Source organism: Nocardiopsis prasina DSM 43845, from assembly GCF_000341265.1.
GTDB lineage: Bacteria > Actinomycetota > Actinomycetes > Streptosporangiales > Streptosporangiaceae > Nocardiopsis > Nocardiopsis prasina.
Genome location: NZ_ANAE01000110.1, coordinates 56706 through 112863, shown reverse-complemented (window position 1 = coordinate 112863; position 56158 = coordinate 56706). Strand labels below are relative to the sequence as shown.

The window sequence follows — 56158 nt, the reverse complement described above, 5'->3', positions numbered from 1 at the left end:
CGGTGCTGCCCGTCCTGGCGCTGTACATCGTCGCCGCCGAGGAGCAGGGTGTGTCCCCCGAGAAGCTGTCGGGGACCATCCAGAACGACATCCTCAAGGAGTTCATGGTCCGCAACACCTACATCTATCCGCCGCAGCCGTCGATGCGGATCATCTCCGACATCTTCGCCTTCACCTCGCAGCGGATGCCGCGCTTCAACTCCATCTCCATCTCCGGCTACCACATGCAGGAGGCCGGGGCCACGGCTGACCTGGAGCTGGCGTACACCCTCGCCGACGGGGTGGAGTACATCCGGGCGGGTCAGAAGTCCGGGTTGGACGTGGACGCGTTCGCGCCCCGGCTGTCGTTCTTCTGGGCGATCGGGATGAACTTCTTCATGGAGGTCGCCAAGCTGCGCGCGGCCCGCCTGCTGTGGGCCCGCCTGGTCAAGGACCTGGGTGCGGCCAAGGACAAGTCACTGAGCCTGCGCACCCACTCCCAGACCTCCGGCTGGTCCCTCACCGCGCAGGACGTGTTCAACAACGTCGCGCGCACCTGCGTGGAGGCCATGGCCGCCACCCAGGGCCACACGCAGTCGCTGCACACCAACGCCCTGGACGAGGCGCTCGCCCTGCCCACGGACTTCTCCGCGCGCATCGCCCGCAACACCCAGCTGCTGTTGCAGCAGGAGTCGGGCACCACCCGCGTGGTGGACCCCTGGGGCGGCAGCTACTACGTGGAGAGGCTCACCCAGCAGCTCGCGGAGAAGGCGTGGGCGCACATCCAGGAGGTCGAGAAGGCCGGGGGCATGGCCGCCGCGATCGACGCGGGGCTGCCCAAGATGCGCATTGAGGAGGCGGCCGCCCGAACCCAGGCGCGCATCGACTCGGGGCGGCAGCCGGTGATCGGGGTCAACAAGTACCGGCCCGACACGGCGGACGAGATCGACGTCCTCAAGGTCGAGAACTCCAGGGTCCGCACCGAGCAGCTGGACAAGCTCCGGCGCCTGCGCGAGGAGCGCGACGACCAGGAGGTGCGCGCGGCTTTGGACGCCCTCACCGAGGCGGCGGGACGGGAGTCCAGGGCGGACGAGTCCCTCACGAACAACCTGCTCGCGGCCGCCGTCGACGCGGCCCGCGCGAAGGCGACGGTCGGGGAGATCTCCGACGCCATGGAGAAGGTCTTCAACCGCCACTCCGGCCAGATCCGTACGATTCAGGGTGTGTACAGGAACGAGGCGGCCGGTAGCTCCGACGCGGCCGGACTGATGGATCGGGTGACCGCCCGGGTCGACGAGTTCGCCGAGGCCGAGGGACGCCGTCCCCGCATCCTCGTGGCGAAGATGGGCCAGGACGGCCACGACCGGGGGCAGAAGGTGATCGCGACCGCCTTCGCCGACCTCGGCTTCGACGTGGACGTGGGCCCGCTGTTCCAGACCCCGGCGGAGGTCGCTGTCCAGGCGGTGGAGGCCGACGTACACGTGGTCGGCGTCTCCTCCCTGGCCGCCGGACACCTCACCCTGGTGCCAGCGCTGCGCGAGGAACTGGCCGCCCTCGACCGCGAGGACATCATGATCGTGGTGGGCGGGGTGATCCCGCCCGGCGACTTCGACGATCTCCGCGCCGCCGGGGCGTCGGCGATCTTCCCCCCCGGAACGGTGATCGCGGAGGCCGCGATCGACCTCCTCGACCAGCTGGAGGATCGGCTGGACCCGGAGGGCGCGGGGCGCCGGGGGTAGCTGTTCAGCGCGGCGGGCCGCAGCGGCCCGGCCGGAGTGCGAGCGGTCGGGTTCCGGCCGGGAGGGGGAGTGGACGTGGCAGTGCGTGGGAGGCGTCCGGTGGACGTGGACGCCCTGGCGGAGGGGGTGCTGTCCGGGCACCGGCCCACCCTGGCCAGGGCGATCACCCTCGTGGAGTCGCGCCGCCCGGACCACGCGCGCGCCGCGCAGGAGCTGTTGGTGCGCCTGCTCCCGCACACGGGCAAGGCCCAGCGGGTGGGCATCACCGGGGTGCCCGGCGTGGGCAAGTCGACCTTCATCGACGCGCTCGGCACCCGGCTCACCTCGCGCGGACACCGGGTGGCCGTGCTCGCGGTCGACCCGTCCTCCACCCGCACCGGCGGCAGCATCCTGGGCGACAAGACCCGCATGGCCGACCTCGCGGTGGACCCCGACGCCTTCATCCGGCCCTCTCCCACGGCGGGCACCCTCGGCGGGGTGGCACGCGCGACCAGGGAGACCATGCTGCTCATGGAGGCGGCCGGGTTCGACGTGGTCCTGGTCGAGACCGTGGGGGTGGGCCAGTCCGAGGTCACCGTCGCCGCCATGGTGGACTGCTTCCTGTTCCTCACGCTGGCCCGCACCGGTGACCAGCTCCAGGGCATCAAGAAGGGCGTCCTGGAACTCGTGGACGTGGTCGCGGTCAACAAGGCCGACGGCCCGCACGCCGACGACGCCCGCAAGGCCGGCCGGGAGCTCTCCCGCGCCCTGCGCCTGCTCCAGCCGGTCCACCCCGAGTGGCGCCCACCGGTGATGACGTGCAGCGGACTGACCGGCGACGGGCTGGACGAGGTGTGGGAGACAGTTCTCGAACACCGGCGCGTGCTGGAGCGCGACGGAGCCCTCGCCGACCGTCGCAGCGCCCAGGGCGTGAGCTGGATGTGGGACCAGGTGCGGGACCAGCTCATGGACACGTTCCTGCGGGACGCGGATGTGGCCGACCTCATCCCCACGATGGAGTCGCGGGTGCGTTCGGGTGAGACCACCGCCACCCTGGCCGCGCGGTCCCTGCTGGACTCCTTCACTCAGGGTGACGACGACTCGGAGGGACGAACCGGCCGTGACCGGCCCTCGAATGACGGTGACGACGCCTGACGGGCACGAAGCAAGACCGGGTTCCATGTCGTGATATGACCCAGGGTGAACGGGAGGTGTCGCCGTCGGGGGAGGGGGTTCTTGCCCATGAGGCGAAAATTTCTTCCCCGATGCCATTCCCGTGGGAGCGGTTCGCTTATACCGTGTGTGTCCAACGACTTACCAGGCCGCTCGGGCGCGCAAGTGTCTCCCCTCACCGGACCGGCTCTGTGGGAGTGGAGCCGGGACCGGTAGTCGTTCCCGGTCGGGCTGCGTATGGTTAAGCGAGGGACCCCTCACCATCTGAACGTGGGGCCGGGAGGAGTGAACGTGCACAGGCTTGGACTGAGCACGCGGTTCGAGAGCCGCAGCGTCATCGTCGCGATCGAGGGAGAACTCGACATCGCGACCGCCGCCGACCTCCAGGAACACATCAAGACCGCGATCGAGGACCACGGTCCGTGGCTGATCCTGGATCTGTCCGCCCTGGACTTCATGGACTCCAGCGGGCTGAACGTCATCATCAACGCCTATCGGAACGTCCGTGAGCTGGACGGTTCCCTGTCTCTGGCGGCTTTGAACGAACGCGTCACCAAGGTCGTCCGACTGGTCGGCCTGCACCGGCAGGTTCCGGTCCACCAGACCGTCGCCACCGCCGTCGCGGCGATGGAGGCCCTGGAGGCCAAACGCCAGGCCGGTTAGTGGTCCACAGGGTTCCGTGGATCCCCTCCCGGGACCGTGACAGCCGCTGACGCCCCTCCTCTCCCGTGCCCTCCTCCGGCAGGCGCGGTGCCCTGCCCGGAGAGGATCGGGTGTCGCCCGGCCATGACCGCCCCGAAGCGGTGCGGTGTCATCGCCCTGTGGACAACTCCGTGCGTCCCCGTTCTCTGGGGGACAATGGAGCCATCAACGACGCACATCCCTCCCCCAGGTCCCCCCGTCGGCTCCTCGACCCCCTCCGCTTCCAGGTCCGCGCCCTGAACGATCCGCGTCACGCCGTACGTGTGGCCGGGATCAGCTTCGCGCTGCTCTTTCTCCTGACCGCCCTCCTGGGCTTCGTCTTCACCCTCGATCTCCCCGCGGCCGCTCGCATCACCCTGGCCCTGTTCGGAGGGGTCGTGGTCCTCCCGCTCTTCGTGGTCGGGCTCACCGCTCTCCTGAACCTGGCACCGTCCAGGGTCGAACTCCCCACTGACACCCGTCCCGCCGACCTGCGCGCCGCGAGAAGGGTACTCCGCTCGGGAACGCTGACCGGCGTCCCCGCCGTCGACCGGATCGCCGCGGCTCTGGCCGCCCAGGTCCGGGGCCAGCGGATGTGGCCGATGACGCTGGGACTGTGCGTCCTGGCCGGGTTCAACCTGTTCCTGTCCCTCGACCGGTACGCCTCCCTCGGCTTCTGGGGCGCCGCGTCCACGTTCTTCCTCGCGGTGGGCGTCTTCGTGGTGGTCCTGGTGACCCTGGCCGTTCCCGAGGAGATCAAGTCCAAGCGGAGAGCCCGGGCCGTGGTCGAGGCCTTCGCCGCCACGGGGCGCGCGACGGTCAGTCATCGGGGCCCCACCAAGGGGTCTCGGATTGGTAACGAGAATTCCGGGTAGTGGGTTCGGCATGAACGAGCACACGACTCACCCCCGGTCCGCTCGCCGACATCCCAGGGCCCTGTTCGGTCAGATGCAGGTCTACGCGCAGAACAACCCGCGTGCCTACGCCGTCAGGGCCATGTCGGTCGTCCTTTTCCTGGCGCTGCTCCCGCCACTCGTCCTCTGCGTGATCCTGCTCGACGACTGGACGGCGTTCGTCCCGGTCCTCCTCGGTGCGGCAGCCCCCGTCGTGGTCATCGGCGCCCTGATGGTGTGGCTGATGCCCAAGTTCCTGCGCCGGACCCTCGGCACCTCGACCCTGCATCCGGACACTGACCCGGTGGACCTGCTGGAGGCCAAGCGTCAGCTGCGCCGTGGCGGTCTCCACGAGCGGGACGAGGTCAACCGGATCGCGCGGGTGGTCGCCGCCCAGGCGGAGGCGAAGATCAACTCCCCGAAGACCGTCAACGTGCTGAGCGCGGTCGGACTGGTGATGTTCGGTGCGCTGACGATCATGAACTACCTGCTCAGCGGCATGGATCGCGACTTCTTCTTCACCGCGGCGTTCACCTTGCTGTTCGTCGCGTACCTGCTCTTCCTCGGACCCTGGACGAAGCGCTACCGCCAGCGGGCGCGGGACTTCGCGCGGCTCTACGACGAGCGCGCCGCCGTCCAGGACGAGGCCCCGGGGACTGTCGGCGGCTGATCTGAGACCGCTCGGATGACTCCGAGCCCCCCGCGCCCCCGGCGAACGTCCCCCGTCCGCCGGGGGCGCCCCCTGTCAGCGCACGCCGAAGAGGTGGTCCAGGGCGAGCTGGTCCAGCCGCTCGAAGTGGTACCCGCGCGGTCCCACCGCCTCCAGGTCCAGCTCCTCCCCGAGCAGGTCCTTCACGCTCTCCCCGTGCGAGAGCGTGGGTTCGGACAGCTCGGCGACCCGGGACTCGGCCAGCGCGGCGGCCACCTCCGGGTCGGCGCGGAAGGCGGCGGCCCTCTCCTTGAGGATCAGGTAGTTGCGCATGCAGCCCGCCGCTGACTCCCACACCCCGGACACGTCCTCGGTGCGGGGCGGCTTGAAGTCGAAGTGCCGCGGACCCTCGTACCCGGACCGCTCCAGCAGGTCGACGAGGAAGAAGGCCTCTTTGACGTCGCCCGCGCCGAAGCGCAGGTCCTGGTCGTACTTGACGCCGCGCTGTCCGTTGAGGTCGATGTGGAAGAGCTTGTCCGCCCACAGCGCTTGGGCGACCCCGTGCGCGAAGTTCAGACCGGCCATCTGCTCGTGGCCGACCTCCGGGTTGACCCCCACCATCTCCGGGTGGGCCAGCCGTTCGATGAAGGCGAGGGCGTGGCCGACCGTGGGCAGCAGCACGTCGCCGCGTGGTTCGTTGGGCTTGGGTTCGATGGCGAAGCGCAGGTCGTACCCCTGTTCCAGCACGTACGAGCACAGGAGGTCGAAGGCCTCGCGCAGGCGGTCCAGGGCCGCGCGGTGGTCCTTGCCCGCCTCGGTCTCGGCGCCGTCCTGGCCGCCCCAGCACACGAAGGTCCGCGCGCCGAGGGAGACCGCGAGGTCGATGTTGCGGATGACCTTGCGCAGCGCGTAGCGGCGCACGTCCCGGCTGTTGGAGGTGAATCCGCCGTCCCGGAAGACCGGGTGGCTGAACAGGTTGGTGGTGACCATCGGCACCCGCAGCCCGGTCTCGTCGAGCGCACCCCGGAAGCGCTGGAGGATCTCGTCCCGTTCACCGGAGGTGCTGCCCGGCGGGACGAGGTCGTCGTCGTGGAAGGTGATGCCGTAGGCACCGAGGTCCGCGAGGCGGTGCACGGCGTCCACCGGGTCGAGGACCGGGCGGACCGGGTCGCCGAAGGTGTTGACGCCGCGCCAGCCCACGGTCCACAGGCCGAAGGTGAAGCGGTCCTCGGGTGTGGGGCGGAGTTCGGTCATGTGTGCTCCTGGGGGTCGGTCCGTGGAGGGCATCGGACCCGGCCAGTTTGTCTAGAGCCACAACTAATTGTCAACGGGTCGTTTCGTCCAGCCTGGGTATCCCGCACGCGTGGTCGGGGTCGGCTCGGATCACCGGGGGCGGACTGCCGAGCGTCCAACGGGCCCAGGGGCCGTCGTGGTGGAGGGCGGGGCACAGCACGAGCCGGTCGGGCTCCAGCGAAGCGACCGGGCGCAGGGAGCCCGCAGGGGAGGGGGCTCGAACGCCCCCGCGCCTCCGCCTACGGCAGCGGCAGCTCACCCGCGTCCAGGCCGTGGATCATCACGGCGGCGCCACCCCGTGACGCGGCGCTCATGCCGAGGTCGGAGGGCTCCACCCGGCACCCGCCCGCCTCGGGGGCGAAGGACCGGGCCCGGGCCTGCACCCGGCAGGCGGGGAGCAGCCACGGGGCCATCGGCACGAAGTACCCGCCCACCACCACGGCCCCGGGGTTGACCACGTTCACCAGGGTCGCCACCCCGCGTCCCAACCAGGTTCCGGCCCGTTCCAGGGCCTCGACGGCGGTCGGGTCGGCCGCCGACGCGCGGGCCACCACGGTGTCGACCAGGTCCGCGACGTCCCCGCCGTTCAGGGGGAGGTCCCCGACCAGGTCGGGCAGGGCGGCGCGCAGGATCGCCCCGATCCCGGCCAACGCCTCGAGGCAGCCCCGTCGCCCGCAGGAGCACTCCGGGCCGTCGGTGGTCAGCTCAAGGTGGCCGATCTCCCCGGCGAAACCGCCCGCTCCTCTCAACAGCTCTCCCCCGGTCAGCACGCCCGCGCCGATCCCCACCTCACCGGTCACGTACACGAGGTCGCCGAGACCGGCGAGGGAACCGAACCGGTACTCGGCCATGGCGCCGAGGTTGGCGTCGTTGTCGACCAGGACGGTGGCCTCCGCGAGAGTCGAACCCTCCAACCTGGTGCGCAGGAGGTCGCGGAGCGGGACGTCCCGCCAGTCCAGGTTGGGAGCCCGTGTCACCGTGCCCGAGGGGGCGTCGATCAGCCCGGGCACCGCGACGCTCACCCCGACCACCGTGCGGCCCTTCATCGCGGGTTCCTCGGTGACCTCGCGCAGGGCGGTCGCGATCCGGTCCGCGCAGGCGTGTGCCCCGGCGGAACGGGCGTCCAGCGGCACGTGCCCTCGCACCAGTTCCCGGTGGACCAGGTCCACGGCCACCACCGAGAGGTAGTCGACGTTCACCTCCACGCCGACCGCGGCCACGGAGCGGTCGTCCAGGGCCAGCAGGACACCGGGGCGGCCCACCCGCCCCTGCGGGGTCTGCCCGGTCTCCCTGACCAGGCCACGGTCCATGAGGTCGGCGACCAGGCTGGACACGGTGGTCTTGTTCAATCCTGTGGCAGTGGCGACGGCGGCGCGCGAGCACGGGGAGAGCGCGCGGACGGTCCGCAGCACGGCCCGGAGGTTGTTCTCGCGGATGGTGTGCAGACCCGCCGTGCCCGTACCGGCCGCCACCGTACCCCCCGTCGAAAACCCGTTGCCCGCGTGTGGGGGCGCTGGTTGGATTCCCATCATGGTGCCTCCCGACGTCTTCCGCGACCAGCCCTCCCTCCTCGGTGACCGGGTCCGGCTCGAACCGCTCGGCGCCGCCAACGCGCACGAGATCATCCCCGGCCTGGTGGACATGGACCCGCAGGTCCGCAGGCTCACCGGCACCCACCGGGAGTTCGACGCCGAGGAGCTGCTCCGAGTGTTCACGGCGCGCGAGCACCGACACGACCGGGCCGACTGGGTGATTCGCGCGCGGGCGGACGGCGCGGTCCTCGGGGAGTGCGCGCTCATCGACCTGGACCCGGACAACGCGGAAGCGCACTACCGGATCGCCCTCGGCTCCATGGCGGTCACCGGCCAGGGCTTCGGAACGGAGACCACCGACCTGGTCCTGGAGTACGCCTTCGAGACGGCCGGTCTGCACCGTGTGGCCCTGGAGGTGTTCGCCTTCAACACCCGCGCCGAGCGCTCCTACGCCAGGTCGGGTTTCGTCCGCGAAGGAGTGTGGCGTGAGCACCTGTGCTGGGACGGCGCCTGGCACGACGCGGTCCTGATGTCGGTCCTGGACCACGAGTACGCCGAACTCCGCCGTGGGCGTGGTTGATCAGCCGGACCCGCCCGGTTCGGCGTTAGTGTCGGTGCCATGCCCGTTCCGGACTTCGTCACCCAGCTGCGTGAGCACGTCGGCCACTCCCTCCTGCCCCTGGTGGGGGTGACCGGTGTGGTGCTCGACGACGACGGGCGCGTGCTCCTGCACCAGCGTTCCGACGACGGGCGCTGGGCCACCCCCGGCGGCATCCTCGAACCGGGGGAGCAGCCCGCCCAGGCGGTGGTCCGCGAGGTGTGGGAGGAGACCGGTGTGCGGGTCGAGGTGGACCGACTGGTCACCGTGATCGGTCAGGAACCGCACACCTACCCCAACGGCGACCGTGTGCAGTTCCTCGACCTCGCCTTCCGGTGCCGTCCGGTCGGCGGGAGGCCCCGGGTCGACGGTGACGAGAGCCTGGACGTGGACTGGTTCGCCGAGTCCGAGATGCCGCCCATGGCCGAACGCATCCTGGAACGTGTCCGCTGGGCCCGTGGCGACGACGGTGAACCGTACTACGAGCGCTGATACGGTGACCGACATGCAGCGCGCCGCAGTGACGACGACGCCGGAACCAGTCCCGGCGCGCTGAACCGAGTTTTCGACAGGCCCCGGGGCGAGTGCCCCGGGGCCTTCGTCCTGCGTTCACTCGTCCCACACCGGGAGGAACGAGATGACCGCACAGCACGACCACCGCAGGCTCGGCCGTGAGCTGGAGCTCTTCGGCACCGACCCACTGATCTGAGCGCGGCAGCCTGGGCGCGCGGATCAGGGCGGCCCGGTTGGTGCCCTACCCGGAGCGCCCGTCAGCCCCACTGGCGCCGCATGGTCCAGCGGTCCGAGGCGGCGTCCCGGGAGATGTCGATGATGCTGGGGTGCCCGGTCTCGGACTCCGCCGAGACGCGGAGCAGGTGGATGTGGGTGGCCGGTACGCCCGGGGCCCCGGGCCGGGCGGGCCAGTCGCCGATGATCCGGCGCACGCGGAAGGTGTGGCCGCGCCAGGTGAACTTGGCGGGGTGTCCACGGTCGGTGGAACGGACGTCGATCTGGTCGTTCAGGAGACTCACAAGGGACACTGTATCGAACGGGTGTTCGAACGAGTCAAGTCTTCGGGAGGTGGCACGGGTCGCTTTTCGTGGAGAACCCCCCTGGTCGGGGCCCTGTGGCGCGATCGCCGCGCGCCAACGCCTCCAGTGGGGGAGTGTCCTCTCGTCGCCGTCGGGCGACCCCGCTACTCCGGCCGTTCACTGCGGTGGCGCCCGGGAGGGCTGCCAGGGGCGGCTCCTAGAGGAACACCCGGCCGCGGCGGTCGCGGTCGCGCAGGGCGGCCATTCTGCGGGTGTTGCTCGGGCGTCGCGAGAGCAGGTGGTAGAGCATCAGCGAGCAGTCCCGGTCCGTGCGCGCGCGGGCGGCCATCTCGCCCAGGTTCACCCGCGTGTACAGGGTGGGGCCGCCGGCGAAGAGCCGCACCGAGTGGGCCCCCTCGGGAACGTGCGCGTGCGCGTGGTTGTCGGCCGTGTACTCGCTGGCCCGGGACAGCGCCGAGCCCAGGCCGGGGACCAGGTCCGCGCCGAGGGTGGCCACCCGCCTCCAGTAACCCGCGTGCCCGGCGGCGAGGTGACCCATCTGGTGGGCGACGAGGAAGGCGAGGGCCTCCCGGTCGCGCGGGAGGCCCCTGTCGTCGAGCAGGGCGTCCGGCAACACCAGGTAGCGCCGGAGGCCGTGGGCGGCGGCGTCGGCGTGAGCCGAGACCGGTCCGGGGCGGACGTACGCCTCCGGGGGGCGGGCCAGACCCATCTCCTGCGCCAGCGACACCACCACCCGGTACGCCTCGGGGAACTGGGTGGGCGACATCCGGACCGACTCCGCGCGCTCACGGGCGTACCGGAGCCCACGTGCCGACCAGCACACGAACAGCACCGCGGCCAGTGCCAGCACCGTCCACAGCAGGGAATCCGACACCGACCACACCAGCCTCAACAGCACCATCGCCAGGGCCAGCGTCACCGTCACGCTGAGCGCGAGCAGCGGTCTCTCCCAGGGGTGCGCCGAAGCCGGGACGACCTCCTCGTCGGTGTCGGCGTCGGTCGGATACGGGTCGCCCGCGTGCCCGTGCGGGGAGGGCCGGTGCGCGGGCCACGGTCCGGGGATGGTGGTGCAGCCTGGAATCCCCTGGACCGCGCTCGTCGGGGAGCTACCCCAAGACGGCATGGAATGTCGCATACTGCTCCCCTCGGGCCGCCCTTGACAGGGAATGACTACTCCCTGTGCACAAATATTACTTTGCGCTTTCCTTTGTGTGGTGTGGCGGAGGCGGCGTGTCCGGGCTCAGGAGCGCTCGTGGCGGCGGAACTCCTCGGCGAGCTCGTCCAGGAACTGGTCCACCTGCGCCGGGTCGTAACCGGGGCGGGCCCGTGTGGTGGCGAACTGGACCCGCTCCACCTCGGCGGAGGTGAGCGTGGCCCGGTCCGGTCTCCCCTGGAGGAGGACCTCCAGGCTGTACTCGGCGCGGTCCAGGAAGTCGTCCACCTCCTGCTCGTTGTAGCCGGTGGTCAGCCGGGTGGTGGCGAAGCGCTTCTCCCTGATGTCCCGGGGGGCCATCTCCGGGCCGCCGGATTGCGGGTCGGTCCGGTTCGGGCCCGCGTAGCCCTGCCCCTGGCCCTGGCCGGGGGGCTGTGCGGGGTCGGCCTGCCCCGGGTGCGGAGGCAGGGGAGGCGGCGACGCGGGCTGGCCCAGACCGCGCCCGGCGAGGTCGGCGACGACGAGGTCGAGGAAGTCGTCCACCTCGTCCTCGCGGTAGCCGGGGCTCATCCGGGTGGTGCGGAACCGGGAGTTGCGGATCTCGTCCGCGGTGAGCAGCGGTCCCGTACGCGGACCGCCCTCCAGCGCCACCAGGGTCGCCTCGATCCGGTCGAGAAGCGCGTCGACGTCCTCCTCGTTGTAGCCCGGGCGCAGACGCACCGTGTGGAACTTCTTGTTGCGGATGTCCGCCGGTGTCAGAGGCATGGTCCCCATTGTGCAGTTCACGAGGTTCGTAGGTGCGGTATCAAGCGTCCGCGTGTGCGTTCGGGGCCGCCGGGTCGGACGCCGGTGTTCGGCGGGCGGCGGCCCGCAGGCGTTCTCCGCCGCGCGGCGACTCGAACGGCGGGTGCGCGAGGGCTGGGGGAACTCATGGCTCGCATTATGCCGAGGGGACGTGGCGCATGCCATACGACCGGTGGTTCTGGCCGGGTGCGGACGTGGACTCCGGCCCTGACCAGGTGTCCTCCCGGGCGCGTCTTCCTTGTAAGACGCCCCACCCCGGTGAAGGTTTACCGGAATCAAAAAGAATTACTGGAATTGTCGACAGTGATTACTCAGTGCGTTCGGAGATTCATCGTGACCCTTTTGAGATCAGTGATCATGCATTTGATCTTTGTGGTGACTGTATTGTCTCCGTAGGGAATGGAAAGCCACTCGGCCGGTTCTTCCGGCTCTTGCCCTCTGTGGGCCGAAACCGTGCGCGCTCTCTGTTTTCGCAGGTCAAAGGCTTCTGTGTGCCTTGGCCGTCCCCCATTCGACCCTGGTCCGTGATTCCGCGTTCCGAGACTTCCCGCCTTTGTGTTCCGGCGGTGGAAGCCCAGGCCAGGCCTGGCCCCAACCCATGTGGGCCTGGACGATCCAAACGAGGATTGATCTTGAAGAACGCTTCTCGAATCTCCGCGCGCCGCGTGCTCCAGGGCGGTGCCGCGTTCGCCGCGCTGGGCGCCCTCACCCTGGCCGCCGCCTCGCCCGCCCACGCCGACACCTACGGGTGGGGCTACGCCTCGGCCCTCGGCGCCTCCAGCCCCACGCAGACCTACATCACCAAGGACCAGACGGTCTCGGACTCCTTCAGCGGCGCCATCGGCAGCTGGCTGACTGTTGAGGGCACCACCACCGCCACCGTGAACTCCAGCGGGGCCACCGGTACCGCCGTCGTGGACACCGCTCGCATCGTCATCACCGAGGCCGACCTCCCCGGCATCCTCGACCCCGAGGACGACTCGGACGAGGACGAGGAGACCCCGGACGAAGACCCCGAGGACTCCGAGGACGACGAGGACGCCGACGACGAGGGCGACGACGACGCCCCCGAGGGTGACGACACCCCGGACGCCGGTGACGGTGAGGGTGACACCGACGTCCCGGACCACGGCGGAACCGACCAGCCCGCGGACGAGCCGACCGAGCAGCCCACCGATCAGCCGTCCGACGAGCCCGCGGACCCCGCCGAGGACGGTGACGACGACGAGGACAACGAGAACACCACGGCCTCCGCCGACGTCATCGAGCTCGACGAGGAGAACTCCGAACTGGTCGACAACGGCAGCGAGATCCTGCTCGAGGCCACCATCAACGGTGCGAGCGTCTCCACCAGCCAGGGCTGGGACGGCTCGGTCAACCACGGCTTCGACGCCGGGGTCCTCGGCGCGTCCACGCTCCAGGCCCAGGTCGAGGACGAGACCGTCGAGCTCCAGGTGTCGCTCGAGCCCGTCAGCGGTGTCTACGAGACCGAGGACGCCGGGTTCGTCTGGAACGACGCCGTCACCGACATGTACATCACCTTCAGCGTCGGCGACGAGATCGTCTCCGGCTTCCTGATCGCCGAGAGCGCCGCGGGCATCACCACCGGCTCGGTCGACGGTGGCGGCGACGACGGTGGCGACGACGACGCCAAGAACCCGCCGGTCAAGGAGCGCGACGCCGACACTGTCCCGAAGACGGAAGCCAAGGACGCCCAGCCCCTGGCCAAGACCGGTTCGCCGATCGCCGGTCTGATCGCGGCCGGTGCCGCGATCGCCGCCGGTGGTGGCGCCGCCGCTTACCTGGCGCGTCGCAAGAAGAAGAGCGGTGAAGAGGCCCCCGAGACCAACGAGGGCTAGCCGGTCCGGTTCCGACACCGGCCGGGCCGCGTGAGACGAGCGGCGCGGACGGTTCGGTCCGACCGGCGCCGGGGCGGGCCCCGGGGAGAGATCCCCGGGGCCCGCCCTGTTCGTGCCCGGGGTCGCGCCTACTCGCGCAGGAGGTAGGTGGCCAGCCCGCGGGCGATGGAGTCGGCGGCGCGCTCACGCCAATCCGGGTCCTCCAGGAGTTCGGCGTCCTCCGCGTTGCGCATGTTCCCGGCCTCCAGGAACACCTTCGGAACCGTCGACATGTTCAGCCCGCCCAGGTCCGTGCGCTCGTCCAGGCCCTCCTCCGCCAGGTAGTCGGCGTAGGGGACCTCGCTGCCCTCAAGGTACTCACGGCGGATGTCCTCTGCGAGGAGCGCGGACGGTTCGACGATCTCCTCGGTGAAGCCGCTCACCTCACCGGGGGTGATGACGTGGAAGCCCCGCCCCGAACCGGGGCCGCCGTCCGCGTGGATGGACAGGGCGACGTCCGCGCCGTTCTCGTTGGCGATCTCGGCCCGCTCGTTGACGCACGGTCCCACGCCCTCGTTGTCCTCGCGGGTGAGGATCACCGTGGCGCCGTCCGCCTCCAGCCGTTCCTGGACGAGCAGTGACAGGTCCCAGTTGAACTCGTGTTCCGCGTAGCCGTTGACGCTCTCGGCGCCGACGGTGTCGCAGGCCTTCTCACCGGGTCCGGCGGGCACAAGTGTGTTGATCTCGCTCGGGGCGTCGGCGTTGCCCCCGTTGTGACCCGGGTCGATGACCACGACGCGGTCGCCGAGCGGGCCGTCGCCGGGCGGAACCGCCTCGTCGTCAGCGGGTGATCCGCTCTCTCCCGCGGCGCCGGATCCGTCCTCCGGACCGGGCAGCGGAGGTGCCGCCGTCGGGTCGGTACCGGGTGCGCCGCCCGCCGGGGACGAGCAGCCCGCGGTCCAGACGACGGCGAGCGAGAGCAGGGCCAGAGCGCGGGTGGCGCGGCTCCGGCGCCCTGTTGGTACGCAGACGAGCATGCCCCAAACGTAGCCGCAGTCCGTGACCCCGTCGTACCCCAACAAATCAGGACGTACGGGGTGCTTCGTATTCTCGCGCCCGGCCGGGTCTCGGAGAACGCATGCCCCCCACGCCCCCCACCTGCCACGCCCTCCTGGTGCGCCATTCCTTTCGGTTCCGCGTTCCGCCAGCTCAGAAGGGTGTGCCACCGGCGCCCCGGAACTCGCGCACCACCGTCCCCGCGTCGACCGAACGGTTTCCGTTTTGTGATCAAGCGACTAGGCTCGCCGTGTGGACCGCCCCGCACACGGCACTCCACACCGAATCCGTACCTCGACCGGACGAGGGGCACACACCCCGTCCCGGAACACCGCTCCCGGCCGCCAGGCCGGTCGGAACACCCCGCTCCGCCGCGACAGCGCCGGGGCGGGACCGGCCCCAGGGCCGGTCATCCCCCAGAAACAACAGGAGTGTTGTGGTGACTCCCGCCAGAATGTCCGCTCGCCGCCTCCTGGCGGGTGGCGCCCTCTTCGCCGCCCTCGGCGCGCTCGGGGTCGTGTCCGCGCTCCCCGCCTCGGCCGACCAGCTGGTCTGGGCCAACGCACAGGCCTGGGTCGGCGACGGCGACCTCGTCTCGGGGTACTCCACCGCGATCAGCTTCGGCGGTGAGACCGAGGACGAGGCCGGGGCCGACCCCGTCGCGGGAGCACTGGCCGAGTTCACGCGGGTCGAGGGGGAGAGCCGCACCCTGGTCAACGACAGGGGGGCCCTGGCCCAGTCGGTGGTGGAGAGCGCGACGGTCCGGATCGGTGTCGACGACCTGATCGGCCTCGGCATGATCGACCCGGTCGACCCCCCGGACACCGAGGCGGAGGAGACCCCCTCGGAGGTGCCGGAGGCGGAGACCGAGCCGCCGGCTGGGGAAGCTGACGGGGACGGTCCGGCCGAGGAAGGGGAGCCCGGCGCTCCGGGACCCCGCTCACCGGACCGGCCCACTCCGGACACGCCCTTCCAGGACCCCTCGGAGGAGCCCGGCGCCACGCCCACCGAGGAGGACGTGGTGGCCTTGGGCGAAGGGGATTCCGAGACCGTCTCCTCCGACGCCAACGCGGTCGAGTTCACGCTCAGGGACGTGCGGACCAGCGCTGCGGCGGCCTACGACGGTGCGACGGAGACGTCCTTCGAGTACGGGGAACTGACGGCCTTCGGCGAACCGGTGGTGGACTTCGACGGAGACCACCTGGTGGAGGAGACCCTGGAGATCCTCGACGAGAAGGGTGGGACGCTGGCCGAGGTGCCCGTCAGCGTCCGCTTCGTGGCCAGCTCCGACGCCTTCGACGACGAGGACGAGGACTGGGAGGGCGAGGGTGTGCGCTCCTCGCTCTCGGTGTTGGTCCAGGTGGGCGACCCCGAACAGGCGCGGGCGTTCGCGGTGGACTTCGCGGACGCCTGGGCGATCGGCTCCACCCACATCGCGCCGGACGCGCCCGGTGAGGGGGAGCGTGGCGAGGGGGAACGGGAGACGGCGGCGGCGAGCCAGCGGCTGGCCACCACCGGGAGTTCCCTCGCGGCGCTGGTCACCGCCGCGGTGGTGGCGGTCGGCGGCGGGGCCACGGCGACGTTCCTCGCGCGCAAGCGGACCACGGCCATGGACGACCAGATCGAGGACTGACAGTGACCGGGACCCCCGGCCGGTGGCCGTGGGTGACCGGGTCCGCCGAGTCGTGTGGGGCGGGTGGTGGGTGAGGGAGGGCGGGCCACCCCGTCTGGGTGGCCCGCCCTGAGAAATCTGTCAGCAGCCGGAGCGCGTCCAGCCGTTCCCCCCGGAATCGGCACAGACCGGGGAGATCACTCCGTGCGCTGGCTGGGGATTCCGGCCAGCAGGGCGCGGACCTCGGTCTCGCGGTAGCGGCGGTGGCCACCCAAGGTGCGGATAGAGGTCAGCTTGCCCGCCTTGGCCCAGCGTGTCACGGTCTTGGGGTCAACGCGGAACATGGTGGCAACCTCGGCGGGGGTCAACAGGGGCTCCGCCTCGGGCGTGCGAGTCGACATGTGTACGGCCTCTCCTCCTGGATCTGTGTGCCGATCCTTGAGCCTGATTCCTGGCACTTGGCCCGGATGTCCAATAGTCCCACTTGAGTCCTATTGATATCACCCGAGGTGTTTGCGCGACCACTCCAAGCAACTTTGCACGTGGGAGGCCGTTGAAAGCCGCCCGTGGCCGCGTCACGCTAAGTGATTCTAGCGACACGTTTAGTGGCATGTGGCGTATTCGGTCAAAACTTCGTTCTCGGGCCTCGTTTTTCTCGATCCGGAGAATCCGAAGTGCTAGGGCGGGGCTGACCGAAACCCGGGGGCCGGGCCTGGGGGAGGAGGGTGCGGGCCCCTGGTCGGTCGCGTTCGGGACGGGATGGTGCGGGGAGGTGCGTGTGGCGCCGGTCCGCTGCGCCCGAGGGGTCGGGGCACGCGGATCCCCGGCGTGGTAAGGCTTTCCTGGTTACTCTGAGTGCTCTCTGTGTTCGGCTCGCTACAGTCTACGCCGATCCCTATCGGGCGTTATGCCCAGTTTCACGGCGCTTGGTGGAGTGTTCTCGTCAGGCGGTCCCGCCCGCCGTCGTCACGTGCGAAAAGACGGATTCGTGCGACTGAGAAACCTGGTGTACCAGGTTGGGACACGGCGTGGCGGCTCCCCCTCAAGGTCCGGACCCCGGTAGGGATGGCGACAGGGTGCGTGAAGTGTCCATGAAAGTTCGACGGAGTCATGACCGTCAGTTGGCGTGCTCCAGGGCGCGCACCGACCTCCAGCGCCGGGTGAGTCGTCCGCGCAGTTCCTTCACCCGCGACCCCTCGCCCTTGGCGAGCGCCTCCACGGCCTGGGACACCTCGGCCACGGAGTGGTCCTCGCTCAGGTGCTCGTCGCTCAGCAGGTGCGGTAGTCCCCCGTAGTCCAGTTCGAGCAGGGAATCGGGGTGGGCGGTCGTGGCCAGCCACTCCGTGAGCTGCTCGGCCGAGGTGGAGACCGCGTGCTCCCCGACACGCTCACGCAGGACGGCGGCGGTGTGGTCGAGTCGACGCCTGGCCTGCGCGGTCCTGGTCAGGTAGAGCAGGGTCCTGGTGGGTCCGGCGGAGAGGACCAGGCAGCGCTCCTGCGGTTCGAAGGCGACGAACCACGGGATCGGGATCGTCCAGTTGCTCGACAGGATCCCCGGTTGTGCCAGCGCCCCGGAGTCGCGCCACTGCCGGTACCCCGTCTCGGCGCGGTCGGCCTCCCGCGCGGGGACGAACGCCTCGACCAGCGGCCGCGGCATGGACTCCGCGAACTCGCCGAACGCGCGCCAGGAACGCAGGCGGGTCTGCCAGGGGCAGACGTATAACCGCTCGCTGACCCGTCGCAGGTAGGCGTTCCCGCTTTCCTCGGCGGGGGCGACCACCGGCGGGGTCGTGATGACCCTGCTCAGACTCTCCGCGTGCTCCGCGGCCAGAGCGTTCACGCGTTTGGGCCGATCCGCGGACTCCGCGTACCCCTCCCAGTACCTTCGGTCACGAGGGGAGAAGGCCGTGATCGGCTGGTAGACGCGCAGATAGGCGGTGTAGGGCAGCACGATCGCATCGTGGCACAGATCGTTCCGTCTGGCACTCACCGTGAGAACGGCCAGGCTGGAAGGGGTTCCGTGCGCACACCACATCCGTCACACCCGGGTGGCGTAGGCACGGTGGGGTCCGACCAGGTACGGTTGTATGTGTACGTAAGCTGGCGCCAGACGTCAGTCGCGTTTGACGGCCGTCAGCCTGGTAGTGCGGGTTAGTAAGTGATCTGGGGTTCGTCGGAACCCAATCGTTGAGGGGGTCGAGCCAATGGGGCGCGGCCGAGCCAAGGCCAAGCAGCAGAAGGTCGCCCGGAAGCTCAAGTACAGCTCCGGTGGGACCGACCTTGAGCGGCTGCGGTCGGAGCTGGGTGTCGCTGAGGACGAGGGGTCTCCCTCCGGGCCGTCGGGTCCGGACGATTCCTACACGGAACCTCAGGACGACCTGGTCGACCGCTACGCGGATCTTGCCGACAAGTACTCGGACTCCGACAAGTAGACGTCGGAACCGGTCGAGACTTTCGGGTCGCTCGGACAACAACCGCTGACCTGTAGCGGTCACGGCTCCCCGTCGGGGGGTCGTCGCGGACAGGTGGATATAGCCGGTGCGAACCACTGCGGTGGTTCGCACCGGCTATGTTCGCGTCCTTCGGGCGCGAACCGGCCCGCCTAGCCGTTCCGATACTCGCCGTTCAACACGGCCAGTCCGGAACCGCCCTTCACCACGCCCAGGCGCCAGGCCTCCACGCCGCGCCCGGCCAGCACGCTCAGCGCACGATCGGCGTCGTCCTCGGCGACGATCGCCACCATGCCCACGCCCATGTTGAACGTGGCCTCCATGTCCTCGCGGCTGACCGAGCCCTTCTCCGCCAGGTAGCCGAAGACCGGCGACGGCGCCCACGTGGAGCGGTCCAGCTCGGCGTCCAGGCCCTCCGGCAGCGACCGGGACAGGTTCGCGGCCAGTCCGCCACCGGTGATGTGCGAGTACGCGTGCACCTCGACCTCGGAGGTCAGCGCCACGCAGTCCTTCGCGTAGACACGGGTCGGGGTGAGCAGCACCTCGCCCAGGACACCGCCCAGTTCGGGGGCCTCCGAGTACAGGTCCAGGTCGGCCTGGTCCACGATGTGGCGGATGAGCGAGTAGCCGTTGGAGTGCGGGCCCGAGGAGGCCATCGCGATCACGGCGTCGCCCTCGCGTACCCGGTCCGGGCCCAGGATGGCGTCGCCCTCGACCACACCCGTGCCGGCGCCGGCCAGGTCGTACTCCTCCGGGTCCATCGCACCCGGGTGCTCGGCGGTCTCGCCGCCGATGAGCGCGCACCCCGCCTGGTGGCAGCCCTCGGCGATGCCTCCCACGATCTCCGCCACCCGCTCGGGCACCACGGCGCCGGTCGCGATGTAGTCGGTCATGAAGAGGGGCTCGGCTCCGCTGACGACCAGGTCGTCGACGACCATCCCCACCAGGTCGATACCGATGGTGTCGTGCTTGTCCATCTGCTGGGCGAGCATGACCTTGGTACCGACGCCGTCGGTGGAGGTGGCCAGGACCGGGTCCCTGTACCTGGCCGTGTCCAGACGGAACAGGCCGGCGAAACCACTGGCGTCGGTGACCTGCTCGGGTCGGCGGGTGCGCGCGACGTGACGCTTCATCAGGTCGACGGCGCGCTCACCGGCGGCGATGTCGACGCCCGCGGCCGCGTACGCGCCCGTCGCCCCTGTGCTGTCGGCTGCCACGCGAGTTCTCCTCGTGTTCGGTGTGTGCGGTGTTCGCTGCTGTGCGAGCCTCCGGGCCCCGTCCCAGGGCACGCCGGAGGATCCGGAAGGGTGGTCCCGCCGGACGCGGCGAGCCGTGGCCCGCCGCGCGCGTTACTTGTGGCTGGTGGCCAGAGTGGAGCCCTCGGGGGTGCCGCAGGCCTTCTCCAACAGGTACTTGCCCTGGGCGTCGGAGTCGACCTCCAACGGGTAGACCCCGTCGAAACAGGCCCGGCACAGCTGGTCCTTGGGCTGCTCGGAGGCGGCGATGAGCTCCTCCAGGTCCACGTAGGCCAGCGAGTCCGCGTTGACCGACTCGGCGATCTCCTCCACCGACAGGTTCGCGGCGATGAGCTCGGCGCGGGTGGCGAAGTCGATGCCGTAGTAGCAGGGCCAGAGCACGGGCGGGCTGGAGATGCGCACGTGCACCTCGGCGGCGCCCGCGTCGCGCAGCATCCGGACCAGAGCCCGCTGGGTGTTGCCGCGCACGATCGAGTCGTCCACGACCACCAGGCGACGGCCCTCGATGACCTCCCGCAGCGGGTTCAGCTTGAGCCGGATGCCCAGCTGGCGCAGGGTCTGGCTGGGCTGGATGAACGTGCGCCCCACGTAGGAGTTCTTCACCAGGCCCTGGGCGAACGGGATGCCGCTCGCCTCCGCGTAACCCACCGCGGCGGGCGTGCCGGACTCCGGGACCGGGATCACGAGGTCGGCCTCGACCGGGTGCTCCTTCGCCAGGCGGCGGCCCACCTCCACCCGGGTGGAGTTCACGTTGCGCCCGTTGATGGTGGTGTCCGGGCGGGCGAGGTAGACGTACTCGAACAGGCAGCCCTTGCGCTTGGCCGGGGCGAAGCGGCTGGAACGGACCCCGTCGCCGTCGATCACCAGGAGTTCGCCGGGTTCGATCTCGCGGACCACCTTGGCGCCCACGATGTCCAGGGCGGCGGTCTCACTGGCCACCACCCACCCGCCGGAGCCGGAGTTCTCGCCGAGGCGGCCCAGCACGAACGGGCGGATGCCCTGTGGGTCACGCGCGGCGAAGAGGGTGTTCTCGTCCATGAAGACGAGGGAGAAGGCGCCCCGCACCTGGGGAAGCAGCTCCAGCGCCGCGTCCTCAAGGGAGAGCCCCTCCCTGGCGCGCGCCGCGAGGAGGTTGGTGAGCACCTCGGTGTCGGTGGTCGCGTCCCGGCGCTGGTCGGGAAGCATCGCGGCCAGTGCCGGGGTGTTGATCAGGTTGCCGTTGTGGCCGAGCGCCAGACCCCCCTCACGCGCGGTGTAGAAGGTCGGCTGGGCGTTCTCCCACACCGGTGAACCGGTGGTGGAGTAACGGCAGTGGCCGATCGCGAGGTGGCCCTTCAGGGAATCGAGCGTCGCCTCGTTGAAGACCTGGGAGACCAGTCCCATGTCCTTGTAGACGACGATCCGTTCCCCGTCGCTCGTGGCGATGCCCGCGGATTCCTGCCCGCGGTGCTGGAGCGCGTAGAGGCCGAAGTAGGTGAGCTTGCTGACTTCTTCGCCGGGTGCCCAGACCCCGAAGACGCCGCAAGCGTCCTGCGGGCCGCGTTCGAGCGGATCGAGGTCCATGGAGAGCCGGCCGTCGGAGTACGACACACGCACAGCTTAGCCGCTGGCCGATGCGGGGTGGTCCCTCGGGGTCAGACAGACCCCTGGCCCGCCCCCTCTTCCGGCCACAGCGGCAGGTGGGAGGACAGGTCGGAGCGCACACCGCTGGCGCGGACGCCGTGGTCGTGCAGGGCCCCGCCCCACTCGGCCGCGCCCACGGCCAGCCTCAGCCACGTCAGGGGGTCGGTCTCGACGACCCCCGGCGGGGTCCCCCTTGTGTGCGTGGGCCCCTCGATCACCTGGACCGCGCCGTACGGAGGGACGCGCACCTCCAGGCTGCGGCCCGGGGCCCGGTCCGCCAGGACCGCCAGAGTGCACCTGACGGCGGCCTTCAGTGCGGGACGGTGCGGCTCCTCGGCGCGCAGGACCGCCCACGCGGCCGCGGCGACGGCCTCCTCGTCGGTGCCGGCGAAGGCGGGTTCGCCCAGGGCGGAGAGCTGGTCGTCCAGGGCGGTGCGCAACCGGCGCGCGGCGCTCGGCGTCAGGGCTGAAGGCATGCACGAGATCCTAGGCGGGGCCGACGACGGAAGCGGGTTCGCCGAGGTCACGGCCCTGGCGCCCGGAGAGTGAGGAAGGTGGACGCGAGGGGTGCTTGTTATTACGGGTCAATGGACCGATGGTGGATATCGGGGGTTTCAGCAGGAACTGTCCGCCGGTCTTCGGACGATCGAGTGATTCGTGTCTCAACGCCCCGCTGGCCAGGGGGGAGCGGGACACGGTAGCGTCCCGAACCGTCCCGGTGTCGTCCGAGATTGGGAGGATTGCGAGGGGACCCGCGCAGATGGCGATCCACGCGTCGACACAGACAGACGAACGAGGGGTGACCATACCCGGACCCGCCTCCCCCGACCGGGGTCCGGACGTGCGGTATCCCGCACTGTCGCGCTGAAGCAGCTGGTCAGCGCCCTTAACATCCACCAAGGAAGACCACCGCACCATCGGGAGAACGACGTGCGCCTGCGCTTGCGCCCGCGTGATGACAGTTACTACGAGCTGTTCACCGACTCGGCGAACAACCTGGTCATCGGAGCCCGCCTGCTGGTGGAGCTGATGAGCGACGGGGCCGACAGGGAGGCCATCACCGAGAAGATGCGTGCTTGTGAGCACGCCGGTGACGACGCCACCCACGCGATCATGCGCCGACTCAACAAGAGCTCGGCGCCTCCCCTGCACCGTGAGGACATCTACCGCCTGGCCTCCAACCTGGACGACGTCATCGACTCGATGGAGGCGGCCGTCGACCTCATCAACCTGTACGGGCTGGAACAGCTGCCCAAGGGCATCATCGACCAGATCGAGGTGCTGGAGCGGGCCGCCGAGCTCACCGCCGAGGCCATGCCCCGTCTGCGGAGTATGCGGGACCTCACCCGCTACTGGATCGAGATCAACCAGCTGGAGAACCAGGCCGACCGCATCTACCGCAAGCTGCTGGCGAAGCTCTTCAGCGGCGAGTACGACGCCCTGACCGTGCTCAAGCTCAAGGACGTCATCGAGGAGCTGGAGACCGCCGCCGACGCCTTCGAACACGTCGCCAACACGGTGGAGACCATCGTGGTGAAGAACGGGTAGCCGGGTCTGGGCGGGCCCCGCGCCTCACCCCCCGGGCGCGTAGGCCTCCAGCGCGATGGCCAGGGCCAGCCGCATGCCGGGCTGGTCCAGGCCGAGCGGCGTCACCTCGGCCATCCTCCGCATCCGGTGCCGGACGGTGTTGGGATGCACCCCCAGCTCTTCGGCCGCCGCCGCGGGGTCGCCCTGGGCCCGCAGCCATGCGCGCAGGGTGCGGGCGTGGTCCGTGCCGTGCTCGGCGTCGTGCCGGGTCAGGACGGCCACCGGGCCGTCTGCGGGGCGGCGGCCCGACGCCGAGGCCATGCGCAGGCGGTGGATGAGCACGTCGCCCCACGACTCGTCGTAGGCCACCGCCGCTCCCTCGGGCCGGGCCGCGTGCAGGGTGAGGCTCTCGTCCGCCTCCCTGCGGCTCGCGGCCAGACCGGCGAGGTCCGCGGGGGCGCCGATCCCCGCGTTCACCACCACGTGCGCCGGCAGACCGCGGGTGGTCTCCGAGACCCACGCGCGGGCCGGTGCGGGGTCGTCCCCGCAGGGCAGGACCGTGTAGACGGTGCTCCCGAACACCGTGCTCCGCCCCTGGCGTGACCAGCCGAAACCGGTGGTGGCCCGTTCGAAGGTCATGAGGGTGGCGGAGTGGCGTTCGTCGGGCGTGTGCGCCTGGAGGGCGACCACCCGGTGCGGGGCGGCGGCCAGCCCCAGGCGCCCGGCGGCCTCGGTGGGGTCCATCGCGCCCTCCATCAGACGACTCACCAGATCCGACTCCACCTGGCGTTCCAGGTCCGCGCTGACCCTCGTGCGCAGCAGGTGCAGCGCCACCGTGCGGGCTCCCTCGGCCAGCAGGGCCGAGCGCTCGGCGTCCAGCGGGTCCGCACAGGCAGCCCAGAGCGACCCCAGGAACTCCCGACCCACGCGGACCGCCACCGCCGTGCGGCCGCCCAGCCCGAGACCCGGCTCCGGCGGAAGGTACACGGGGTCGGCGGACGAGGCCAGGTGTGCGACGACCCCGGTGGCCTCCAGATGGCGCTGGAGCGCCTCGGGGACCCCGCGCCCCAGGATGGTGTCCCAGCGGGCCTGGTCGGCCTCTGACTGGCGGTTCGAGTACGCGAGGACGCGCAGACGGGGGTCCTCGATGGTCACGGGCCCGCCGACCCGCGCGGCGATCGTGTCCGCGAGCGCGGGGAGGTCGGCGGGGCCTCTGCCCGCCTCGGTCTCCCCGCCCTCCAGCACCAGCCCGTAGACCACCCCGGCGACCTGGCCCCAGGACACCGAGGGGTCCACCGTGAGCAGGGCGATCCCCTGGTCCCCGGCCCGGGCGGCAGCCTCGCCGTGCGGGTCCACCCCGCCCTCTCGCACGATCCGCACCACCACGGCCAGGGACCGGGAGCGCTCGGCCAGCTCGACCGCGTGGAGCGGGTCCTGGACGCCCACAGCGAGCAGGACGTCGGCCTCCTCAGGGCCGGGGTCGGCCGGGTCGTGCACCGCGACCCCGCGCAGCACCGTGTCCGGGGCGGGACGTGGGCCGACCAGCCGGGTTCCGTACGTGCCGAGGATGGTGACCAGCCGGTCCAGCAACACCATCGAAGCCACTCCCTTGGACGTGGAACGCTCACGTTGTGTGATCTCCACATGAGCGTACGCCGAGATTGTCCGGCGCGGACAAAGGATGCCGTGCGCTTACGGGAGAGACTCTGGTCGGGTGCGGCACCGCACCCGCCGTCCAGCATGCACAGGAGAACTCGCCATGTCCGGGAAGGGCGCGGGCGCACCGCGTACCGTCATCGTCGTCGGGGCCGGGATCGTCGGTCTCTCGACCGCCTGGTTCCTCCAGAAGTACGGGGTCGGCGTCACCGTGGTCGAACGCGACACGGTGGCCTCGGGTTCGTCCTGGGGCAACGCGGGCTGGATCTCGCCCGGTCTGGCCATCCCGCTCAACGAGCCGGGTGTGCTCGGCAACGGCCTGAAGGCCCTGTTCGACCCGCGGGCCCCGCTGTCCGTCCCGCCCACCACGGACACCGGACTCCTGCACTTCCTGGCCTCGTTCGTCCTGAACAGCGGTCAGCGGACCTGGGAGCGGGCGCTGCGCGGCAACGTGCCGCTCAGCTCCGCCTGCCTGGACGCCTTCGAGGAGCTCGCCGAGGGAGGCGTGTCCGCGAAGGTCGAGTCATCCCCGATCACCGCGCTGTTCACCTCCAGGAAGCACGCCGCCCGGCTGCTCATGGAGCTGGACACCGCCCGCGACGCCGGTCTGCCGCTGACCTACTCGGCGCTCGAGGGCGAGGCCGCCCGCGCGGGTGTCCCGCTCGCCTCCAAACAGGTGCGGGCGGGCGTGCGCATCGACGGGCAGCGGTACGTCAACCCCGGGGTGTACACCCACGCGCTCGCGGACTCCGTGCGCGAACGCGGCGGGAGCGTGGTCGAGGAGTTCCGCGTCACCAAGGTGGAGGCCGCCCGCGACGGCGGGTTCCGGCTGCACTCCGCGCACGGCGAGACCGAGACCGGCGACGCGGTCGTGGTGGCCACGGGGGCGTGGCTGGGCCGACAGTCCCGGCCGTGGGGCGTCAACGTGCCGCTGCGCGCCGGACGCGGCTACAGCTTCATGGTCCCCACGGAGCGCATCGTCCCCGGCCCGGTCTACCTGCCCGAGGTCCGGGTGGCCTGCACGCCGCACGGTGAGGGGCTGCGCGTGGCCGGAACCATGGAGTTCCGCGCCATCGACGCACCCTTCCGCGCGGAGCGGGTCCGGGCGATCACCGAGTCGGCCGCGCCCTACCTGGACGGGGTCGACCTGAACAAGCGCACCGACGAGTGGGTGGGCTCCAGACCGGTCACCTCGGACGGCCTGCCCCTGATCGGGCGGACCGACGTGCCGGGGCTCTACGTGGCGGGCGGGCACGGCATGTGGGGGCTCACCCACGGGCCCGTCACCGGGCGCCTCCTGGCGCGCACGGTCGCCACCGGCGCACCGTCCCCGGCACTGCGCCCCTTCGACCCCACCCGCTGAGGTTCGTTCGACGAAACCCAGCAGGTCCCGTCCGCGCCCCGCCGAACCCCGGCGGGGCGCCTTCGTACAAGGAGACCCCATGACGAACCGCACCTGGCTGACCCCGGGCACCCACCAACGCCTCACCGCCGAACTGGCGGTCCTCACCGGCACGTCCGCTCCCGGAACCGGGGGCTTCCCCCTCATCGAGGACAAGGACGCCCGTGAGACCCGTGTCAACCGCATCCAGGAGATCCTCAGGGACGCGGTCATCGGCGAGGCCCCTCCGGACGACGGCATCGCCGAGCCCGGCATGGTCGTCACCGTCCGCTACGGCGACGACCCCGACCCGGAGACCTTCCTGCTGGGGGTGCGCGACCGCGCGGACTCCGACGGCATGCCGGTGTGCTCGACGGAGTCGCCCCTGGGACAGGCCATCCTCGGCGCCGAGCAGGGGGAGGAGCGCACCTACACGGCACCCAACGGGCGGACACTCAGGGTGAGTCTGGTGCGCGCCGTTCCCTACGGCTCGGAGGCCGTCGAGGTTCCCTGAGTCCGGGGCGGGGTCGCTCACATCGGGATCGGCCCCGCCCCCGGACGTGGCCCTAGGGTGGCGGTACCCGCCTCAGGAAGGAAGCCCATGGCCGAGGAGATCACCCCGGAGCTCGCCAACCGCGTCCTGGCCGCCCAGCCCTTCAGCCAGCTGGTCGGGGCCCGGATCGCCGTCTTCGAGCCCGGCAGGGCCGTCCTGGAGGTCGACGTCCGCGACGAGCTCCGCCAGCAGAACGGTTTCCTGCACGGCGGGGTGCTCGCCTACGCGGCGGACAACGCGCTGACCTTCGCGGGCGGCACCGTGCTCGGCGCCTCGGTGCTCACGAGCGGGTTCTCCGTCGAGTACCTGCGGCCCGCCCGGGGACGCCTGCTCAGCGCCCGCGCCCACGTGGTGGAGTCCACCCGCCGCCGTGCGGTGTGCCGCTGCGACCTCGTGATGGTCGACGACGAGGGTTCCGAGAGGACCGTGGCGGCCGCGCAGGGCACCATCGCCCTCACCGACCGGTGATCACCCTCGGCGGCAGGGTCTCGCGGGACAGCAGGGACAGGAGGTACTCGAAGAAGCCGTCCGCGTCGATCTCCTCGATGACCCGCGCGTTGGGCTCCAGCCCGTGGACGCCCCAGGACATCGCCGAGTAGCCGCGGGTGAGCTCTCCGGCGGTCTCCACGTCCACGTGGTACGGAGAGGCCGCGAGCACCAGTTCCGGGTGGAGGAGCACGGCCGCGGTCAGCGAGTCCGGATGGGTGGTGCCGTCGATGCCCACCCTGCGGTCGAAGTCCAGGGTGGCGGCGCAGATCGTCGTGAAGAACCGGGACAGGGGCGTGTCCAGCCCGGCGATGCGGTCCAGCCGGTCCTGCCCGAACACCGCCTGCCGCAGCGTGAGCGGGTCCCAGGGCACCACAGTGACGTCGAACCCGGCGGCGAACACCGCCTTGGCGGCCTCGGGGTCCACATAGAAGTTGAACTCGGCGGCGGCCGTGATGTTGCCCCGGCCGTTGTTGGACCCGCCCATGACGTACAGGGACTTCACGTTGCCCGCGAAGTCGGGGTCCCGGACCACCGCGGCCGCGATGTTGGTGAGCGGCCCGATCGCCACGATCGACAGCTCACCGGGGTTCTCGGCGGCCATGCGCACCAGGGCGTCCACGGCGTGCTCGCCCCGGGGCTCCAGCCCGTCCTGGTCCATCGAGAGCCCGCCGGACCCGTCCCCGTGCACGTTCTCGGCGCTCACCCACTCACGCACCAGCGGACGCCGACAGCCCAGGTACACGGGCACGTCGGAGCGCCCGCCCGCGACGTTCAGCGTCATGAAGGCGTTGCGGACCTGCTGGTCGAACCCCACGTTCCCGGCCACCATCGTGACCGCCCGCAGGTCCGCCACCGGGTCCAGCAGCCCGACCAGCAGGGCCACGCAGTCGTCCTGTGCGGTGTCGGTGTCGATCACCAGGGGAACGGCCATCACCCGAACCGGCCGGTGATGTAGTTCTCGGTCTCCTTCTTCTCCGGGCGGGTGAAGATCTGGTTCGTCTCGCCCATCTCGATCAGCTTGCCGGGCTTGCCCGGGGCCGAGAGGTTGAAGAAGGCGGTCCGGTCGGAGACGCGGGCGGCCTGCTGCATGTTGTGGGTGACGATCACGATCGTGTAGTCCTCCTTCAGCTTGTGAATGAGGTCCTCGATCGCCAGCGTCGAGATGGGGTCCAGCGCCGAACAGGGCTCGTCCATGAGGAGCACGGACGGCTTCACGGCCGTGGCACGGGCGATGCACAGGCGCTGCTGCTGGCCGCCGGACAGGCCCGAGCCGGGCTTGTTCAGGCGGTCCTTGACCTCTTCCCACAGGTTGGCGCCGCGCAGCGACTCCTCGACCAGCTCGTCCGCCTCGGACTTGCTCATCCGCGTGTTGTTGAGCCTGGCCCCCGCGATCACGTTGTCGTAGATCGACATGGTGGGGAACGGGTTGGCCTTCTGGAAGACCATGCCGATCTCGCTGCGGACCATCACCGGGTCGACCTCGCGGCCGTAGATGTCGAGGTCGTCCAGGAGGACCTTGCCCTCGGCGCGGGCGCCGGGGGTGACCTCGTGCATGCGGTTCAGGGTGCGCAGGAAGGTCGACTTGCCGCAGCCGGAGGAGCCGATGAACGCCGTCACGGAGCGGGGTTCGATGGTCATGGACACGTCCTCGACCGCGAGGAAGTCGCTGTAGTAGACGTGCAGTCCGGAGACGTCGATTCGTTTCGCCACAGGGTGTTCCTCGTTTTAGCGGGTCTTGGGTGCGAAGAGGCGGCCGATCACGCGGGCCAGGACGAACAGCAGCATGACCGTCAGGACCAGCGTCAGGGCGGCGGCCCAGGCCCTCTCGTAGTTGACGGCCCCACCCATGCGGAACTGCGAGTAGATGAACACCGGCAGGCTCATCATCTGGCCGTCGAACAGGTTCCAGTTGATGGACACGGCCGACGACCCGGCGGTGAGGACCAGCGGTGCCGTCTCTCCGATAACGCGCGCGATGGCGAGCATGATTCCGGTGGTCAGCCCGGCCGCGGAGGTGGGGAGCACCACCTTGGTGATCGTGCGCCACTTGGGCACGCCCAGGGCGTAGGAGGCCTCACGCAGGTCGCGGGGGACCAGGCGGAGCATCTCCTCGCTGGAGCGGACCACGACCGGGATCATCAGCACGGCGAGGGAGATCGCGCCCGCCGCGCCGTTGGTCTTGCCGGGGCCGAACAGCATCATCCACAGCGCCACCACGAAGAGACCGGCGACGATGGACGGGATGCCGGTCATGACGTCCACGAAGAACGTGATGACCTTCTTCAGGCGGCCCTGGGCGTACTCGACCAGGTAGACGGCGGTGAGCACGCCGATCGGCACCGAGATCAGCGTGGCCATCCCGGTGATCGCCAGGGTGCCGACGATCGCGTGGTAGACGCCGCCCGCGTCCATGCTCGGCAGTACGCCGTTCATCGACACGGACAGGAAGTGGCCGTCGAACCGGTCCAGCCCGTAGCCGACCACCGTGTACAGCAGCGACACGAGAGGTGCCATGGCGAGCAGGAACGCGGAGTAGACCAGCGAGGTGACCAGGCGGTCCTTCGCCTTGCGGCCGCCCTCGATCCGCGCCGAGGCGGTCACGACGATGACCACGTAGGAGACGGCGGTGAGCAGGGCCCACAGGACCACGCCGAAGGAGGAGAAGGCGGCCAGCACGCCCGCCACCACCATCCCGCACGCGACCAGCAGAACCAGCGGGAACCGGTTGGGCAGGGCGCCGGAGCGGAGGTGGTTCCCGGCCGGGCCCGCGTCGGGGGCAGGAGGCTGCGTCGTCGTCATGCTCATGCGGACTCCTTGTTGCCCCGGGCCACGACGTAGCGGGCGCCCATGTTGACGGCCAGGGTGATCGCGAACAGCACCAGGCCCGCGGCGATCAGCGCGGACACGCCGTAGCCGGTGGCCTCCGGGTACTGGAGGGCGATGTGCGCGGCGATGGTCTGGTTGCCGCTCTGGAGCAGGTTGAAGGAGATCGCCAGGGACGGGGAGAGGATCATGGCGACGGCCATGGTCTCGCCGAGCGCGCGGCCCATGCCGAGCATGGCACCGCCGACGATGCCGGACTTGCCGAAGGGCAGGACGGCGAGGCGGATCATCTCCCAGCGGGTGGCGCCCATGGCGAGCGCGGCCTCGCGGTGGCCCTGCGGGACCTGGTGGAAAACGTCGCGGGACATCGCGGTGATGATCGGCAGGATCATCACGGCCAGGACGACGCCCGCGGTGAGCAGCGTGCGGGCGGAGGTGGAGGCGGGGCCCGCGAAGAGGGGGATCCAGCCCAGGTACTTCGTCATGCCCTCGTAGACGGGCACCAGCTGCGGGGCGAGCACCATCATGCCCCACAGGCCGTAGACCACGCTGGGGATGGCGGCGAGCAGGTCGACCAGGTAGCCGAGCGTCGTGGCGAGCCGTCGGGGCGCGTAGTAGACGATGAACAGCGCGATGCCGATCGCCACCGGCGTGGCCAGCAGGAGCGCGATCGCGGCGGCCATGACGGTACCGAAGGCCAGCGCCGCCACACCGAACGACGGGTTCTCCCGGACGTTGGCGTTCCATGACTGGTCCGTCAGGAAGTTCGAGGTGTTGGCCAGCAGTGACGGCCAGGCCTGGACCAGGAGGAAGGCGGCCACACCCGCGAGGATCAGCAGGATCAGGATCCCCGATCCCCGGGCGAGCCCGGCGAAAACGACATCGCCGATCCGGCGCTTGCCCGTGGGCGGCGGTGCCGCCTTGGGCGCGTCCGTGGTCGTCATGGATTCTCCGGTTCGGAAGTTTGTGCGGGGCTGGTCATCGGTCCGCGTCCCAGCGGGACGGCGGTGAACCACGCGGGACCCGACCGTGGTGCCAGGGCCAACGCGCGGGAAACAGCCGAACCGCGCCGATTGCGAAGGTAGGCGCAGGAAGTGACCAGTTGTCCCAGAGAAGATGAACGGAAGGTGAACGCGGTGTCGCACTCTTGTGGCGCACCGGGGTTCGTCCGGTGAATGTGACAAGCCGCACGTCGCACGGGCCTCCGGGGGCGGCCCGCGCCGACGTTCAGCCGCGGGGCCCGGAGGGGGCGTACATCACGTCCGTGTCCCACATCGTGAAGCCGAGGGACTCGTACAGGCGCACCGCGGCCTCGTTGTCACCGTCCACGTACAGGTGGACCCAGGGCAGCCCGGCGTCGCGCAGGTGAACGAGTCCGGCCAGGGTCAGGGCGCGGCCCAGGCCGGTGCCCTGCCACGCGGGGTCCACCCCCACCACGTAGACCTCGCCGACGGCCTCGTCGTCGCTCAGCCCGGCGCCGTCGGCGTGCGTCTTGGTCCAGTGGTAGGCGGCGATCGCTCCGCTGTTGGTGGACGCCACCAGGAACCCCCGTGGGTCGAACCAGTCCTCGACCTCACGCTGGAGCAGGTCGTCCAGGGTGAGTGAACCCTGCTCGGGGTGGTCGGCGAAGGCGAGCGCGTTGGCCCTCAGCCACGCCTGTTCGTCCTGGCCCACGACGAACGGCCGGATGCGCACCTTCTCGGCGACCTCGGGCCGCAGGACGGGCTCGGGCAGCTCGGGCGCGGTCCACGGGCCTCCCGGAACCTCGGGGCCCAGGTCGCGCAGGGGCATGCGCATCTTGTGCAGCTCCCGGACCGGCTTCCAGCCCTCGGACTCCGCCACCGAGACCGCACCGGGTGTGCGCCCGTGCGCCCACACCCGGACCCCGTGGGGGCCCGCGTCGTCGCGGATCGAGCGCAGGAGCGCGGAACCGTGTCCGCTCCGGCGGTGCTCGGGGTGCACGACGACCTCGCCGGAGTCCGGCTCGCCCTCGCCTCTCTCCACGAACGCGAACCCCACGACCCGGTCGTCGTGGGAGACGACATGGAAGCGGCTGCTGCCGGAGGGGGCGCCGTGTCTGATCCGGAGCAGAGTGTGCTCCGACAGGGCGGCGGCCCCGTCCCGTACACGCGCGGCCTCGGCCAGGGCCAGTACGGGCCCGGCCAGCTCCGGTGCGAGGTTGTCAGTGACTAGCGGGGTACTCATGAGCCAGAATCCTAGATCGTGTTGGCCGAATCCCCCACGTCGACGCCCGTACTGCCTCCCCGAACGGCGATCCAGCGGGCGGACGTGAGCGGACCCGGGGCCGGTACTCGCGTTCCCGGCCCCGGGCCGCCCGGCGACGTGTCAGACCTTGCGTCGCTTGCCCTGGTATCCGCCGCCGAGGCGGACCCGGCGGGTGGGTGCCAGCGGCGTGGCCAGCAGCAGGGCGAGCAGGAAGGCCGCGAGCAGGACGGCCGGTGCGATCGAGGGACCCATGTCCGAGTGGTCGGCGGCGACCTCGGTCTCGGTGTCCTCGTCGGCCGTGGGCGTGACCAGTGGCAGTTCGGCGAGGTCCTCGGCCTCTCCGGGGGCGAGGTCGGGCAGGTCCGCCTCGCTGCGGGGAAGCGTGGGGATGCTCGCGTCGCTGGTGGGGGCGGTGCTCACGGTCGAGCGCGGAGGCTGGTTCGGGGTCCGGGCGGGGCCGCGCTCGTTGCCGGAACCGCCGCCCGCACTGCTCTCGCTGGCCGAGGGGGAGGGCGTGGGCGTGCCTGACGGGGTCGGTGTCGGCGTCGGCGTGGGGCTCGCGGAGTGCGTGGGGGACGGGCTCGGAGTCCTGGTGGGCTGCTCGGTCGGCTCCTCCGTGGGTGTCTCCGAGGGCGACTCCGTGGGAGTGGGGGAGGGCGAGGGCTCGGGGTCGGTGACCGTCACCGTCCACGAGTTCGACGTGACCTCCTCCACCTGGCCCTCGTCGACTCCCTGGCAGCCCTCCCCGGGGGCGGCCGCGTAGCGCAGCGTCGCCGTCACGGTGGAGTCCTGCCGGGGTGCGCCGGAGACCGTGCTCTGGGTCGTGATCTCAGGTGCGATCACGGAGGCGGTGGGGGCGCCCGCCGGGAGCTCGTCGGAGTCGGTGCGCAGTTCGAGCAGGCAGATCGGGATGTTCCCGGTGTTGGTCACCGAGAGCGTGTTCGGCGGGGCCTCTTCACCAAGTCGGACCGTGTCGGCCTCACTGGAGAAGGTGATGACGGCGGAGGCGACGGGGTCGGCGGGGTCGGCGTGGGCCGGCGACATCACGGCGATCAGTGTGGAACCGATGAAGGCCGCGCCGATGACGCTGCTCAGGCGGGGTCTGTGGGGGGCGTGGGTAGCGGGGGTCGGCATCGGTGCGATCTCACTCCTCCGGGGGCGCGCCATCAGCGGCTCGGGCCGCACCCGGCGACGCGACTCCGCCACGCCTGCCAAGCCCCGTCCGTCGGGTGCCCCACCGATCTTAGGGCGTGGGGGCGCCGAGCACGAGAGTGCGCGCCGTCCGATTGGTCGGGTGGGGGGAGGGGCCCCGGGGACGGGCCGCTGGCCCGGACACGGCTCCGGGGCGCCCTGGACGCGGGCGCCCCGGAGAGCGGTCGGGGTCGGGCGGGGCCGTCGTCAGGAGGCCCCGGCGGAACGGGTGGCGGGCACGGCCTCCGTCGTCTCCGCAGCTTCGGCCGCCTCGCCGGACGGCTTCTGGGCCGGCGCGGACTTCGAGACGGGGTCCGGTACGAAGCGGTAGCCCACGTTGCGGACGGTGCCGATCAGGGACTCGTTCTCCGAGCCCAGCTTGGCGCGCAGGCGCCGCACGTGCACGTCGATCGTCCTGGTGCCGCCGTAGTAGTCGTAGCCCCAGACCTCCTGGAGCAGCTGGGCCCGGGTGAACACGCGCCCGGGGTGCTGCGCCAGGAACTTGAGCAGTTCGAACTCCTTGAAGGTGAGGTCGAGGATGCGACCGCGCAGACGCGCGATGTAGGTGGCCTCGTCGATCACCAGATCGCCCCGGCGGATCTCGTCCGGGTCGTCGGACCCGGCCTCGGCCGCCCCGACAGCCAGGCGCAGACGGGCCTCGACCTCGGCCGGGCCGGCGGTGACCAGGATGAAGTCGTCGGCCTGCCAGTCCGGGGTCAGCGCCGCGACGCCGCCCTCGGTGAGGACGACCAGCAGCGGGCAGTCCAGCCCGGTGGTGTCCAGCAGCCGGCAGAAGTTACGGGCCGCCGCCAGGTCCGTTCGCGCATCGACCAGAATGGCGTCAACCGGGGCGCTCGGGTTCCCGCTGACTCCGGAGGCCAGCAGGGCCCCGGCCTCAGCGGGAGCCACCCGCACCGAGTGCAGGAGGAGTCCGAGGGCGGGAAGAACGTGGTCGGACGGTTCGTTCGAGTTCGTGAGTAACAGCAGATGGCTCATGCGTCTCTTCTCGTCGGCCCGCTTGTGTCGGGCGATCGAAGGCGCCATTGCCCCCGGTGAAGATTTGTCGAATACGTCGCCTCCGAGCAACACCAAGGATAATCAACTGATGGCGAAGTGCACTATCCGGTACTGGGCTTCAGCGAAGGAAGCGGCCGGAACGGCTGAGGAGACGGTCGAAGCCGACACCCTCGCGGCCGCCCTCGAAGCGGCGTGTCTCCTGCACGCCGACGACCGTTTCCAGCGCGTGCTGGGGGCTTCGTCGCTCCTTGTGGACGAACGTCCCGTGGGTCGGCGGGCGCACGGTGAGGTGCCGGTCACGGACGGGACTGTGATCGAGGTCCTACCGCCCTTCGCGGGCGGGTGAGGTGGCCGACAACGTGGCGGAATCGGAGCGAAACATGACGGAAACCCAGCAGTGGCCGGGGAAGGCGCGCGTGGTCATGCTCGGCAAGGCCGGGTGCCACCTCTGTGAGGAGGCGTGGTCGGTCATCGAGGGCGTGACGGACGACCTCGGCGTGGATCGGGCCGAGCACGACCTGGCGGAGGTCTCGGAGGCCGACCGCGAGGAGTACTGGGACAAGGTCCCGGTGACCTTCGTCGACGGTCGGCGGCACGATTTCTGGCGGGTGTCCGAGGGGCGTCTGCGCTCCGCGCTCTCCTCCTGAGGGGGCTTTCGAGGGTTCACCTCCGAGGGCGGACGGGTAGGGGAATGGGCGCCGTCGAGCGTGCGGCGGTTCCACCGCCATTGGCGACGACGGCGCCTTTTCCGCGTCGCTTCCCGACACTTCCTTGAAGCATCCCCGGTTGGGCGTCGAGAGACTCCGCGACTTACTCACCGGGTCCGCGCCGCGGGCCTCCTCCGCCCGGAATGCCTGCGATGTGATCTCCTGTTCCTCGGCGGGCCCCCGGGGGTGCATTTGTGGGAACTCGCCCGTGGGGCGTCACATCGGACCCCACTTTGTGCGTGCTTTCACAAGCGCGTAATCTGGGGGTCCCACGACCTGTAGGGCGGGGGAGGCGCGTGTTCGGGGCCGTCGGCGCCGGAGCCGCGAGCTCCGTACCCCGCACCCGCCCGAACCGACCTCTCCCCAGGAGCGCCACCCTGTGACAACTCGTCCGCCTCGGCCCCGGGAGAGGGGAATACCGGAGGCCACCGTCGCCCGGCTGCCGGTCTACCTCCGCGCCCTCCAGGCACTCCAGGACCGTGGCACCGCCACCGTCTCCTCTGAGGGGCTCGCCGGTGCCGCGGGAGTGAACTCGGCGAAGCTCCGTAAGGACCTCTCCCATCTGGGCTCCTACGGGACGAGAGGCGTGGGTTACGAGGTCGAGTACCTCATCTACCAGATCTCGCGTGAGCTTGGTCTCACCCAGGACTGGTCCGTGGCCATCGTCGGCATCGGCAACCTGGGGCGCGCACTGGCCAACTACGGGGGGTTCGGCACCCGCGGATTCCGGATAGCGGCCCTGCTCGACGCCGACCCGGAGGTGGTGGGGCGGTCCGTGGCGTCGCTGGACGTGAGGCATATTGACAGCCTGGAGGAGGTTGTGCGTTCCAGGGGTGTGTCGATCGGGGTGATCGCCACACCTGCCGGTTCCGCGCAGGGTGTCGCCAGCCGCTTCGTGGAAGCGGGAGTGACCAGCATCCTCAACTTCGCCCCCGTCGTGCTGAATGTGCCGGACGGGGTCGATGTGCGTAAGGTCGACTTGTCCATCGAACTCCAGATCCTCGCCTTCCACGCGCAGCGCAGGGCCGACGGCGACGGTCAGACGCACAGGTCGGGACTGGAAGTGACATGAGACGGACCGGGTCCTGGGGCAGGGTCCCCAAGGCTCGAGCGGCGGCGATGAGCGAGCGTTCGCCGTGTTTCGGGGGGTAGACGGCGGTGGTCCCCGTCCGTACCCGAACATGGAGAGACATAGTGCCTGCATAGGAGTGCGGATGAGTGTCCTGGCCGTGGGGTTGAGTCATCGGAGTTCGCCGGTGGCGCTGCTCGAACGTGTCGCGTTGAACGGCGAGACGCGCACCAGGGCGGTCGGTGAGATGGTCGGCTCCGACGCGGTCAACGAGGTCATGGTGGTCTCCACCTGCAACCGAACCGAGGTCTACGCCGACGTCGAGAACCTGCACGGCGGGGTCGCGGCCATCACCGAACTCCTCTCCTGGCACACCGGTGTGACACTCGGCGAGCTCAACGAGCACCTCTACGCGCACTTCGAGGACAACGCCGTGCAGCACCTGTTCTCCGTCACCTGCGGCCTCGACTCCATGGTCGTCGGCGAGGGCCAGATCCTCGGCCAGGTGCGCGACGCCCTCAAGGAGGGCCAGGAGACCGGTTCCGTCGGCCGGGTCCTCAACGACCTCGGCCAGCGCGCCCTCCGCGTGGGCAAGCGCGCCCACACCGAGACCCACCTGGACCACGCCGGGGCCGACATGGTCAGCTTCGGCCTCACCATCGCCACCCGGGAGCTCGCGGTCACCCCGGACCCGTCGCTGCCCGCCGCCGAGGTCACCCCGCCCGCAGGCTGCCCCATGTCCGGCAGGGGCCCCCTCCCCGACCCCGCGGAACCCCGCAGCCTCGGCGCCGCACTCCCCTCCGGGCCGCTCACCGGCTCCCGCGTGCTGGTCCTCGGCGCCGGTTCCATGAGCGCCCTGTCGGCCAACACCGTGGCCCGCCAGGGTGCCGGGACGGTCGTCGTCGCCAACCGCACCCCCGAGCGGGCCGCGCGTCTGGCCGAGTGCCTCAACGAGGCCTACGACACCGTGCGAGCCGGCTCCGTGCCCTTCGCTGACGCCGCCGCCACCCTCGCCGACGTCGACCTCGTCATCTCCTGCACCGGCGCACAGGGCCTCGTGCTCACCGCCGAGGCCGTGGCCGCCGCCACCCGGGGCCGCACCCGCCCCCTGGTCTTCCTGGACCTGGCCCTGCCCCGCGACATCGACCCCGGCGTGCGCGAGCTGCCCGGCGTCCACCTCGTGGACATCGAGGACCTGCGTCAGGCCGTCGCCTCCGGAACCGACCACGACCCCGGCCGCTCCAACGCGCTCCCGCTCGTGCGCGGGATCGTCGACGAGGAGGTCAACGAGTTCCGCGCGATCCGCCGCGCCAACGAGGTCGCGCCCACCGTCGTCGCCCTGCGCGCCCAGGCCCGCGACGTGGTGGACTCCGAGCTCTCCCGCCTCCACGGACGCCTCCCCGACGACCTCGACGACCGCACCCGCGAGGAAATCGGCCGCGCGATGCGCCGCGTCGCCGACAAACTGCTGCACAGACCGACCGTGCGCGTGAAGGAACTGGCCGCGGCCCCGGACGGCGAGTCCTACGAGGCCGCCCTGCGCCAGCTGTTCGACCTCGACCTCCAGATCCCGAAGGACCCGGACGGGGAGACCTGTCCCGGTCGCCGCAGCCCCGCCGCGCGGCCCGCACAGGAGAAGGCATGACCGCAGAAGGCACCACCGCCGCACCCGCCAAGCTCGGCACCCGCCGCAGCACCATGGCCACCACCCAGTCCCAGGGGGTCGCCGACACGATCACCGAGCGGACCGGCCAGGCGATCGAACTGGAGCTCATCACGAGCTTCGGCGACGTCACCAAGGCCCACCTGACCCAGCTCGGCGGCACCGGGGTGTTTGTCAACGCCCTGCGCGACGAGCTGGTCGCCGGAACCATCGACTTCGCGGTGCACTCCCTCAAGGACCTGCCCACGGCCCCCTCCGAGGGACTGGTCCTGGCGGCCATCCCCGAGCGGGACGACCCCCGGGACGCCCTCTGCGCCCGCGACGGTCTCAAGTTCGCGGACCTGCCCGCCGGGGCGAAGGTCGGCACGGGCTCCCCGCGCCGCGTCGCCCAGCTGTCCGCGCTCCGCCCCGACCTGGTCTACCTCCCCATCCGGGGCAACGCCGAGACCCGCCTGGGCAAGGTCTCCTCCGGCGAACTCGACGCCGTGGTCCTGGCCTACGCCGGGCTGGGCCGCGTGGGCCGCCGCGACGACGTCACCGACGTCTTCGAGCCCGAACAGATGCTGCCCGCCCCCGGCCAGGGCGCCCTCGCCGTGGAGTGCCGCACCGAGCGCGCCGGGACCGACCTCGCCTACCTGGGTTCCGTCGACCACCCGGCCACCCGCGCCGAGGTCGTCGCCGAGCGCACCGTGCTGTCCGAGCTGGAGGCCGGGTGCGCCGCCCCGGTCGGCGCCTTCGCCGAGTACGCCGAGGGCCGCCTGCGCCTGCGCGCCGCCGTGGTCGCCACCAACGGCGCCACCGCAGTGCGGCGCGAGCGCACCATCGCCCTGGACTCACCGGAGGACCTCGACGCCGCCGTCGGGCTCGGCCGGGAGCTCGCCCGCCAGATGATCGCCGAGGGCGCCGACCGCATCGTCGCCGAGGCCTTCGCCGAGCGGGACACCCCCTAGGCCGTGCGACCCGGTCCACAGCCGTCCCGTACACCGCCGAACACGCCGGGCGGACGGCCGAACCCGGGTGGGCCCCCGCCGTGCGACACGGCGGAGCCCGCGGAGCAAGGCACAGCAGGGGCAACTTCGCCCGCGCCCCGCGAGAGAGGGTCCGGCCGCCACCGCACCACCACCTCCCCGTCACCGCCCCGGACTCCGAACCCCGGGGCGCGGGCGACCCACACACGAGGAGCCAGTACGTGAACGCCAACGCCAGCCCCCAGCCGGAGGAACCGCGTCGCCGCGAGCGCGGGTCCGGTCATGTCGCCCTGGTCGGTGCCGGTCCGGGAGGCGCCGACCTCCTGACCCTGCGCGGCGCCGAACTGCTGCGCCGGGCCGACGTGGTCATCACCCTCAGGGAGCCCGCGGCCGAGGAGCTCGCCGGTTTCCGTGAGGAGCTGCTCGCGCACTGCTCCGAGGGCGTCACGGTGGTGGAGGCCGCCCAGTGCGGCGGCGACGTGAACGCGCTCGCCGTCACGCACGCCCGCGAGGGCCAGCGGGTGGTGCGTCTGTACTCGGGCGACCCGTTCTTCGGCTGCCGGGGCGCCGCCCTGGTCGCCGCCTGCCGCGAGGCCGGGATCGAGGCCGAGGTCGCCCCCGGGGTCTCCTCGATCACCTCCGTCCCGACCTTCGGCGGCATCTCCCTGCTCGGCGACGACGAGGTCGAGCTGCGTGTGCTGCACGCCCGCCCGCACGGCGACAAGGAGGTCGACTGGCAGGAGGCCGCCGCCAGCGACGCTCCCCTGGTCATCCTGGGCGCCGACGCCCCGCCGGAGGAGGCGCCCGAGCACCGGGGGCCCGGCTTCGACGTCGTGTGCAAGGCCCTCATCGCCGGTGGCCGTCCCGCCACCACCCCCGTGGCGGTCGTGCGCGCTGGCGGTACCACCCGGCAGACCACCGTCACCTCGACGCTGGCCCGCCTGGTCGCCGAACTCAAGTCCACCGACGCCAAGAACCACCACGTCACGGCACCCGCCCTGATGATCGTCGGCTCCCCGGTGGCCCGCCAGGCCGAGCAGTCCTGGTACGAGACCCGTCCGCTGTTCGGATGGCGGGTCCTGGTGCCCCGCACCAAGGAGCAGGCCGTGGCCCTCTCCGACCAGTTGCGCGGCTACGGGGCGGTGCCCGAGGAGGTGCCCACCATCTCGGTGGAGCCGCCGCGCACCCCGCAGCAGATGGAACGCGCCGTGCGGGGCCTGGTGACCGGCCGCTACCAGTGGGTGGCCTTCACCTCCGTCAACGCCGTCCGGGCCATCCGCGAGCGCCTGGAGTCGTACGGCCTGGACGCCCGCGCGTTCGCCGGGGTCAAGGTCGCCGTGGTCGGCGAGGCCACCGCGCAGGCCGTCCGCGACTTCGGCATCCAGCCCGACCTGGAGCCCGCCGAGGACGCCCAGTCCAGCAAGGGGCTGGTCGAGGTCTGGCCGCCCTACGACGCCGAGATCGACCCCATCGAGCGGGTCCTGCTGCCGCGCGCGGACATCGCCACCGAGACCCTCGCGGCCGGGCTCACCGACCTCGGCTGGGAGATCGACGACGTCACCGCCTACCGCACCGTGCGGGCGGCGCCCCCGCCCCAGCCGGTCCGCGAGGCGATCAAGGGCGGCGGCTTCGACGCGGTGCTCTTCACGTCCTCGTCCACGGTGCGCAACCTCGTGGGGATCGCGGGCAAGCCGCACAACACCACCGCGATCGCCGTGATCGGACCGGAGACCGAGAAGACCGCCGTCGAGTTCGGCCTGCGTGTGGACGTGGTCGCGCCGAAAGCCTCGGTTTCCGCCCTCGCGGAGGCGCTTTCGGAGTACGGTGCGGCCAGGCGCCAGGAGGCGATCGACGCGGGCAAGCCGGTCCTCAAGCCCAGCCAGAAGCGCCGCGGTCGCCGCCGCAAGCTCTGAACAGCGAACTCCGAGCCGTGCCCTCGGTTCCCGACCACCACCAGCCCATCCGGGAGTACCCATGACCGCCAGCCATGACGCGGAGTTCCCCGTCGCCCGGCCGCGCCGACTGCGCCGAGGACCGGCGCTGCGCCGCCTGGTCGCGCAGACCCGGGTGCTCCCGGAGAACCTCATCCTGCCCATGTTCGTCAAGGAGGGGCTCACCGAACCGGTGGCGATCTCCTCGATGCCCGGCCAGGTGCAGCACACCCGGGAGAGCCTGCGCAAGGCCGCCCGTGAGGCGGTCGAGGCCGGTGTCGGCGGGCTCATGCTGTTCGGCATCCCCGAGCACAAGGACTCGGTGGGCTCGCAGGCCGACGACCCCGACGGGGTGGTGCAGGTGGCGCTGCGCGACCTCGCGGCCGAGGTCGGCGACGACATCGTGGTGATGGCCGACCTCTGCCTGTGCGAATACACCGACCACGGCCACTGCGGTCCGTTGGAGGAGGACGGGCACGTCAACAACGACCTCACCCTGGAGCGGTACGCGTCCATCGCCGTCGCCCAGGCCGAGGCCGGGGCCGCCGTGGTGGCACCCAGCGGCATGATGGACGGCCAGGTCGGGGCGATCCGCGACGGGCTCGACCGGGCGGGTTTCCCGCACGTGCCGATCCTGGCCTACGCGGCCAAGTACGCCTCGGTGTTCTACGGTCCCTTCCGGGAGGCCGCCGAGGGCGCGCCCCAGTCCGGGGACCGCTCCGGATACCAGCAGGACCCGGCCAACGTCCGCGAGTCCCTGCGCGAGGTGGCCCTGGACGTCGCCGAGGGCGCCGACATGGTCATGGTGAAGCCTGGTCTGGCCTACCTCGACGTGGTCGCCAAGGTCGCCGAGTCCTCTCCGGTCCCCGTGTCGGCCTACCAGGTCAGCGGTGAGTACGCGATGATCGAGGCGGCGGCAGAGCGGGGTTGGCTGGACCGTGAGCGGGCGATCCTGGAGACCCTGACCTCCTACCGGCGCGCGGGGGCCGAACAGATCCTCACGTACTGGGCCACCGAGGCGGCCCGCCTGCTGCGCTGACGCGGCCAGGCCCACGCCCCGGTCGCGGCCGCGGGGCGCCCGGCCCTTCCACCCGGCCGCGCCCGCACCGATCACGACCGGGGAGTGCCAGATGGCCGACGTGTTGTACCGACGGAAACGACGCCACGCTACGGACGGCATGCTGGAGTCGGCCCTGCGCTTCGCCGAACTGGGCTGGCCGGTGGTGCGGGGCACGGCTCCGGGCGAGGACCGAGCGTGTACGTGCGACCGGATGGGCTGTCCGGACCCGGCGGCGCACCCGGTCACCGCGGCCTGGGGTGTGGAGGCCAGCACCGACGCGGAGACGATCCGCCGATGGTGGACGGCCAGTCCCCAGGCGAACATCGTGCTGCCGACCGGCCGGGTCTTCGACGTCCTGGACGTCCCCCGTGAGGCCGGTGTGATGGCCCTGGCGCGCATGGGTCGTTCGGGCGTACCGGCGGGCCCGGTCGCGGCCCTGGACTCGCGGTACATGTTCTTCGTCGCCACCCGCTCCCCGATGGACGAGGACGAGTGGTGGTCGTGCCATCTGGACTGTGTCCCGGAGGCCGTGGAGGCGATGCCGGGCCTGCGCTGGCACTGCCGGGACAGCTTCGTCCTGGGCGCCCCCTCCGTGCTGCCCTCCGGGGGACGCGTCACCTGGATCCGCAACCCCCGTGACGTGGAGGGCGCTGTGGTCCTGCCGGACCCCATCGCGGTCCTGGACATCCTCAGCGACGCCAGCGAGGAGTTCGCGGTCCCGGGCGCCTGAAAGCCGCGCTGCCGGGTGCCGTGACCACGCGCCCGGATCGCCGCGATGCCGTACCTTCTCCCCTGTGAGCGGACCCACCCCCACACTTCCCCCACGCGCGTCCCCGTCCCTGCGCCGGTCCCGGTCAGCGCGGGCCCGGGACCTCCCCGCCCTCCTCCCCGTGCTGGAGGAACTCGACTTCGGTGACGAGCCGGCCTGGCCAAGGCGCTCCCGCGGGTCGCGGACACCAGGGACCCCCTCCTGGAGTTCTGTGCGGTCTGACGTCGCCGGTCAGTCGCGGTGCTCCCCGACCCACAGGGCCAGCGCGGTGCGGTCACGCAGGTCCAGCTTGCGCAGGATGCTCGTGACATGGTTCTTGGCTGTGCCCTCGGTGATGAACAGGGTGCGGGCGATCTCCCGGTTCGTGGCGCCCGTTCCCACCATGCGCGCCACCTCCCACTCGCGCTCCGACAGCGCGGGCGGTCGCACGGGGGCGGGAGCCGATGCCGGGGGAGCGGTGAGGGCGGCCACCAGGTGGTCCGCGGCCGGTCCGCCCAGGACGGTCTCGCCCCGTGCGGCCTGGCGGATGGCCAGAACCAGTTCTTCGGGAGGAACGTCCTTGAGCAGATAGCCCCGGGCGCCCGCGCGCAGTCCGCCGAACACGAGTTCGTCATCGTCGAACGTGGTCAGGATGACCGCGGGCACGCCCGGGTGCTCCGCGCGCATCCGGGTGACGAGTTCGATCCCGTCCATGCGCGGCATACGGGCGTCCACCAGGGCCACGTCCGGCGGCGGTGCCGAGGCCAGGAACTCCAGTGCCTCGACCCCGTCTGCGGCGTCGCCCACGACCTCGACGCCGTCCTCGATCTCCAGCAGTTTGCGCAGGCCCCGCCGGAGCAGGATCTGGTCGTCCACGATCAGCACCGAGACCGGGCTCACCCGGCACCCCCAGCCATGACCGGGACGGTGCTGTCGGCCCCGGACCCGGCGGGAACGTTGACCAGGAGCCGGAACCCGCCACCCGGCGGATTCTCGGTGCTCATGGAACCGTCCACGGAGGCCACCCGCTCGCGCAGGCCGCGCAGCCCGAACCCGCCTCGGGCCGCGCCCTCCTCGGCGCCGGTGCCGTTGTCGGTCACCGACACGCACGCGCCCTCCGCCGTGCCGCCCACCTCCACCTCGATCCTGTCTCCTCCGGAGTGACGCATCGCGTTGGTCAGCCCCTCCTGGAGCGCCCGGTAACAGACCAGCTCGGCCTCCTGGGACAGGCGAGGCCAGGCCCCGGCGTCGGTGAAGACGATGCGTGCGCCGCCGCCGTCGAAGGAGTCGGCCATCGCCCGCATGGCCGTCGTGCCCGCCTTCCCCTCCAACTGGAGCGGGCGCAGGGCGCGCACCCAGCGGCGGGTGTCGGTGAGGGCGTCCCGGGCCAGTTCCCGGGCCTGCTCCACCTCCTCCCAGGCGGCCTCGGGGCGGGCGGTGCGAAAGCGCGACGCGTTCGAGAGCGTCATGGCCAGGGCGGTGAGGTAGTGCCCGGTGCTGTCGTGCATCTCCCTCGACATCCGCGCCCGCTCCTCGGACACCGTCAGCTCGCGCACGCGCTCCGCGTGGCGGCCCAGTTCCGCGTGGGCCTCCTCCAGTTCGGCCAGCAGCTCCCGGGTCCGTTCGGCACGCTGGGAGGCCACGAGCAGGGCGACGTACACCAGCCCCGACGCCAGCACCAGGACCAGGGAGCTGCCGGTCGTCACGAGGCCGATCAGCAGCGGGTCGCCGGGGACCAACAGGACGAGCAGGAAGTTCACCCCGCCGAGGAAGGCCCCGTAGCCGCAGGCCCCGGCGATCCCGAACACGGCGATCGCGTTCATGGTGGCCAGGCACACCAGGACCAGCACGGTGTAGTTGTTGGAGGCCAGCGAGAACACGGAGACGGCCAGGAACAGGACGCTGGCCGCGCGGTGCCCCCACCCTGCTGAGGGAGACCAGGCCAGGAGCGGCCACAGTGCGCAGGAGACCACCAGACACACGATGATCACCACGATCACGACGTCGACCAGCGGGTCGCCGGAAGGGAACAACTCCGGAGCGACGAGGAACACGAACCCGTAGGTGAGTCCTGTGGAGATCACGGCAGCCCAGAACAGCAGGTTCAGGACTCGGGGAGGGCGGTCGGCGCGGAGCGCCACCCAGGAGGAGAGGTCGGGCAGGGAATCCTTCTTCCGCATTCTTCGAGAATAACTGCGCGACGGTGCGCGGAAATGCCCGAAGGGTCATGGATACGGGCACGTTCCGACCATGACCTCCGGCATGCCCCACCCCCGAACAGGCACATGACCCGCGGGTGCCCCCGGCCCGATGCGCCCGCCGCGCGGAATTCCTAGCGTTTCTCCCATCGAAGAAGAGCGTGAATCGAAGGGTGGGAGTGGGATGGCGGCGAACTCGTCGGAAACCGTTGTCGGAAGGGGAGCGGTTCCCGTTCCGTGGATCGGAGCGGTGCTCGCCTCGCTCATGGCGCTGGTCGCCGTGGGGGTGACGGTGACCCTGTGGCCGGAGATCCCGGAGGTGGTCCCCAGCGGGAAGGTCGGGCTCGACGGTGAGCCCACGATGACCCCCCGCTGGCTGTTCACCAGTGCGGCGCCGGGGACCATCCTGCTGCTGGTCACGGCACTGACCGTCGGCGCCCGCCTGGGAGCCGGTTTCCAACGTGCGCTCCGGCTGCCGGTGTTCTGGTCCGGGCGTTCGCTGGGCAGGCTGCTGGACCTGCACCTGGCTGTTCTGGCCGCGTTCCTGCTGGCCGTCCACGTCGTCCTCCTGCACTCGGAGTCCGGGCGTGAGCTGCCGCTGTCCACCGACCAGCTGATGGCCCTCCTCCTGGCGGTCTTCCTGGTGGCCCTCGGCCTGCTGGTCCTGGTGGTGCGCGCCCGTGAGGGACACGACACCCCCGCCGTCCGATGGTGGAACCGGGCGCGCTGGTCCGTGGGCGGGGGTGTCGCGGCGGTCGGCGTGCTCACGGGGGCCGTCGGCCTCCTCCTCCCGGAGCCCCGGTGGGCGGCCCTCACGGGGGTGCTGCTGATGCCCGTGATCCTGCTGGGATGCGCGGTGCCCTTCCTTGGGAACCAGTCCTGGCGGAACAGCTCAGACGGCCCGAGCGCCTAGAGTTCGGTGGCGTTGACCACGATCCCGTCGTGGTCGCTGTAGAGCCACTCTCCCGGGACGAACGTGACGTCCCCGAAGGTCACCGGTACGTTCTGGCGTCCGGCGCCGTCCTTGAGGGACTTGCGGGGGTTGGAGCCCAGGGCCTTCACCCCGAGCTCCAGCCCGCTCAGGGCGGCGGTGTCGCGGACGGCCCCGTTGATGACGACCCCGGCCCAGCCGCTGCGCACGGCGGCCTCGGCGATCATGTCGCCCATCAGGGCGCTGCGCAGGGAGCCGTTGCCGTCCACCACCAGGACGGCGCCCTCGCCGGGGGAGTTGAGGATCTGCTTGACCAGGCCGTTGTCCTCATGACAGCGGACGGTGCGGACCGGCCCGGAGAACACCCGGTGCCCCCCGTACTGCCGGAACTGCGTGGAGCAGCTGCGCAGGGTGTCGCCGTGGTCGTCGATCAGGTCCGCCGTGGTGAAGTCCGTGGCCATGCCAGCTCCGGTCCGTGAGTGAGCGAGTGGACGGGACCCAAGTTACTTCTCGGTAGAACTCGGGGTCGCGGCCGGGGCCGCGTGTCACTTCGGCGGGGGCTGACCATGTGTCTCTCTTCGTTGTTCGGCTTCCTGGGACTCAGGGGGGTCGAGCGGATGACAGGATAAGGACCTTCCCTTCATTCGCTCGTGGGAGTCCCGTCACCGGGACGTCGCCCCGTCTTCCCCCTGCCGTCAGGGCGACTCTCCTCCCCGTACCACCCCTGGAGAGAGATGGTCTCCGAGATCTTCGACGTCAGCGCCGCCTGGTCACGATCCGTGATCGAGTTCGCGGACGGACTCGACCCCTGGATGCAGACGGCCGCGGAATGGGGCACCGACCTCTTCCTCGGTGTGTTCGCGATCCTCTTCCTCATGGCCTGGTGGCGAGCCCGCTCCGTCAGCTCGCGCCTGGTCGGCCTCGCGCTCTTCGCCCCGGTCGCCACCGTCATCGCCTACGCGGTCAGCAGGACCATCAAGTCGTTCTTCGAACAGCTGCGCCCCTGCCAGGCCATGACGGACCTGAACACCATCGCCACGTGCGACCCCATCGGTGACTGGTCCTTCCCGAGCAACCACGCCGCCATCGCCGGTGCCGCGGCCGCCGCGGTGATCGTCGCCTGGCGCCGGTTCGCCGTCGTCGCCGCGGTCTTCGCCGTCCTGGAGGCCTTCTCCCGGGTCTTCGTCGGCGCCCACTACCCCCACGACGTCACCGTGGGCCTCCTCGTCGGCGCCCTCGTCGCCACCCTGGTCTCCCTGCTGGCCGCCCGCCCGATGACCGCGGTCGTCGACAAACTGGCCGAGAACGACCGCCTGCGCCCCCTGGTGCGCGCCCAGGGCTCGGACCACGGCCCCGAGGCCGAGCGGATCGGCCAGAACTCCCACAGCAACGTCTGAGCCACCCTCCCCCTCCACGCGTGCCCCGTCCCCCCGGCGGGGCACGCGTGCGTTCGGGGTGGGAGGTTTGCGGCCCAGGGCTCGTGGCATGCTTCCTCTGTGTGGCTTTTCCGCGAGAACCTCGGTCAAGCCACTATCGATCTGGGGAGTGGTGCCCGATGCTGCTGAGTTTCCGCGTGGAGAACCACAAGTCCATCCGTGAGGAACAGCAACTCCTTCTCACCCCCGTCTACGACGACGCTCTCCCGGAAGGTACTGACTGGGAGGCCACGACCGTCGCGGGGATCTTCGGAGCCAACGCTTCGGGCAAGTCCAACCTGCTCGACGCCATGGTCTTCATGCGGGACACGGTGCGCTGGTCCATGAACCGCGGCGAGCCCGGTGGCGGCATAGCCCGCGCACCCTTCGCTCTGGACGCGGAGGCGGGGAGCGAACCCTCGGTCTTCGTGGTCGACCTCAAGCTCACCGGAGTACGCCACACCTACGGCTTCGCCATTGACGACGAGCGCGTGACCGAGGAGTGGCTGTACGCCTACCCGAAGGGCCGGAGGAGAGTCCTCTTCGAGCGTGACGGCGACCAGTTCGCGTTCGGTGACAGCGCCCCGGCGAAACTCCGGCAGGTCGGGGACATCACCGGTCCCAACATCCTCTTCCTGACCGTCGCCGCCCGCGCTTCCAGCGAGGACGTCGAGCCGATCTACCGGTGGTTCTCCGATGGCCTCACCTTCGCGGAGGAGCGCAGCTCAGGTCCCCCCACTTGGTTGGGTGAGCCAGAGGTATCCGAAAGCCAGATGGTCCTTCTCAGCGAACTCCTGAGGTCCGCTGGCACAGGGGTGCGGGCTGTGGAGCTTGAGGAGCCAAAGAGCCATCTTAGAGATGGAGGGCATCTCAATACGGTGCGGGGAGATATTCACGGGGGCTCTGTAGTGCAAGAATCCCGAATCGTGTACCACATCCAGAAGAAAACGGGAGAACTCCTAGGCGCGTCCCGACTGTTGTTCCACCATGCAGACGGGGTAGGTGCGCGCCCCCTGGCCTGGGGTGAGGAGTCCAAGGGCACTCGGACTCTCACCGCCCTCGGGTACGAGGCGCAACGAACCCTCGAAACGGGTGGAGTCCTGGTCGTCGACGAGATCGACGCCAGCCTGCACCCCTACCTGTCCGCCAGGGTCATCGCGCTGTTCCAGGACGAGGTGCACAACCCCCACGGTGCACAGCTGATCTTCACCAGCCACGACGCGGCCCTGCTCGGACGCGTACGAGGCGAGGAAGTGCTCAAACGCGACCACATCTGGTTCGTGGACAAGGACAGTCAGGGCCGAAGCACCCTCTACCCGCTGAGCGACTTCAAGCCCCGGGGGGACGACAACCGGGCCCGCCGCTACCTCGTCGGACGCTACGGAGCCGTCCCTGACATCGACGACGAGCTGTTCCGCGAGGCACTGAGCCGCCGCGCGACAACTCCCGAGACGGAAAGCGTGTCCGGGTGAGTAAGCGTGCCAAAAGGGAGCGTGAGACCTCTCTCAGGCGCCGCGGTCCCCGTCGTGAGGAACAGCGTGTCTACCTGATCGTCTGCGAGGGAGAGACTGAGAAGGGCTACTTCGACTCCATGCGCGGGCACACCGGGGTCCGGATCCACACCGTGCACGTCCGGCAGGCGAAGCACCCGCAGAGGGAATGGGTTCTCCGCACGGCCCGAGACGCCGGACACGATGAATACACCGAGGTCTGGGCGGTCTTCGACACCGACGGGGACGACGTCACCGTGCTCTGCAACCAGGCGCGGAGGAACGGCATCAAGACGGCCTGTTCAACGCCGACCTTCGAGACCTGGCTCATCCTCCACCTCACCGACCTCCGTGCTGCGCTCGGCTCCGGAGCCAAGGCCGAGAAGGCCCTCCAAGCCCTCCTTCCCACCTGGCGGAAGGGCCGGACCCGGTTCGAGGACTTCGCGCACGGGCTCCAGGACGCCGTCGAGCGCGCCGAACTCCTACCGCCAGACGGGGACCCCAGCACCGGCGTCCACCGGCTCGTGCGGGTGCTCCTGCGTGACTGAGGGCGTGCCCCGTCCCCCCGGCGGGGCACGCGTGCGTTGCGGGGCGGGTCACGGTCTCGGGGGAGAACACAGCTGACACACTGGTGAGGTGGGTACTCAACAGACTTCAGCAGAGCTCTTCCAGCGGGCGGCCGCCGTTGTTCCCGGCGGCGTGAACTCGCCCGTGCGCGCCTTCGGGGCGGTCGGCGGCACCCCGCCGTTCTTCGTCAAGGGCGAAGGCCCCTACCTCACGGACTCCGACGGTCGCCAGTACGTCGACCTCGTCTGCTCGTGGGGGCCGCTCGTCCTCGGGCACGCCGCCCCCAGCGTCGTGGAGGCCCTCCACGGCGCCGTCGCGGCCGGAACCTCCTACGGCGCCCCGACTCCCGGTGAGGTCGAGCTGGCCGAGCTGATCGTCGAGCGCACCCCCGTCGAGAAGGTCCGCCTGGTCAACTCCGGGACCGAGGCCACCATGTCCGCGATCCGCCTCGCGCGCGGGTTCACCGGCCGCAGCAAGATCGTCAAGTTCGCGGGCAACTACCACGGCCACGTCGACGCCCTCCTAGCCGCCGCCGGTTCCGGCCTGGCCACCTTCGCCCTGCCGGACTCCCCGGGCGTCACCGGGGCCAGCGCCGCCGACACCCTGGTGCTGCCCTACAACGACGTCGAGGCCGTGGAACGCGCCTTCGCCGAGCACGGTGACGAGATCGCCTGCGTGATCGCCGAGGCCTGCCCCGCCAACATGGGCGTCGTCCCGCCCCAGGCCGGGTTCAACGCCCGCCTCAAGGAGATCGCGCACGCCCACGGCGCCCTGCTGGTCCTCGACGAGGTCCTCACCGGCTTCCGGGTCAGCGCCTCCGGCTGGTTCGGCCTGGAGGGCGTGGCCCCCGACCTCATGACGTTCGGCAAGGTCATGGGCGGCGGCCTCCCCGCCGCGGCGTTCGGCGGCCGCGCCGAGATCATGGACCGCCTCGCCCCGAACGGACCCGTGTACCAGGCGGGGACGCTCTCCGGGAACCCGCTGGCCACGGCCGCTGGGCTGGCCACCCTGCGCGGCGCCACCCCCGAGGTCTACGCGCACATCGACCGGGTCTCCGCCCAGGTGGAGAGCGAGATCTCCAAGGCGCTCAGCGCCGAGGGCGTCACCCACCGCATCCAGAGCGGCGGCAACCTGTTCACGGTCTTCTTCACCGACCGCGAGGTCACGGACTTCGACAGCGCCCGCACGACGGACACCAAGGTGTTCGCCGCGTTCTTCCACTCCATGCTCGAACAGGGCGTCTACCTGCCGCCCGCCGCCTTCGAAGCGTGGTTCTTCTCCTCCGCGCACGACGAGGCCGCCGTCGACAGGGTGGTCGAGGCCCTGCCCGCGGCTGCCCGGGCCGCGGCACAGGCCCAGTCCCAGGGCTGACCCGACCCGCACCCCGGAAGGAAGTACCTCCACGATGACCACCACCACCGTCGTCCACCTGCTCCGGCACGGAGAGGTGTACAACCCCGAGAAGGTCCTGTACGGCAGACTCCCCGACTACCACCTGAGTGACCGGGGACTGCGGATGGCGGAGATGGCCTCCGACTGGTTCGAGGGCCACGACATCGCCGCTCTGTACTCGTCGCCCCTGGACCGCACCCAGGAGACCTCCGTCCCGCTCCAGAAGGCGTTCGACCTTCCGGTGACCCTGGACGACCGGTTGGTCGAGGCGGCCAACAAGTTCGAGGGGATGTCGCTGTCCTCCAAGTCGGTGCGCGACCCCCAGGTGCTCAAGCGCCTGTACAACCCCTTCCGGCCCTCGTGGGGTGAGCCCTACCAGGACATCGTCAACCGCATGGTCGAGGTCATCAAGGTCGTCCGGCGGGCCGCCTGGGGGCGCGAGGCCGTGTGCGTCAGCCATCAGCTGCCGATCTGGATGGCCCGTCGCGCGGCCGAGGGCAGGCACCTGTGGCACCGACCCGACCTGCGGGAATGTAACCTCGCCAGTGTCACGTCGCTGACCTTCGCGGATCAGCGACTGGCCAGTGTCAGCTACGCCGAACCGGCCGCCGTGCTCTATGGCGACGGTCCGTCCGTTCCGGGGGCGTGATCCGCCCGGGTTGCCCGTAGCGGTAAGCTGGGCCCACGGGTGCGGTAGACGTGTGTACTAGTGACCGTCGTCCTCCCCGGGGCCCGCCCCGGTCGCACCGGCCACCCGCGCTCCGCGCGCGTGTGCCCGGGCGAGCCCAGCAACCGCATCCGAGCCAGCAGGTGTTCGTCACCAGTGGTTCGGCATGTCCGTACTCACTCGTCAGCGAGAAGGTGATCCCATGGGTTCCGTCATCAAGAAGCGCCGCAAGCGGATGGCGAAGAAGAAGCACCGCAAGCTGCTCAAGCGCACGCGTGTGGCGCGTCGCAACAAGAAGTAGGAGCGTTCGCGACGTAGGTTGTCTCTCCGCGGGCGCGGGCGGGCCGCTGGCACGCCCCGGACGCGGAGACACTTCACTTCCCTTGCCCGGCGTCAGCCGGCGCAACGGAATTTTCCGGGTGCACCGCTGTTGTGAATCACAGGTCACCTTCACCGGGTCGCCTCCGTCGGGGTGAGCGGTGCGTGGCCCGTCCGGACCACCGCCGTCTCCTTCCAAGGAACGTGTCTCCATGGCTCGTGTCGTACTCGTCACCGGGGTCTCCAGCCCCCTCGCGGCCGGGGTCGCCCAGACCCTGAGCCAGGGGCCCGGTGTGCACCGGGTGATCGGGGCCGACTCCGCCCCTCCACCGAGAGGCACCACCGGGGTCGAGTACCAGCACGTCGACCTGCACGACGGCAGCCTGGACCGCATCGTCGCCGAGTCCGGCGCCGACCTGGTCCTGCACCTGGGCCTGGACACCACGAACGACCCCAACCGGGAGGACAACCTCCTGGGCACCATGCGGGTCCTCGGTGCCGCCCAGCGCTCCTCCACCGTCCGGCGGCTGGTGGTGCGTTCCAGCGCCACCCTTGACGCCGACGACGCGGCCGAGGTCGAACGGCACACGCGCGGCCTCCAGCGCCGCCGCCCGGACCTGTCCGTGGCCGTCCTGAGGTTCGCGAACCTCATCGGTCCCTCCGTGGACACCCCGCTCACCCGTTACATGGACTCCCGTGTCGTGCCCACCGTGATGGGCCGCGACCCGCGCGTGCAGTTCCTGCACGAGGACGACGGGGCCGAGGCGCTCGTGCGCATGGCGCTCAGCGACCGGACCGGGTTCTTCGACGTCTCCGGGGCCGACGCGGTCCCGCTCTCCCACTGCCTTCGCCGTATCGGCGGCCGGCGCCTCCCTGTGCCCGCACGCGGCCTCAGGGTGCTGCGCGGAGTGGCCAGGCACGGACGGATCGACTACGCCAGCTCCAGCGGCGCCCGCGCGGTGCGTGAGGGACTGAGCGCCTCGGCGCTGGACCCCGCGCCGCTCAGCCGCGCCCTGGACTGGGCGCCGTCCTACAGCTCCGTCGAGGCCTTCGAGTCCTACGCGCACAGCCGGGGCGGCTCGCCTCGGGGCTCCGGGCTCCGTCCGGTGCACGTCCTGGCCCTGGCCCGCGCGACCCTGGGCAGGTAGAGGCCGCGGACCCCGCCGTCGGGCCTCACCAGTCGCGCATCTCGTCCGCCCAGGCGCGCAGCCCGGCGGCGAAACCCTGCCTGTCCCGTTCCGACAGGTGCTCCATCGCGCGCCGCAGCGGCGCCGCCCGCGCCGCCACCAGTGACTCCACCGAGGTCCGGTACTCGTCTGCCAGGCTCAGCAGGGTGCGTCTGCGGTTGTCCGGGTCCTCCTCCGCCACCACGAGTCCGGCGCGTCTGAGGTCTCCGGCCAGCTCGCTCGTGGTCGGCAGGGACACCGCCATCCGCCTGGCCAGCTCGCTCACACCGATCGACGGCACCACCGCCAGCTGCCCGAGTACTCCGCCGTGGCGCGCGGTCAGCCCGTGCAGGGAGAACACCTCCGCGACGTCGGCTGGCATGTCCATCCGCACCCGGCGGAAGTAGACCTCCAACTGCGGAACGACGCCCAGCTCGGCCAGGAGTGCGCGGTTCCGTTCGTCCGTGGACTCCGGTGCCCTGTCTTCAGTCATGTCTACGATCATAGGATTTGTCTTCCCGAACTGTTGGGGAAGGCAAAGCTTTCGGGTTAGAGTCGTCCGTACGGACCGTGAGGGGGCCTCTACGCCCCGCGACGGAGGAGGCGCACGCCATGCCCAGGGACAGCCCGGGGTCGGACCGGAGGACCGTTTTCCTCGAACCCCACCCCTACAGCTACGTGTACGTCGGCGCCCGGGTGGCCCCTCCCGCGCGGGGCCCCTTCGTGCGGCGCGACGAGGAGCGGGAGCGCGCCCTGGCGATGTTCCGGGTGCTGGCGGACGAACTGGAGGAGCTGCCCTCGGTGGTCGCCACCACGGTGTACGAGGCGGTGCTCATGCCGCCGCTGGAGGGCGGGCCCGGCTACGACGTCGTCCTGCTCGTCACCGTGGCCTCACCCGACGACGTGGCGGACGTGCTGGACTCCCACGCCTATCGCCGACTCGACGGCGAGCTCCTGATGACCGCCCGCAACACGCGGCGCATCGGTGAGACCGGTGACGACCCCTCGGCCACGTACCTGCTCAACCATTTCACCGCCCCCGACCCCGAACGCGCGGTCGAGGTGTGGGAGGAGCTGGCCCACTGGTACGTCGACAGGGTGGGGGTGGACAACTCCACCCTGCTCCAGCCGCTCGAAGAGGCGCCCTACGCGCTCGTGAACCACGTGCGCCTGCCCGGTGGTCCGGTGCGCTTCCTGGTCGCCCAGATCACCAGGCCGAGCTTCTTCGGAAGGATCCGCACCGCCCTGCGAGAGGGGCGCATGCGGGCCCTCCCCGTTTTCTACCGGCGCCGGTGACGCTCGCGGGTGCCGTGGGCGCCTGTGGGGCCCATGGGCGAACCGGTCGCCGTCCCTGGGGTCCGGCACCGCACCTGGAGTGCTCAGCGCAGGCTGAGGGCTCTGCGGTGTCTGACCGCGCGCACGGCCACCGCCCNCCCCCGCCCCCCCCCCCGCCCACAGCCCCCGCCACAGCGGCGGGCAGGGCCACCTTCAGGGCCGCCCGGTGCCTGCGGAAGTCGTGCACCGGCCACTCGTGGGTGCGCGCGTAGCGGCGCAGGTCGCCGTCCGGGTTGACCGCGTGCGGGTCACCGACCAACGACAGCAGGGGCAGGTCGTTCGAGGAGTCGCTGTAGGCCGAACAGGCCGACAGGTCCCACCCCTCCCTCCTCGCCAGCGCGCGCACCGCCACGGCCTTGGCCGGGCCGTGCATGAGGTCGCCGTTGAGCCGCCCCGTGTACACACCGTCGACGCACTCCGCCTCGGTGCCCAACGCGCCGGTCAGCCCCAGTCGGCGGCGGATGATCTGGGCCAGCTCCACCGGGGTGGCGGTGACCAGCCACACCGGTCGGCCCGCGTCCAGGTGCTCCTGGACGAGTGCCCGGGTGCCCTCCCAGATGCGGTCGGCCATGGTGTCGTCGTAGATCTCCTCGCACAGCGTCACCAGGTCGTCGACGCCGTGTCCGGCGACGAAGGCCAGGGCTGCCTCGCGCGCGGCGTTGATGTGCTCCGGCTGCTCGCTGCCGGTCACCCGGAACACCGTCTGCCCCCAGGCGAACCGGATCAGGTCCCTGGTGGTGAACAGGTCCCGGGAGGCCAGTCCGCGGGCGAAGTGGTAGATCGACGCGCCCCGCATGAGCGTGTTGTCCACGTCGAAGAAAGCGGCTCCGGGGCCGACCGGTTTCGGGGAAACGGCGTCGTGTGACACGGTTCTCTCCTGGCTGTGGTGGGGGAGGCAGCCCTCCGGATGTCCGGGGTGGCGCTTCCCCGCGTACTGCGAGCTTATGACCACCCACGGGTGCCATGCCGCGACAGGGCGAGAGCGTCAAACCTGGTGATGAAGATCACAGTGTCAAACGCGGTTTCGGCCCCCACTCTGCGGGATCTTCCCGGTCGGCCTCCCGCTAATAGTGCACGCGGTGCACATCCACCCTTTGCGGTGCAGCATCATGGTCGGGATGGTCACGGTAGGACTGACATTCATCAGCGCGTTGGTGGGCTGGAGCGCCACCGCCGCGCTGACCGCGTATGCCCAACGCCGTCCGAGTGTCTCCGCGATCGCCTGGCTGATCGCGTCCCTGGCGGTCACCGTCGGCCTCAGCGCCGCGGTCATCGGGGTGCTCTTCGACTTCGGGCAGCTCACCTTCCGACTGCTGCACATCGGTGTCAGCCTCCTGGGTCCGCTCTACGCGGCCTGGGGCGCCATGGAGTTCGCGGTCCGTTCACCCAACGGTCTGTTCACCACGCGCCTCTTCGTCACCGCCCTGACCATCGTTCCCCTGGTGGTGCTCAGCGTCGACCGCATCAGCGGCCGGTTCGACGCGGCCTTCCCCCCGCTGGGAGACCACTACGACCTGATCCCTCGCTCGCTCACCAACGGCGTGCAGGGCTTCGTCGCCGTCCTCCTCGTCATCGCGATCGTCGCCGTCGTGCGGCGCGGGACCCGCGGCCCCGGACGGACCGACCTGGCGGTGCTGGGTCTGGTCGCGCTCTCCGTGCTCCTCGCCGTCGTGGTCGGACGCATGGGGCTGGGCGCCCTCGGCCCGCTGCTGGTCCTCGGTGCGGTCTCCTCCCTCTGGGGAGCCGGGGCGCTGGCCGCCAAGCCGCGCCGCGACCCCTACGACGACGGGTACGACGACTACTTCGACGACGAGTACGACGACGAAGACGAACTCGACGACGAGCCCCAGGAGGAGCCCGTGCGCCGCAAGCGCCGCAACGCCGAGAACTACGACGACCTCTATGAGGGTGCGCCCGCCGCCGCGCCCAGCAAGGTCCGCGGCGTCATCACGATCTACACGCTCGCCGACGGCGAGGGCGGCGGGTTCGACCAGCTCGCCAACGCCGTCGTGGCCGAGGTCTCCAAGCGCGAGCCGGACACCCTGCTGTTCGCCTCGCACACCGTGCCCAGTGCCCCCCTCCAGCGCATCGTCTACGCGATCTACCGCGACGAGCTGGCCCAGGAGGAGCACGAGCAGCAGCCGCACGTCATGGAGTTCACACGCCGCCTCTCCGGGCACGTGGTGGCCACCAACGTGATCGAGCTCTCCCTCTCCGGTGCGGCCGCCACCGACGGCCTCGCCGCCATGCTGATGCCCCGCTGACCAGGCGCTTCGCTCCGCAGGCGGTCCCTTCGGCACGGTTCGGGGG

The 56158-nt window shown here is 70.9% G+C and carries 55 protein-coding genes and 1 pseudogene (1 of these 56 running past the window's edge); 32 read left to right on the top strand and 24 right to left on the bottom strand.

Going from position 1 to position 56158, the window contains the following annotated elements:
- From scpA to D452_RS0111190, 5 genes are all read left to right on the top strand, one after another.
- Window positions 1-1718, top strand: partial view of a methylmalonyl-CoA mutase gene (gene scpA / locus D452_RS0111210; protein WP_017544241.1) — the 3' portion only. Its footprint begins 520 nt before the window's first position; only the last 1718 of its 2238 coding nucleotides appear in the window; its start codon lies beyond the left edge, outside the window; it ends in the stop codon at window positions 1716-1718.
- A gap of 69 nt (window positions 1719-1787) precedes the next feature.
- Window positions 1788-2852, top strand: coding sequence for a methylmalonyl Co-A mutase-associated GTPase MeaB (gene meaB / locus D452_RS0111205; protein WP_026129198.1), 1065 nt, complete (start codon window positions 1788-1790; stop codon window positions 2850-2852).
- Window positions 2853-3161: 309 nt separating this feature from the next.
- Window positions 3162-3533: an STAS domain-containing protein gene (locus tag D452_RS0111200; protein WP_017544239.1), complete on the top strand. Its 372-nt coding sequence runs from the start codon at window positions 3162-3164 to the stop codon at window positions 3531-3533.
- Window positions 3534-3835: 302 nt separating this feature from the next.
- Window positions 3836-4426, top strand: a complete 591-nt coding sequence (locus D452_RS0111195; protein WP_152498567.1) for a hypothetical protein — start codon at window positions 3836-3838, stop codon at window positions 4424-4426.
- Between the two features lie 10 nt (window positions 4427-4436).
- Window positions 4437-5114, top strand: coding sequence for a hypothetical protein (locus D452_RS0111190; RefSeq protein WP_017544237.1), 678 nt, complete (start codon window positions 4437-4439; stop codon window positions 5112-5114).
- A gap of 75 nt (window positions 5115-5189) precedes the next feature.
- Here D452_RS0111190 and xylA read toward each other — a convergent pair whose 3' ends face one another.
- A complete protein-coding gene (gene xylA, locus D452_RS0111185; protein WP_017544236.1) occupies window positions 5190-6347 on the bottom strand; it encodes a xylose isomerase in 1158 nt (385 codons plus the stop codon).
- 278 nt (window positions 6348-6625) lie between these two features.
- Window positions 6626-7858, bottom strand: coding sequence for an ROK family transcriptional regulator (locus tag D452_RS0111180; protein ID WP_017544235.1), 1233 nt, complete (start codon window positions 7856-7858; stop codon window positions 6626-6628).
- A gap of 58 nt (window positions 7859-7916) precedes the next feature.
- Here D452_RS0111180 and D452_RS0111175 point away from each other — a divergent pair, with 58 nt between their 5' ends.
- Both D452_RS0111175 and D452_RS0111170 read left to right on the top strand, forming a co-directional pair.
- Window positions 7917-8498 (top strand): GNAT family N-acetyltransferase, encoded by a 582-nt coding sequence (locus D452_RS0111175; protein WP_017544234.1) that lies wholly within the window; start codon window positions 7917-7919, stop codon window positions 8496-8498.
- A gap of 39 nt (window positions 8499-8537) precedes the next feature.
- Complete coding sequence (locus tag D452_RS0111170; protein ID WP_017544233.1) at window positions 8538-9008, top strand: NUDIX hydrolase; 471 nt, start codon at window positions 8538-8540, stop codon at window positions 9006-9008.
- A 278-nt stretch (window positions 9009-9286) separates the two neighbouring features.
- On the opposite strand, the gene D452_RS0111165 is transcribed toward D452_RS0111170, so the two are convergent.
- From D452_RS0111165 to D452_RS0111155, 3 genes are all read right to left on the bottom strand, one after another.
- Window positions 9287-9547 carry a DUF6504 family protein gene (locus tag D452_RS0111165; RefSeq protein WP_017544232.1) on the bottom strand — a complete coding sequence of 87 codons (261 nt, stop codon included), beginning with the start codon at window positions 9545-9547 and terminating at the stop codon, window positions 9287-9289.
- Between the two features lie 217 nt (window positions 9548-9764).
- Window positions 9765-10691 carry a M48 family metallopeptidase gene (locus D452_RS0111160; RefSeq protein ID WP_017544231.1) on the bottom strand — a complete coding sequence of 309 codons (927 nt, stop codon included), beginning with the start codon at window positions 10689-10691 and terminating at the stop codon, window positions 9765-9767.
- 117 nt (window positions 10692-10808) lie between these two features.
- The gene (locus tag D452_RS0111155; RefSeq protein WP_026129197.1) at window positions 10809-11495 is read right to left on the bottom strand and encodes a DivIVA domain-containing protein; all 687 of its coding nucleotides are present in this window, start codon (window positions 11493-11495) and stop codon (window positions 10809-10811) included.
- 662 nt (window positions 11496-12157) lie between these two features.
- Here D452_RS0111155 and D452_RS0111150 point away from each other — a divergent pair.
- Entirely contained in the window at window positions 12158-13384 is a 1227-nt protein-coding gene (locus D452_RS0111150) for an LPXTG cell wall anchor domain-containing protein (protein WP_239646368.1), read from the top strand.
- 128 nt (window positions 13385-13512) lie between these two features.
- Here D452_RS0111150 and D452_RS0111145 read toward each other — a convergent pair whose 3' ends face one another.
- A complete protein-coding gene (locus tag D452_RS0111145; RefSeq protein WP_017544229.1) occupies window positions 13513-14400 on the bottom strand; it encodes an N-acetylmuramoyl-L-alanine amidase in 888 nt (295 codons plus the stop codon).
- Between the two features lie 473 nt (window positions 14401-14873).
- Between D452_RS0111145 and D452_RS0111140 the strand changes: the two genes are divergently transcribed.
- Entirely contained in the window at window positions 14874-16052 is a 1179-nt protein-coding gene (locus D452_RS0111140; RefSeq protein ID WP_017544228.1) for a hypothetical protein, read from the top strand.
- A 176-nt stretch (window positions 16053-16228) separates the two neighbouring features.
- Here the strand turns inward: D452_RS0111140 and bldC are convergent, their stop codons facing one another.
- Window positions 16229-16432, bottom strand: a complete 204-nt coding sequence (bldC, locus tag D452_RS0111135) for a developmental transcriptional regulator BldC (protein ID WP_013155387.1) — start codon at window positions 16430-16432, stop codon at window positions 16229-16231.
- Between the two features lie 716 nt (window positions 16433-17148).
- Entirely contained in the window at window positions 17149-17982 is an 834-nt protein-coding gene (locus tag D452_RS0111130) for a hypothetical protein (RefSeq protein WP_017544227.1), read from the bottom strand.
- Between the two features lie 253 nt (window positions 17983-18235).
- Here D452_RS0111130 and D452_RS0111125 point away from each other — a divergent pair, with 253 nt between their 5' ends.
- Window positions 18236-18463: a DUF3073 domain-containing protein gene (locus D452_RS0111125; protein ID WP_017544226.1), complete on the top strand. Its 228-nt coding sequence runs from the start codon at window positions 18236-18238 to the stop codon at window positions 18461-18463.
- A gap of 170 nt (window positions 18464-18633) precedes the next feature.
- Here D452_RS0111125 and purM read toward each other — a convergent pair whose 3' ends face one another.
- The 3 genes from purM to D452_RS0111110 form a co-directional block, all read right to left on the bottom strand.
- Window positions 18634-19698, bottom strand: coding sequence for a phosphoribosylformylglycinamidine cyclo-ligase (gene purM / locus D452_RS0111120; protein ID WP_017544225.1), 1065 nt, complete (start codon window positions 19696-19698; stop codon window positions 18634-18636).
- A gap of 132 nt (window positions 19699-19830) precedes the next feature.
- The gene (gene purF / locus D452_RS0111115) at window positions 19831-21327 is read right to left on the bottom strand and encodes an amidophosphoribosyltransferase (protein ID WP_017544224.1); all 1497 of its coding nucleotides are present in this window, start codon (window positions 21325-21327) and stop codon (window positions 19831-19833) included.
- Between the two features lie 44 nt (window positions 21328-21371).
- On the bottom strand, window positions 21372-21836 hold the full coding sequence (locus D452_RS0111110; RefSeq protein ID WP_026129195.1) for a sterol carrier family protein: 465 nt from the start codon (window positions 21834-21836) through the stop codon (window positions 21372-21374).
- 454 nt (window positions 21837-22290) lie between these two features.
- Between D452_RS0111110 and D452_RS0111105 the strand changes: the two genes are divergently transcribed.
- Window positions 22291-22908: a DUF47 domain-containing protein gene (locus D452_RS0111105; protein ID WP_017544221.1), complete on the top strand. Its 618-nt coding sequence runs from the start codon at window positions 22291-22293 to the stop codon at window positions 22906-22908.
- Window positions 22909-22932: 24 nt separating this feature from the next.
- Here D452_RS0111105 and D452_RS0111100 read toward each other — a convergent pair whose 3' ends face one another.
- A complete protein-coding gene (locus tag D452_RS0111100; protein WP_017544220.1) occupies window positions 22933-24483 on the bottom strand; it encodes a PucR family transcriptional regulator in 1551 nt (516 codons plus the stop codon).
- A 163-nt stretch (window positions 24484-24646) separates the two neighbouring features.
- Between D452_RS0111100 and D452_RS0111095 the strand changes: the two genes are divergently transcribed.
- From D452_RS0111095 to D452_RS0111085, 3 genes are all read left to right on the top strand, one after another.
- Entirely contained in the window at window positions 24647-25906 is a 1260-nt protein-coding gene (locus D452_RS0111095; protein WP_017544219.1) for an NAD(P)/FAD-dependent oxidoreductase, read from the top strand.
- A gap of 79 nt (window positions 25907-25985) precedes the next feature.
- Window positions 25986-26438 (top strand): GreA/GreB family elongation factor, encoded by a 453-nt coding sequence (locus tag D452_RS0111090; RefSeq protein ID WP_017544218.1) that lies wholly within the window; start codon window positions 25986-25988, stop codon window positions 26436-26438.
- 87 nt (window positions 26439-26525) lie between these two features.
- The gene (locus D452_RS0111085; protein ID WP_017544217.1) at window positions 26526-26945 is read left to right on the top strand and encodes a PaaI family thioesterase; all 420 of its coding nucleotides are present in this window, start codon (window positions 26526-26528) and stop codon (window positions 26943-26945) included.
- Here D452_RS0111085 and D452_RS0111080 read toward each other — a convergent pair.
- From D452_RS0111080 to D452_RS0111050, 7 genes are all read right to left on the bottom strand, one after another.
- Window positions 26932-27897: a nucleoside hydrolase gene (locus D452_RS0111080; RefSeq protein WP_017544216.1), complete on the bottom strand. Its 966-nt coding sequence runs from the start codon at window positions 27895-27897 to the stop codon at window positions 26932-26934. The genes D452_RS0111085 and D452_RS0111080 overlap by 14 nt on opposite strands.
- Complete coding sequence (gene pstB, locus D452_RS0111075) at window positions 27897-28676, bottom strand: phosphate ABC transporter ATP-binding protein PstB (RefSeq protein WP_017544215.1); 780 nt, start codon at window positions 28674-28676, stop codon at window positions 27897-27899. Before pstB ends, D452_RS0111080 begins: the two co-directional genes overlap by 1 nt.
- A 15-nt stretch (window positions 28677-28691) precedes the next feature.
- Window positions 28692-29771: a phosphate ABC transporter permease PstA gene (pstA, locus tag D452_RS0111070; protein WP_017544214.1), complete on the bottom strand. Its 1080-nt coding sequence runs from the start codon at window positions 29769-29771 to the stop codon at window positions 28692-28694.
- Window positions 29768-30733 (bottom strand): phosphate ABC transporter permease subunit PstC, encoded by a 966-nt coding sequence (gene pstC, locus D452_RS0111065; protein WP_017544213.1) that lies wholly within the window; start codon window positions 30731-30733, stop codon window positions 29768-29770. Before pstC ends, pstA begins: the two co-directional genes overlap by 4 nt.
- A gap of 283 nt (window positions 30734-31016) precedes the next feature.
- Entirely contained in the window at window positions 31017-31994 is a 978-nt protein-coding gene (gene mshD / locus D452_RS0111060) for a mycothiol synthase (protein ID WP_017544212.1), read from the bottom strand.
- Between the two features lie 141 nt (window positions 31995-32135).
- Window positions 32136-33149 carry a hypothetical protein gene (locus D452_RS30335; RefSeq protein ID WP_026129194.1) on the bottom strand — a complete coding sequence of 338 codons (1014 nt, stop codon included), beginning with the start codon at window positions 33147-33149 and terminating at the stop codon, window positions 32136-32138.
- A gap of 264 nt (window positions 33150-33413) precedes the next feature.
- Window positions 33414-34202, bottom strand: coding sequence for a winged helix-turn-helix transcriptional regulator (locus D452_RS0111050; RefSeq protein WP_017544211.1), 789 nt, complete (start codon window positions 34200-34202; stop codon window positions 33414-33416).
- Between the two features lie 109 nt (window positions 34203-34311).
- Between D452_RS0111050 and D452_RS0111045 the strand changes: the two genes are divergently transcribed.
- From D452_RS0111045 to D452_RS0111010, 8 genes are all read left to right on the top strand, one after another.
- Entirely contained in the window at window positions 34312-34569 is a 258-nt protein-coding gene (locus tag D452_RS0111045) for a MoaD/ThiS family protein (RefSeq protein ID WP_017544210.1), read from the top strand.
- 34 nt (window positions 34570-34603) lie between these two features.
- The gene (locus D452_RS0111040) at window positions 34604-34870 is read left to right on the top strand and encodes a glutaredoxin family protein (protein ID WP_026129193.1); all 267 of its coding nucleotides are present in this window, start codon (window positions 34604-34606) and stop codon (window positions 34868-34870) included.
- A gap of 439 nt (window positions 34871-35309) precedes the next feature.
- A complete protein-coding gene (locus D452_RS0111035) occupies window positions 35310-36002 on the top strand; it encodes a redox-sensing transcriptional repressor Rex (protein ID WP_017544208.1) in 693 nt (230 codons plus the stop codon).
- Window positions 36003-36144: 142 nt separating this feature from the next.
- Complete coding sequence (locus D452_RS0111030; RefSeq protein WP_040693532.1) at window positions 36145-37644, top strand: glutamyl-tRNA reductase; 1500 nt, start codon at window positions 36145-36147, stop codon at window positions 37642-37644.
- On the top strand, window positions 37641-38612 hold the full coding sequence (gene hemC / locus D452_RS0111025) for a hydroxymethylbilane synthase (RefSeq protein WP_017544206.1): 972 nt from the start codon (window positions 37641-37643) through the stop codon (window positions 38610-38612). Before D452_RS0111030 ends, hemC begins: the two co-directional genes overlap by 4 nt.
- A gap of 239 nt (window positions 38613-38851) precedes the next feature.
- Window positions 38852-40543, top strand: coding sequence for a bifunctional uroporphyrinogen-III C-methyltransferase/uroporphyrinogen-III synthase (locus tag D452_RS0111020; protein WP_017544205.1), 1692 nt, complete (start codon window positions 38852-38854; stop codon window positions 40541-40543).
- Between the two features lie 61 nt (window positions 40544-40604).
- Window positions 40605-41600 carry a porphobilinogen synthase gene (gene hemB, locus D452_RS0111015; RefSeq protein ID WP_017544204.1) on the top strand — a complete coding sequence of 332 codons (996 nt, stop codon included), beginning with the start codon at window positions 40605-40607 and terminating at the stop codon, window positions 41598-41600.
- Window positions 41601-41739: 139 nt separating this feature from the next.
- Window positions 41740-42351 carry a bifunctional DNA primase/polymerase gene (locus D452_RS0111010; protein WP_017544203.1) on the top strand — a complete coding sequence of 204 codons (612 nt, stop codon included), beginning with the start codon at window positions 41740-41742 and terminating at the stop codon, window positions 42349-42351.
- 270 nt (window positions 42352-42621) lie between these two features.
- Here D452_RS0111010 and D452_RS0111005 read toward each other — a convergent pair whose 3' ends face one another.
- Both D452_RS0111005 and D452_RS0111000 read right to left on the bottom strand, forming a co-directional pair.
- Window positions 42622-43269: a response regulator gene (locus tag D452_RS0111005; protein WP_017544202.1), complete on the bottom strand. Its 648-nt coding sequence runs from the start codon at window positions 43267-43269 to the stop codon at window positions 42622-42624.
- On the bottom strand, window positions 43266-44549 hold the full coding sequence (locus tag D452_RS0111000; RefSeq protein ID WP_017544201.1) for a sensor histidine kinase: 1284 nt from the start codon (window positions 44547-44549) through the stop codon (window positions 43266-43268). Before D452_RS0111000 ends, D452_RS0111005 begins: the two co-directional genes overlap by 4 nt.
- Window positions 44550-44817: 268 nt before the next feature.
- Here D452_RS0111000 and D452_RS0110995 point away from each other — a divergent pair, with 268 nt between their 5' ends.
- Window positions 44818-45480, top strand: coding sequence for a hypothetical protein (locus D452_RS0110995; protein ID WP_017544200.1), 663 nt, complete (start codon window positions 44818-44820; stop codon window positions 45478-45480).
- Here D452_RS0110995 and rraA read toward each other — a convergent pair.
- On the bottom strand, window positions 45477-45959 hold the full coding sequence (rraA, locus tag D452_RS0110990; RefSeq protein ID WP_017544199.1) for a ribonuclease E activity regulator RraA: 483 nt from the start codon (window positions 45957-45959) through the stop codon (window positions 45477-45479). The two genes, D452_RS0110995 and rraA, sit on opposite strands and share 4 nt — an antisense overlap.
- 273 nt (window positions 45960-46232) lie before the next feature.
- On the opposite strand from rraA, the gene D452_RS0110985 reads away from it, so the two are divergent.
- The 7 genes from D452_RS0110985 (at window position 46233) to D452_RS0110955 (ending at window position 52495) form a co-directional block, all read left to right on the top strand.
- Window positions 46233-46895: a phosphatase PAP2 family protein gene (locus D452_RS0110985; protein WP_017544198.1), complete on the top strand. Its 663-nt coding sequence runs from the start codon at window positions 46233-46235 to the stop codon at window positions 46893-46895.
- Window positions 46896-47053: 158 nt separating this feature from the next.
- Window positions 47054-48385, top strand: a complete 1332-nt coding sequence (locus D452_RS0110980; RefSeq protein WP_017544197.1) for an AAA family ATPase — start codon at window positions 47054-47056, stop codon at window positions 48383-48385.
- Window positions 48382-48951, top strand: a complete 570-nt coding sequence (locus D452_RS0110975; RefSeq protein WP_017544196.1) for an RloB family protein — start codon at window positions 48382-48384, stop codon at window positions 48949-48951. Before D452_RS0110980 ends, D452_RS0110975 begins: the two co-directional genes overlap by 4 nt.
- Window positions 48952-49039: 88 nt before the next feature.
- The gene (gene hemL, locus D452_RS0110970) at window positions 49040-50341 is read left to right on the top strand and encodes a glutamate-1-semialdehyde 2,1-aminomutase (RefSeq protein ID WP_083927497.1); all 1302 of its coding nucleotides are present in this window, start codon (window positions 49040-49042) and stop codon (window positions 50339-50341) included.
- A gap of 34 nt (window positions 50342-50375) precedes the next feature.
- A complete protein-coding gene (locus D452_RS0110965; RefSeq protein WP_017544194.1) occupies window positions 50376-51011 on the top strand; it encodes a histidine phosphatase family protein in 636 nt (211 codons plus the stop codon).
- 220 nt (window positions 51012-51231) lie between these two features.
- Window positions 51232-51330, top strand: a complete 99-nt coding sequence (locus D452_RS29585) for a 30S ribosomal protein bS22 (protein WP_013155353.1) — start codon at window positions 51232-51234, stop codon at window positions 51328-51330.
- Between the two features lie 229 nt (window positions 51331-51559).
- Window positions 51560-52495 (top strand): NAD-dependent epimerase/dehydratase family protein, encoded by a 936-nt coding sequence (locus D452_RS0110955; protein WP_017544193.1) that lies wholly within the window; start codon window positions 51560-51562, stop codon window positions 52493-52495.
- A gap of 25 nt (window positions 52496-52520) precedes the next feature.
- Here the strand turns inward: D452_RS0110955 and D452_RS0110950 are convergent, their stop codons facing one another.
- Window positions 52521-53006 carry a MarR family winged helix-turn-helix transcriptional regulator gene (locus D452_RS0110950; protein WP_040693548.1) on the bottom strand — a complete coding sequence of 162 codons (486 nt, stop codon included), beginning with the start codon at window positions 53004-53006 and terminating at the stop codon, window positions 52521-52523.
- Window positions 53007-53125: 119 nt separating this feature from the next.
- Between D452_RS0110950 and D452_RS0110945 the strand changes: the two genes are divergently transcribed.
- Window positions 53126-53809, top strand: coding sequence for a hypothetical protein (locus D452_RS0110945; protein WP_017544191.1), 684 nt, complete (start codon window positions 53126-53128; stop codon window positions 53807-53809).
- 83 nt (window positions 53810-53892) lie between these two features.
- Here the strand turns inward: D452_RS0110945 and D452_RS28095 are convergent.
- Window positions 53893-54716 (bottom strand): annotated as a pseudogene (locus D452_RS28095) (HAD family hydrolase).
- 241 nt (window positions 54717-54957) lie between these two features.
- Here D452_RS28095 and D452_RS0110935 point away from each other — a divergent pair.
- Window positions 54958-56112, top strand: coding sequence for a putative quinol monooxygenase (locus D452_RS0110935; protein ID WP_017544190.1), 1155 nt, complete (start codon window positions 54958-54960; stop codon window positions 56110-56112).
- The last annotated feature ends 46 nt before the right edge of the window (window positions 56113-56158 follow it).

Bases quoted from the DNA above. Each gene is read 5' to 3' on its own strand.
- D452_RS0111190 (WP_017544237.1), top strand. From the start codon at position 4,437: ATGAACGAGCACACGACTCACCCCCGGTCCGCTCGCCGACATCCCAGG.
- xylA (WP_017544236.1), bottom strand. From the start codon at position 6,347: ATGACCGAACTCCGCCCCACACCCGAGGACCGCTTCACCTTCGGCCTG.
- D452_RS0111175 (WP_017544234.1), top strand. From the start codon at position 7,917: ATGGTGCCTCCCGACGTCTTCCGCGACCAGCCCTCCCTCCTCGGTGAC.
- D452_RS0111170 (WP_017544233.1), top strand. From the start codon at position 8,538: ATGCCCGTTCCGGACTTCGTCACCCAGCTGCGTGAGCACGTCGGCCAC.
- D452_RS0111160 (WP_017544231.1), bottom strand. From the start codon at position 10,691: ATGCCGTCTTGGGGTAGCTCCCCGACGAGCGCGGTCCAGGGGATTCCA.
- D452_RS0111155 (WP_026129197.1), bottom strand. From the start codon at position 11,495: ATGGGGACCATGCCTCTGACACCGGCGGACATCCGCAACAAGAAGTTC.
- D452_RS0111145 (WP_017544229.1), bottom strand. From the start codon at position 14,400: ATGCTCGTCTGCGTACCAACAGGGCGCCGGAGCCGCGCCACCCGCGCT.
- D452_RS0111140 (WP_017544228.1), top strand. From the start codon at position 14,874: ATGTCCGCTCGCCGCCTCCTGGCGGGTGGCGCCCTCTTCGCCGCCCTC.
- bldC (WP_013155387.1), bottom strand. From the start codon at position 16,432: ATGTCGACTCGCACGCCCGAGGCGGAGCCCCTGTTGACCCCCGCCGAG.
- D452_RS0111125 (WP_017544226.1), top strand. From the start codon at position 18,236: ATGGGGCGCGGCCGAGCCAAGGCCAAGCAGCAGAAGGTCGCCCGGAAG.
- D452_RS0111110 (WP_026129195.1), bottom strand. From the start codon at position 21,836: ATGCCTTCAGCCCTGACGCCGAGCGCCGCGCGCCGGTTGCGCACCGCC.
- D452_RS0111100 (WP_017544220.1), bottom strand. From the start codon at position 24,483: ATGGTGTTGCTGGACCGGCTGGTCACCATCCTCGGCACGTACGGAACC.
- D452_RS0111095 (WP_017544219.1), top strand. From the start codon at position 24,647: ATGTCCGGGAAGGGCGCGGGCGCACCGCGTACCGTCATCGTCGTCGGG.
- D452_RS0111090 (WP_017544218.1), top strand. From the start codon at position 25,986: ATGACGAACCGCACCTGGCTGACCCCGGGCACCCACCAACGCCTCACC.
- D452_RS0111085 (WP_017544217.1), top strand. From the start codon at position 26,526: ATGGCCGAGGAGATCACCCCGGAGCTCGCCAACCGCGTCCTGGCCGCC.
- D452_RS0111080 (WP_017544216.1), bottom strand. From the start codon at position 27,897: ATGGCCGTTCCCCTGGTGATCGACACCGACACCGCACAGGACGACTGC.
- pstA (WP_017544214.1), bottom strand. From the start codon at position 29,771: ATGAGCATGACGACGACGCAGCCTCCTGCCCCCGACGCGGGCCCGGCC.
- pstC (WP_017544213.1), bottom strand. From the start codon at position 30,733: ATGACGACCACGGACGCGCCCAAGGCGGCACCGCCGCCCACGGGCAAG.
- mshD (WP_017544212.1), bottom strand. From the start codon at position 31,994: ATGAGTACCCCGCTAGTCACTGACAACCTCGCACCGGAGCTGGCCGGG.
- D452_RS30335 (WP_026129194.1), bottom strand. From the start codon at position 33,149: ATGCCGACCCCCGCTACCCACGCCCCCCACAGACCCCGCCTGAGCAGC.
- D452_RS0111050 (WP_017544211.1), bottom strand. From the start codon at position 34,202: ATGAGCCATCTGCTGTTACTCACGAACTCGAACGAACCGTCCGACCAC.
- D452_RS0111045 (WP_017544210.1), top strand. From the start codon at position 34,312: ATGGCGAAGTGCACTATCCGGTACTGGGCTTCAGCGAAGGAAGCGGCC.
- D452_RS0111040 (WP_026129193.1), top strand. From the start codon at position 34,604: ATGACGGAAACCCAGCAGTGGCCGGGGAAGGCGCGCGTGGTCATGCTC.
- D452_RS0111030 (WP_040693532.1), top strand. From the start codon at position 36,145: ATGAGTGTCCTGGCCGTGGGGTTGAGTCATCGGAGTTCGCCGGTGGCG.
- hemC (WP_017544206.1), top strand. From the start codon at position 37,641: ATGACCGCAGAAGGCACCACCGCCGCACCCGCCAAGCTCGGCACCCGC.
- hemB (WP_017544204.1), top strand. From the start codon at position 40,605: ATGACCGCCAGCCATGACGCGGAGTTCCCCGTCGCCCGGCCGCGCCGA.
- D452_RS0111010 (WP_017544203.1), top strand. From the start codon at position 41,740: ATGCTGGAGTCGGCCCTGCGCTTCGCCGAACTGGGCTGGCCGGTGGTG.
- D452_RS0111000 (WP_017544201.1), bottom strand. From the start codon at position 44,549: ATGCGGAAGAAGGATTCCCTGCCCGACCTCTCCTCCTGGGTGGCGCTC.
- rraA (WP_017544199.1), bottom strand. From the start codon at position 45,959: ATGGCCACGGACTTCACCACGGCGGACCTGATCGACGACCACGGCGAC.
- D452_RS0110985 (WP_017544198.1), top strand. From the start codon at position 46,233: ATGGTCTCCGAGATCTTCGACGTCAGCGCCGCCTGGTCACGATCCGTG.
- D452_RS0110980 (WP_017544197.1), top strand. From the start codon at position 47,054: ATGCTGCTGAGTTTCCGCGTGGAGAACCACAAGTCCATCCGTGAGGAA.
- D452_RS0110965 (WP_017544194.1), top strand. From the start codon at position 50,376: ATGACCACCACCACCGTCGTCCACCTGCTCCGGCACGGAGAGGTGTAC.
- D452_RS29585 (WP_013155353.1), top strand. From the start codon at position 51,232: ATGGGTTCCGTCATCAAGAAGCGCCGCAAGCGGATGGCGAAGAAGAAG.
- D452_RS0110955 (WP_017544193.1), top strand. From the start codon at position 51,560: ATGGCTCGTGTCGTACTCGTCACCGGGGTCTCCAGCCCCCTCGCGGCC.
- D452_RS0110950 (WP_040693548.1), bottom strand. From the start codon at position 53,006: ATGACTGAAGACAGGGCACCGGAGTCCACGGACGAACGGAACCGCGCA.
- D452_RS0110945 (WP_017544191.1), top strand. From the start codon at position 53,126: ATGCCCAGGGACAGCCCGGGGTCGGACCGGAGGACCGTTTTCCTCGAA.
- D452_RS0110935 (WP_017544190.1), top strand. From the start codon at position 54,958: ATGGTCGGGATGGTCACGGTAGGACTGACATTCATCAGCGCGTTGGTG.